The organism is Actinophytocola xinjiangensis, from assembly GCF_001921215.1.
GTDB classification, from domain to species: domain Bacteria; phylum Actinomycetota; class Actinomycetes; order Mycobacteriales; family Pseudonocardiaceae; genus Actinophytocola; species Actinophytocola xinjiangensis.
Genome location: NZ_MSIF01000005.1, coordinates 1 through 57,671, shown reverse-complemented (window position 1 = coordinate 57,671; position 57,671 = coordinate 1). Strand labels below are relative to the sequence as shown.

49 protein-coding genes and 1 other RNA gene (1 of these 50 running past the window's edge) are annotated in these 57,671 nt (G+C 72.1%); 25 read left to right on the top strand and 25 right to left on the bottom strand.

The window, feature by feature from the left end; genetic code table 11:
* A protein-coding gene (locus tag BLA60_RS12740; RefSeq protein ID WP_075133064.1) for a low molecular weight protein-tyrosine-phosphatase crosses the window boundary here: on the bottom strand, positions 1-167 show its 5' portion. 328 nt of this gene lie to the left of the window's left edge; 167 of the gene's 495 nt are visible here — the first part of the coding sequence; the start codon lies at positions 165-167; its stop codon lies off the left edge, out of view.
* Between the two features lie 273 nt (positions 168-440).
* Here BLA60_RS12740 and cobC point away from each other — a divergent pair, with 273 nt between their 5' ends.
* The 15 genes from cobC to BLA60_RS12660 all read left to right on the top strand — a co-directional run bounded on the left by cobC (position 441) and on the right by BLA60_RS12660 (position 16,429).
* On the top strand, positions 441-1,493 hold the full coding sequence (gene cobC / locus BLA60_RS12735) for an Rv2231c family histidinol phosphate aminotransferase CobC (protein ID WP_075133063.1): 1,053 nt from the start codon (positions 441-443) through the stop codon (positions 1,491-1,493).
* Positions 1,493-2,326, top strand: coding sequence for a Nif3-like dinuclear metal center hexameric protein (locus tag BLA60_RS12730; RefSeq protein ID WP_075133062.1), 834 nt, complete (start codon positions 1,493-1,495; stop codon positions 2,324-2,326). Before cobC ends, BLA60_RS12730 begins: the two co-directional genes overlap by 1 nt.
* A complete protein-coding gene (locus tag BLA60_RS12725) occupies positions 2,323-3,060 on the top strand; it encodes a zinc ribbon domain-containing protein (protein ID WP_075133061.1) in 738 nt (245 codons plus the stop codon). The genes BLA60_RS12730 and BLA60_RS12725 overlap by 4 nt, the downstream gene beginning before the upstream one ends.
* A 2-nt stretch (positions 3,061-3,062) precedes the next feature.
* On the top strand, positions 3,063-4,214 hold the full coding sequence (locus BLA60_RS12720) for a bifunctional RNase H/acid phosphatase (RefSeq protein ID WP_075133368.1): 1,152 nt from the start codon (positions 3,063-3,065) through the stop codon (positions 4,212-4,214).
* A gap of 24 nt (positions 4,215-4,238) precedes the next feature.
* Positions 4,239-4,632: RNase P RNA component class A (rnpB, locus tag BLA60_RS12715), an RNA gene on the top strand.
* 462 nt (positions 4,633-5,094) lie between these two features.
* Positions 5,095-5,361 carry a hypothetical protein gene (locus BLA60_RS12710; RefSeq protein ID WP_075133060.1) on the top strand — a complete coding sequence of 89 codons (267 nt, stop codon included), beginning with the start codon at positions 5,095-5,097 and terminating at the stop codon, positions 5,359-5,361.
* Between the two features lie 19 nt (positions 5,362-5,380).
* Entirely contained in the window at positions 5,381-5,965 is a 585-nt protein-coding gene (locus BLA60_RS45465; RefSeq protein WP_245811954.1) for a hypothetical protein, read from the top strand.
* A complete protein-coding gene (locus BLA60_RS45460; protein WP_162292953.1) occupies positions 5,934-10,217 on the top strand; it encodes an ATP-binding protein in 4,284 nt (1,427 codons plus the stop codon). The genes BLA60_RS45465 and BLA60_RS45460 overlap by 32 nt, the downstream gene beginning before the upstream one ends.
* Positions 10,214-12,286: a hypothetical protein gene (locus BLA60_RS12690; RefSeq protein ID WP_075133059.1), complete on the top strand. Its 2,073-nt coding sequence runs from the start codon at positions 10,214-10,216 to the stop codon at positions 12,284-12,286. Before BLA60_RS45460 ends, BLA60_RS12690 begins: the two co-directional genes overlap by 4 nt.
* 1 nt (position 12,287) lies before the next feature.
* Positions 12,288-12,908: a hypothetical protein gene (locus tag BLA60_RS12685; protein WP_075133058.1), complete on the top strand. Its 621-nt coding sequence runs from the start codon at positions 12,288-12,290 to the stop codon at positions 12,906-12,908.
* 1 nt (position 12,909) lies between these two features.
* Complete coding sequence (locus BLA60_RS12680; protein ID WP_075133057.1) at positions 12,910-13,911, top strand: C40 family peptidase; 1,002 nt, start codon at positions 12,910-12,912, stop codon at positions 13,909-13,911.
* Positions 13,912-13,929: 18 nt separating this feature from the next.
* Complete coding sequence (locus tag BLA60_RS12675; RefSeq protein WP_075133056.1) at positions 13,930-14,397, top strand: hypothetical protein; 468 nt, start codon at positions 13,930-13,932, stop codon at positions 14,395-14,397.
* Between the two features lie 16 nt (positions 14,398-14,413).
* On the top strand, positions 14,414-14,608 hold the full coding sequence (locus BLA60_RS12670; protein WP_075133055.1) for a hypothetical protein: 195 nt from the start codon (positions 14,414-14,416) through the stop codon (positions 14,606-14,608).
* A 46-nt stretch (positions 14,609-14,654) separates the two neighbouring features.
* A complete protein-coding gene (gene fgd, locus BLA60_RS12665) occupies positions 14,655-15,659 on the top strand; it encodes a glucose-6-phosphate dehydrogenase (coenzyme-F420) (RefSeq protein WP_075133054.1) in 1,005 nt (334 codons plus the stop codon).
* A 2-nt stretch (positions 15,660-15,661) separates the two neighbouring features.
* Positions 15,662-16,429, top strand: a complete 768-nt coding sequence (locus BLA60_RS12660; protein WP_154814348.1) for a helical backbone metal receptor — start codon at positions 15,662-15,664, stop codon at positions 16,427-16,429.
* Between the two features lie 185 nt (positions 16,430-16,614).
* On the opposite strand, the gene BLA60_RS12655 is transcribed toward BLA60_RS12660, so the two are convergent.
* From BLA60_RS12655 to BLA60_RS12615, 9 genes are all read right to left on the bottom strand, one after another.
* Complete coding sequence (locus tag BLA60_RS12655) at positions 16,615-17,514, bottom strand: Gfo/Idh/MocA family protein (protein WP_075133053.1); 900 nt, start codon at positions 17,512-17,514, stop codon at positions 16,615-16,617.
* Positions 17,515-17,516: 2 nt separating this feature from the next.
* Complete coding sequence (locus BLA60_RS12650) at positions 17,517-18,419, bottom strand: dihydrodipicolinate synthase family protein (protein ID WP_075133052.1); 903 nt, start codon at positions 18,417-18,419, stop codon at positions 17,517-17,519.
* A gap of 29 nt (positions 18,420-18,448) precedes the next feature.
* The gene (locus BLA60_RS12645; protein WP_075133051.1) at positions 18,449-19,267 is read right to left on the bottom strand and encodes a carbohydrate ABC transporter permease; all 819 of its coding nucleotides are present in this window, start codon (positions 19,265-19,267) and stop codon (positions 18,449-18,451) included.
* Entirely contained in the window at positions 19,264-20,160 is an 897-nt protein-coding gene (locus BLA60_RS12640; RefSeq protein ID WP_211288712.1) for a carbohydrate ABC transporter permease, read from the bottom strand. The genes BLA60_RS12645 and BLA60_RS12640 overlap by 4 nt, the downstream gene beginning before the upstream one ends.
* A gap of 14 nt (positions 20,161-20,174) precedes the next feature.
* Entirely contained in the window at positions 20,175-21,413 is a 1,239-nt protein-coding gene (locus tag BLA60_RS12635; RefSeq protein ID WP_075133049.1) for an ABC transporter substrate-binding protein, read from the bottom strand.
* An 84-nt stretch (positions 21,414-21,497) separates the two neighbouring features.
* Positions 21,498-22,247 (bottom strand): amidohydrolase family protein, encoded by a 750-nt coding sequence (locus BLA60_RS12630; protein ID WP_075133048.1) that lies wholly within the window; start codon positions 22,245-22,247, stop codon positions 21,498-21,500.
* Positions 22,244-22,927: an amidohydrolase family protein gene (locus BLA60_RS12625; RefSeq protein WP_211288711.1), complete on the bottom strand. Its 684-nt coding sequence runs from the start codon at positions 22,925-22,927 to the stop codon at positions 22,244-22,246. Before BLA60_RS12625 ends, BLA60_RS12630 begins: the two co-directional genes overlap by 4 nt.
* Before the next feature lie 56 nt (positions 22,928-22,983).
* A complete protein-coding gene (locus BLA60_RS12620) occupies positions 22,984-24,189 on the bottom strand; it encodes a DegT/DnrJ/EryC1/StrS family aminotransferase (protein ID WP_084734883.1) in 1,206 nt (401 codons plus the stop codon).
* Positions 24,190-24,220: 31 nt separating this feature from the next.
* On the bottom strand, positions 24,221-26,230 hold the full coding sequence (locus BLA60_RS12615; protein ID WP_075133047.1) for a Vgb family protein: 2,010 nt from the start codon (positions 26,228-26,230) through the stop codon (positions 24,221-24,223).
* Between the two features lie 81 nt (positions 26,231-26,311).
* Here BLA60_RS12615 and BLA60_RS12610 point away from each other — a divergent pair, with 81 nt between their 5' ends.
* The 3 genes from BLA60_RS12610 to BLA60_RS12600 are packed head-to-tail and all read left to right on the top strand — an operon-like array spanning position 26,312 to position 29,265.
* Entirely contained in the window at positions 26,312-27,034 is a 723-nt protein-coding gene (locus BLA60_RS12610; protein ID WP_162292952.1) for an NAD-dependent epimerase/dehydratase family protein, read from the top strand.
* A 10-nt stretch (positions 27,035-27,044) separates the two neighbouring features.
* On the top strand, positions 27,045-28,001 hold the full coding sequence (locus BLA60_RS12605) for an acetylxylan esterase (RefSeq protein WP_075133045.1): 957 nt from the start codon (positions 27,045-27,047) through the stop codon (positions 27,999-28,001).
* Between the two features lie 52 nt (positions 28,002-28,053).
* Positions 28,054-29,265 (top strand): helix-turn-helix domain-containing protein, encoded by a 1,212-nt coding sequence (locus BLA60_RS12600; protein ID WP_075133044.1) that lies wholly within the window; start codon positions 28,054-28,056, stop codon positions 29,263-29,265.
* Positions 29,266-29,269: 4 nt separating this feature from the next.
* Here the strand turns inward: BLA60_RS12600 and BLA60_RS12595 are convergent, their stop codons facing one another.
* The 6 genes from BLA60_RS12595 to BLA60_RS12570 all read right to left on the bottom strand — a co-directional run bounded on the left by BLA60_RS12595 (position 29,270) and on the right by BLA60_RS12570 (position 36,621).
* Positions 29,270-30,313 carry a dihydrodipicolinate synthase family protein gene (locus BLA60_RS12595; RefSeq protein ID WP_075133043.1) on the bottom strand — a complete coding sequence of 348 codons (1,044 nt, stop codon included), beginning with the start codon at positions 30,311-30,313 and terminating at the stop codon, positions 29,270-29,272.
* Between the two features lie 2 nt (positions 30,314-30,315).
* Complete coding sequence (locus tag BLA60_RS12590; RefSeq protein ID WP_075133364.1) at positions 30,316-31,323, bottom strand: NAD-dependent epimerase/dehydratase family protein; 1,008 nt, start codon at positions 31,321-31,323, stop codon at positions 30,316-30,318.
* A 63-nt stretch (positions 31,324-31,386) separates the two neighbouring features.
* Positions 31,387-32,571, bottom strand: coding sequence for a DegT/DnrJ/EryC1/StrS family aminotransferase (locus BLA60_RS12585; protein WP_075133042.1), 1,185 nt, complete (start codon positions 32,569-32,571; stop codon positions 31,387-31,389).
* A 3-nt stretch (positions 32,572-32,574) separates the two neighbouring features.
* Entirely contained in the window at positions 32,575-33,336 is a 762-nt protein-coding gene (locus BLA60_RS12580) for an amidohydrolase family protein (RefSeq protein WP_075133363.1), read from the bottom strand.
* Positions 33,333-34,085, bottom strand: a complete 753-nt coding sequence (locus BLA60_RS12575; RefSeq protein ID WP_154814311.1) for an amidohydrolase family protein — start codon at positions 34,083-34,085, stop codon at positions 33,333-33,335. The genes BLA60_RS12580 and BLA60_RS12575 overlap by 4 nt, the downstream gene beginning before the upstream one ends.
* A 1-nt stretch (position 34,086) precedes the next feature.
* On the bottom strand, positions 34,087-36,621 hold the full coding sequence (locus tag BLA60_RS12570; protein ID WP_154814310.1) for an outer membrane protein assembly factor BamB family protein: 2,535 nt from the start codon (positions 36,619-36,621) through the stop codon (positions 34,087-34,089).
* 152 nt (positions 36,622-36,773) lie between these two features.
* Here BLA60_RS12570 and BLA60_RS12565 point away from each other — a divergent pair, with 152 nt between their 5' ends.
* Positions 36,774-39,068, top strand: coding sequence for an outer membrane protein assembly factor BamB family protein (locus tag BLA60_RS12565; protein WP_075133039.1), 2,295 nt, complete (start codon positions 36,774-36,776; stop codon positions 39,066-39,068).
* On the opposite strand, the gene pip is transcribed toward BLA60_RS12565, so the two are convergent.
* Positions 39,069-40,019: a prolyl aminopeptidase gene (gene pip / locus BLA60_RS12560; RefSeq protein WP_211288710.1), complete on the bottom strand. Its 951-nt coding sequence runs from the start codon at positions 40,017-40,019 to the stop codon at positions 39,069-39,071.
* 33 nt (positions 40,020-40,052) lie between these two features.
* Between pip and BLA60_RS12555 the strand changes: the two genes are divergently transcribed.
* Both BLA60_RS12555 and BLA60_RS12550 read left to right on the top strand, forming a co-directional pair.
* Positions 40,053-40,988, top strand: a complete 936-nt coding sequence (locus BLA60_RS12555) for a glutathione S-transferase family protein (protein WP_075133037.1) — start codon at positions 40,053-40,055, stop codon at positions 40,986-40,988.
* Positions 40,989-41,005: 17 nt separating this feature from the next.
* A complete protein-coding gene (locus BLA60_RS12550; protein ID WP_245811953.1) occupies positions 41,006-41,533 on the top strand; it encodes an SRPBCC family protein in 528 nt (175 codons plus the stop codon).
* On the opposite strand, the gene BLA60_RS12545 is transcribed toward BLA60_RS12550, so the two are convergent.
* Together BLA60_RS12545 and panB are read right to left on the bottom strand one after the other, a co-directional pair.
* Positions 41,527-42,159, bottom strand: a complete 633-nt coding sequence (locus BLA60_RS12545) for a dihydrofolate reductase family protein (RefSeq protein ID WP_075133036.1) — start codon at positions 42,157-42,159, stop codon at positions 41,527-41,529. The two genes, BLA60_RS12550 and BLA60_RS12545, sit on opposite strands and share 7 nt — an antisense overlap.
* Positions 42,160-42,282: 123 nt before the next feature.
* Positions 42,283-43,176: a 3-methyl-2-oxobutanoate hydroxymethyltransferase gene (panB, locus tag BLA60_RS12540; protein WP_075133035.1), complete on the bottom strand. Its 894-nt coding sequence runs from the start codon at positions 43,174-43,176 to the stop codon at positions 42,283-42,285.
* A 326-nt stretch (positions 43,177-43,502) separates the two neighbouring features.
* On the opposite strand from panB, the gene BLA60_RS12535 reads away from it, so the two are divergent.
* A complete protein-coding gene (locus BLA60_RS12535) occupies positions 43,503-44,459 on the top strand; it encodes a helix-turn-helix domain-containing protein (RefSeq protein WP_075133034.1) in 957 nt (318 codons plus the stop codon).
* Positions 44,460-44,466: 7 nt separating this feature from the next.
* Here the strand turns inward: BLA60_RS12535 and BLA60_RS12530 are convergent, their stop codons facing one another.
* Both BLA60_RS12530 and secA2 read right to left on the bottom strand, forming a co-directional pair.
* Entirely contained in the window at positions 44,467-46,170 is a 1,704-nt protein-coding gene (locus tag BLA60_RS12530; protein ID WP_075133033.1) for an NAD+ synthase, read from the bottom strand.
* 41 nt (positions 46,171-46,211) lie between these two features.
* Positions 46,212-48,557, bottom strand: coding sequence for an accessory Sec system translocase SecA2 (gene secA2, locus BLA60_RS12525; RefSeq protein WP_075133032.1), 2,346 nt, complete (start codon positions 48,555-48,557; stop codon positions 46,212-46,214).
* A 160-nt stretch (positions 48,558-48,717) separates the two neighbouring features.
* Here secA2 and BLA60_RS12520 point away from each other — a divergent pair, with 160 nt between their 5' ends.
* The gene (locus tag BLA60_RS12520) at positions 48,718-50,271 is read left to right on the top strand and encodes an alpha/beta hydrolase (RefSeq protein WP_154814346.1); all 1,554 of its coding nucleotides are present in this window, start codon (positions 48,718-48,720) and stop codon (positions 50,269-50,271) included.
* Positions 50,272-50,841: 570 nt separating this feature from the next.
* On the opposite strand, the gene BLA60_RS12515 is transcribed toward BLA60_RS12520, so the two are convergent.
* The 4 genes from BLA60_RS12515 to BLA60_RS12500 form a co-directional block, all read right to left on the bottom strand.
* The gene (locus tag BLA60_RS12515; protein ID WP_075133031.1) at positions 50,842-51,231 is read right to left on the bottom strand and encodes a hypothetical protein; all 390 of its coding nucleotides are present in this window, start codon (positions 51,229-51,231) and stop codon (positions 50,842-50,844) included.
* Positions 51,231-52,760: an MFS transporter gene (locus BLA60_RS12510; protein ID WP_075133030.1), complete on the bottom strand. Its 1,530-nt coding sequence runs from the start codon at positions 52,758-52,760 to the stop codon at positions 51,231-51,233. Before BLA60_RS12510 ends, BLA60_RS12515 begins: the two co-directional genes overlap by 1 nt.
* A complete protein-coding gene (locus BLA60_RS12505; protein ID WP_075133029.1) occupies positions 52,760-53,452 on the bottom strand; it encodes an LppX_LprAFG lipoprotein in 693 nt (230 codons plus the stop codon). The genes BLA60_RS12510 and BLA60_RS12505 overlap by 1 nt, the downstream gene beginning before the upstream one ends.
* 70 nt (positions 53,453-53,522) lie before the next feature.
* Positions 53,523-54,470, bottom strand: coding sequence for a GlxA family transcriptional regulator (locus BLA60_RS12500; RefSeq protein ID WP_075133360.1), 948 nt, complete (start codon positions 54,468-54,470; stop codon positions 53,523-53,525).
* A gap of 105 nt (positions 54,471-54,575) precedes the next feature.
* Between BLA60_RS12500 and BLA60_RS12495 the strand changes: the two genes are divergently transcribed.
* Together BLA60_RS12495 and glnA are read left to right on the top strand one after the other, a co-directional pair.
* Positions 54,576-55,877 carry an MFS transporter gene (locus BLA60_RS12495; protein ID WP_075133028.1) on the top strand — a complete coding sequence of 434 codons (1,302 nt, stop codon included), beginning with the start codon at positions 54,576-54,578 and terminating at the stop codon, positions 55,875-55,877.
* Positions 55,878-55,900: 23 nt separating this feature from the next.
* A complete protein-coding gene (gene glnA, locus BLA60_RS12490; protein ID WP_075133027.1) occupies positions 55,901-57,244 on the top strand; it encodes a type I glutamate--ammonia ligase in 1,344 nt (447 codons plus the stop codon).
* Positions 57,245-57,671: the final 427 nt, after the last annotated feature.

Genomic DNA, 57,671 nt, shown 5'->3' with positions numbered 1-57,671 from the left:
GCCGGCTCGCCGACATGCCAGGGGCCGATGCCGGCACTGGTCACCCGAACCCGCTCGGAGAGCCCGGCGCGGTCAAGGTGCTCGCCGACGACCAACGCCGCCATGGGCGAACGGCAGATGTTGCCGGAGCAGACGAAACTCAGGTGGAGGTGAGGTTGGCTGGGCATGTGGCCAGTGTGCTGGTTGCCGCCCGGCAGGTCTCGCCCACCCGCACCGCCCGGCGACCATGGCTGGTGGCTGGGCTGCCCGAAGGCGGTGGCGGGCGATGGTGAGGGACACCGAACGGACGGTGGGCGGTCGCCGTGCGTGGTCGGCGGGGGTGGTTGCCCGGGCGCGGCGGGTAGCCGGCGGGTTCGGCGGTGGGGTCAGCGGCCGGAGGCGAGGTGACCCTCAACGCGCAGCGGCGAACCACGGATGACCAGGCTCTAGGATCGGCCGCCATGACCGACTTGCGCCATCACGGCGATGTTGACGCCCGCCCGGGGCTGCTCGACTTCGCCGTGAACGTGCGGGGCGGCGGCCCGCCGGACTGGTTGCGGGACGTGTTGGTCGACGCGGTGGGTGGGGTTGGGCGCTATCCCTCACCGGCCGAGGATCTGGCGGCCAGGGACGCTGTCGCGCGGCGGCACGGGCGGGCGGCGGAGGAGGTTCTGGTACTGGCCGGCGCCGCCGAGGGGTTCGCGTTGTTGCCGGGGTTGCGGTCGCGGCTCGCGGCGGTGGTGCACCCCTCGTTCACCGAGCCGGAGGTCGCGTTGCGCCAGGCCGGGATTCCGGTGCGGCGCATCATGCTCTCGGCCGACGACGGGTACCGGCTGGGGCCGGTGCCGGAGGACGCTGATCTTGTCGTGATCGGTAATCCCACGAACCCCACGTCGGTGCTGCACGACCGCGCGGACCTTCTCGGGTTGGTGAGGCCCGGGCGGGTGGTCGTCGTCGACGAGGCGTTCATGGACGCGGTTCCCGGTGAGCCCGAATCGCTTGCCGGGGAGGCGAACCCGGGAATTCTGGTGGTGCGGTCGCTGACCAAGACCTGGGCCCTGCCCGGACTGCGCGCGGGGTACGCGCTTGGCTCTCCCGAGGTGTTGGCGCGGCTCGCGCGCAACCGTCCACATTGGCCTGTGGGGACGCTCCAGCTGGCCGCTGTCGAGGCCTGTTCCGGTCCGGCGGCCACGGCGGAGGCCGCGCGGGTGGCCAACGAGATCGTCCGCAACCGGGAGTCGCTGGTCGGGGAACTGGTGGGAATACCGGGAATCGAGGTGCACGAGCCGGCGTCCGGGCCTTTCCTCCTGCTGACGGTGAAGGACGGCGAACGGGTTCGGGAAGGTCTGCGGCGCAGAGGAATCGCCGTGCGGCGGGGCGATACGTTTCCGGGGCTGACGGCCGACCACCTCCGGGTGGCGGTGCGGGATCCGGAGTCGTGCGCCGCGCTGGTTCGCGCGTTACGGGCGGAGCTGGGGTCTGACCACGGGAACCTGAAAGCGGGGTTGGTGTGATGGTTACGGTCGCGGACGTCATCGCGGTGTTGGAGAAGGCCTACCCGCCCGAGCTGGCCGAGGCGTGGGACGCGGTGGGCCTGGTCTGTGGGGACCCGGACGACCCGGTCACCCGCGTACTGATCTGCATCGACCCGGTCGAGTCCACTGTGGACGAAGCGTTGGGTCTCGGGGCGCAGCTCGTCGTGGCGCACCACCCGTTGTTCCTGCGGGGGGTGCACGGGGTGTCGGCGCAGACACCGAAGGGGCGGTTGGTGCAGCGGCTGGTTCGGGCGAACTCCGCGTTGTTCTGCGCGCACACCAACGCCGACTCCGCCGACCCCGGCGTGTCCGACGCACTGGCCGCCGCCCTCGGGCTCACCGTGGTCGGGCCGTTGGCGGGCACAGGGGACGGGCGGACCGGCATCGGACGCATCGGCGAACTGCCGGGCGTCGAGACGTTCGCCGAGTTCGTCGAGCGGGTGGGGGCGGCGTTGCCGGCCACCGCCGCCGGGGTGCGCGCCTCGGGGGACCCGGACCGGCTCGTCCGCCGGGTCGCGGTGTCGGGCGGCGCCGGGGACGGGTACCTCGACGCGGCCAGTCACGCCGGGGTCGACGTCTACGTCACAGCTGACCTGCGCCACCACCCGGCCGCCGAGCACCTGGCCGATCCCGGGCGGCCCGCGTTGGTCGACGTCGCGCACTGGGCCAGCGAGTGGCCGTGGTGCGAGCAGGCGGCGGCGATCCTGCGCGCGGGCCTCGACGGTAACGTCGACATCACCGTCTCAACTCGCCGCACCGATCCCTGGACCGTCGCTTCGGTGCCAGGCCTTACCGGGAGGATGCCAGGGTGAAAGCCGATCCCGCCGTGCAGCGCCGCCTGCTCGAACTCGCCGACGTGGACGCGGAGCTCGCGCGAACCGAGCATCGGCGCCGCACGCTGCCCGAGCTTGAGGAGATCGCCGCCGCCGAGCGGGCGGTGCGGGAACGCCGGGACGCCCAGGTGGCCAACGCGACCGCCCTGGACGATCTCGACCGCGAGGTCAAACGCCAGGAGAAGGAGATCGACGGCGTCCGCGCCCGCGGCGACCGCGACCGGGCGCTGCTCGCCGGCGGCGGCGTCTCCGCCAAACAGCTCACCGACCTCGAACACGAGCTGGCCACCCTCCAACGCCGGCAGACCACGCTCGAGGACGAACTGCTCGAGATCATGGAACGCCGGGAGGCCGTCGAGGCCGACGGGCAGCACGCCGGCGTCGAACTCGCCAAGGCGCAGGAGACCCTCGCCGACGCCGCCCGCCGCCGCGACGAGGCCCTGGCCGACCTGGACACCACCCAGGCCCGCCGCGACGACGAACGGGTCAAGCTGGTGCCCGTGTTCCCCGAGGCGCTGCTCGCCCTCTACGAACGCGTCCGCGCCAACAAGGGCATCGGCGCGGCGCTGCTGCGGGCCCGCCGCTGCGGCGCCTGCCGGCTGGAGATGGACCGCAGCGCACTGTCCCGGATCTCCGCCTCGTCCGCCGACGAGGTCCTGACCTGCGAGGAGTGCGGCGCGATCCTGGTGCGCACCGGGGAGTCGGGCCTGTGAAGGTGATCGTCGAGGCCGACGGCGGATCGCGGGGCAACCCCGGGCCGGCCGGCTACGGCGCGGTGGTGTTCGACGCCGGCAGCGGCGACGTGCTCGCCGAGGACGCCGAGGGTCTCGGCGTCACCACCAACAACGTCGCCGAGTACCAGGGGCTGCTCGCCGGGCTGCGGGCCGCGCGGCGACTCGGTGCCAGCGCCGTCGAGGTGCGGATGGACTCCAAGCTCGTCGTCGAGCAGATGAGCGGGCGGTGGCAGGTCAAGCATCCCGCGCTGAAACCGCTGGTCGTCGAGGCGCGGGAGCTGGCCGGCGGCTTCGACCGGATCACCTACCAGTGGATCCCGCGCGCGAGCAACGCCCACGCCGACCGCCTCGCCAACGAGGCGATGGACGCCCAGGCCGGCAACCCGGGAAAAGCTGAGCGGGCGCACCGGCCCGCCACCTCCGCACAGGGCCGAACCTCGGCCGACACGGCCGAGGTCTCCGAGTTGTTGTCGCCCTCGCCCCAGCAGTGGACCGGGGCCACCGGGACACCGACCCGGCTGCTGCTGTTGCGCCACGGCCAGACCGAGCTGTCGGTCGACCGGCGGTACTCCGGGCGGGGTGACGTCCCGCTGACCGCCCTCGGCGAACGGCAGGCCAAGGCGGCAGGCCAGCGGCTGGCGGGCATCGGCGGGATCGACGCCGCCACCCCGGTCGTCGTCTCGCCGCTTGGCCGGGCGCGGCAGACGGCCGACGCCGTCGTGGAGGCCACCGGCGGGCAGGCCGTGGTGCACGACGGGCTCACCGAGACCGACTTCGGCTCCTGGGAGCGGTTGACCTTCGGTGAGGCCGCCGCCCGCGACCCCGAACTGCACGCCCGCTGGCTGGCCGACCCGGCCGTGCCCGCGCCCGACGGCGAGTCCTTCGACGCCGTCCACCGGCGCGTTCGGCGGGCGCGCGACGAGCTGATCGCCCGCTACGGCGGCGCCGACGTGATCGTGGTCAGCCACGTCACGCCCATCAAGTCGTTGCTGCGGATGGGCCTGGACGCCGGGCCGGCGCTGCTCCACCGGCTGCACCTGGACCTCGCCTCACTGTCCGTGGTCGAGTTCTACCCGGACGGGCACGCTTCCGTCCGTCTGGTGAACGACACCTCCCACCTGTCCGCCCCGTGATCGCGACTACCCTGGGAGGGCGAACGAGTCGGCAGGGCGGTCGCGGCGGGGAGACCCGTCGAGGAAAGTCCGGACTCCACAGGGCAGGGTGGTTGCCAACAGCAACCCGGGGCGACCCGCGGGACAGTGCCACAGAGAACAGACCGCCTGGTGTGACCCACCAGGTAAGGGTGAAACGGTGGTGTAAGAGACCACCAGCACCCCGGGTGACCGGGGTGGCTCGGTAAACCCCACCCGGAGCAAGGCCAAGAGGGATCCGCGAGGATCCTGCGCAGGCGTTCGAGGGCTGCCCGCCCGAGCCTGCGGGTAGGCCGCACGAGCCTGTCGGCGACGGCAGGCCAAGATGGATGACCGCCCATCGGCGCGCGGGTGACCGCGGCGCCGGGGACAGAATCCGGCTTACATGCCGACTCGTTCGCCCACAGCACACTGGGGAGGGGCGTGCACCGAACGGAGCAGTCGTGCCGTCCGATGGTCAGCGCAGTGGCCACCGTCACGGCTTCGACCGAACGGGTTATCGGACATGAGTTCGAAGGCAGGTTGACGTGCGGTCACCCGCACCTACCGTGAGGGATTGTCCGCAACCGGGTGAACCTGGCCCTGCGGCTTGGACAAGTCGGGTGGACCTGCCGCGGCGATGGCCCTGTTCCCCTGATGATGGGTGTGGTCAGATGTCACGATCCAGCGCGGAGGAGAGGGCCCCACAATGTCGATCTACGGAGCGCCAGAGCACCACTACACATCGTGATAGCAATCGTGCTCTACTCGTTGTCGAACAGCAGACGCACGGACGCACACTGACGAACGACGAACGACCAGCAGACCACGCCGCACGAGGTGCCCCGCGGAGATTCCTCCTCGTGCACTTGGGAGTTAAGCCATGATCGCCACGACCGCCCTCGAACTCGCCCAAGAAGGCCTGGGTACCTCTGGGGTCCAGGCCTGGATCCTCGACAACCTCATTCCCCTGCTGCTGCTCGTCGTCGCCCTGCTGCTGCTCTGGCTCGGTGGCGGGAAAGGTGACAACGCCGGTGTCATGCGTCGGCTCGGCGGGGTCATCGTCGCCCTGGCGATCATCGGATTGGCGGTGACCACGAACGCCGGCCAGGAAATCGGTTCGTGGATAGCCGGCCTGTTCACCGGCTGAGCACATTCAGGGGACTCGCGTGCGCATTCGTACTGACGACGAGGTGTACCGCGTCGATGCGGTCTGGCTCGGTCCGCCGAGAGCCACGATGCCGTGGCGCGCCCGATACGTGGCGTGGGGCGTCGGTGTCGTGGTTTTCCTCGTCGTGCTCACGATCGAACGGCGGATCGGTATTTCCCTGTTCTGGTCGATCGCCTGGGGAATGGTCATCACCATCGCCCTGACCAGGCTCATCTGTTCACGCATCAGCCACGAACGGCCGCTGGGTTCGGTCACCGCGATGTGGGTGCACGAGCTGACCTCGCCCCGCGAGGAGACCGGCGGCGCCGGCGGCGCGGCCAGCGCCACCCGCGTCCGGGTCCGCGGCGAACGTCCCCGCCCGAAGCAACGAGAACGCCGCCCCCGGGACCAGCGGGAACGCGAACGTCAACGCCGAGCCCAACGGTCCCGACGGCAACGCGGTGACCAAGGTCGACAACCGAATCGGCGGGTGGACCGTCAACCAGTAGGCAAGGACAGCAGCAGGCGCGGCCGACCGGCCCCGCGCCCGGCCCGGAACAGGAGGGGTGGCGGTGTTCGGACGTCGAGGCAAACCCGCTCCTGACCAGCGGCCAACGCCCTACCCGCAACCGGGTCCCCGGCCACGGCCGCACGGCCGGCACTCCGCCCCCGACGCCCCGACCGTCCGCGAACCGCTGCGGCCCGACCCCGCCTACCAGGCGCAGTACCGGCCGGCGGTCGCCCCCGGCCGAGGCGGGAAACGCAACCGGCGCCTGCCAGGGGAGTCCTCCATTCCCACCTACACGCCCTCGATCGCCGCCCGCAGCATCGACGGGCACCTGCTGCGCAACGGCCACGACGTGTTCGCCTGGTACCGGCTCTCGCCGCAGCGCTGGTCGTTCCGCTCCGACTCGCAGCGCCAGGACCTGATCGCCGCCATCGCCGGCCAGTACGCCGAACTGGCCGGCCGCTGGCTGCACCTGCGGGTCACCACCCGGCCGTACCCGATCCGCATGTGGGCCGAGGCGCACGTGCACAACGCGGTCAACCGGATGCCGGACACCCCGGGCGCGATGTCCTTCGACGACTACCTCATCGGTGAACAGCAACAACTTCTCGGCCGGTCGATGGCCGAGAAGGAGGTCTACCTCGGCGTTCAGGTGCAGACCCGCAACATGGTCGACCGGGCCGTCGAGCGGGCCGCGCCGCTGCTGCGCCGGATCTTCCCGACGGCCGTGGACGCCGAACTGCTGGCCATCGACTCCGAGGTCGAGCACCTCGACCAGGTCGTCGGCTCGGCCGGGCTGGAGGGCCGGCCGGTCACCGCCGAGGAGATGTCCTGGCTGATGCACCGGTCGTGCTCGCTGGGTCTGCCGGCGCCGCGCAACCTGCCGGCCGTGCCGGGCGCGGCGTGGGAGCCCGAGGACCTGGCCTCGTTCACCGACGCCGCCGACTTCCACCAGGAGCCCTACTCGCCGACGGTCACCGTGCGCGGGCGCACCGGCTCCAACGCCGGCATGACCCGCCACGTCGCGGTGCTCACCGTCGGCCAGATGCACGGGTTGCAGATCCCCGAGATCGACGACCCGTGGGTGCAGCACTCCGACCGGCTCGCCGCGTCCGTCGAGTGGTCGGCGCGGATCTACGTGCGCCGGCCGGAGGACGTGCAGGGCGAGCTGTCCCGGCAGATGAACAAGGTCCGCTCGCAGGTCAGGCACTACACCGACGAGCACGAGCTGGAGCCGCCGCAGTCGCTGGCCCGCCAGGCCTCCCGGGTACTGGAGATCGACGACGAGATGACCTCGGGGTTCACCGCGCTCGCCACCCGGGTCCGCTCGTGGTGGCGGCTGGCGGTGTCCGGCCCGACCGAGCGCGACGCGCTGCGGATGGCCCAGCAGCTGCTGGAGCTGTACAAGCCGAAGGTGGCCATCGAACACCCGGAGGCGCAGTACGCGCTGGCCCGCGAGTTCATCCCCGGCGAGCCGCTGGCCTCCAGCGCCTACCTGCGCCGGGGCTCGGTGGTGTGGGCCGCGGCGGCGGTGCCGACGGCGACCGCCGAGGTCGGTGACCGGCGCGGCATCCTGCTCGGCGAGACCTGCACGGCGACCCGCCGCCCGGTGGCCTGGGACCCGTGGATGGCCCAGGAGATCCGCGACGGCTCCGGCCTGACGGCCATGGTCGCCGGTTTGGGCGGGGGGAAGGCGCTCGCCCTGGATACCCCGCTGCCCACCCCGACCGGCTGGACCACGATGGCGCAGGTGCGGGTGGGCGACTATCTGCTGGGGATGGACGGCAAGCCGACTCGCGTGGTCGCGGCCACTGACGTCATGCTGGACCGTCCGTGCTACGACGTGAAGTTCTCCGACGGGTCGGTGATCCGCGCGGATGCGCAGCATCAGTGGTTGACCCGTACGAGGAAGGACTGGGAGGCACAGGACCGTCTCGCGGAACGGCTGCGGCGGGCCGCGGCCACGGTCCCAGGCCCGGTGCCACCTCCGGGTAGCTGTGCCTGCGGCTGCGGTGAGCCGACGACCAGGTGGACCTATCGGCGTACGCCGGCAGGCCGTAGCGACGGGACCTCTTACTACTCGCGCTTCGTCCGAGGGCACTGGCGACGTGGGGAGATCTCACTGGAGGTCAGCCAGCAGCCGACGGTGCACACGACCGTTGAGATCGCCGCATCGCTCATGGACGGCCAGCAACTCAACCACGCGGTTCCGGTAGCGGCGACGTTCGACCTACCGGAAGCCGAATTGCTCATCGAGCCGTACACACTCGGGGTGTGGCTCGGTGACGGGACCTCCTGCCGGGCCGCCATCACGGTCTTCGACCAGGAGATCATCGATGAGATCGAGGCAACTGGACAGGAGTGCCGGTACCGACCGTCGCAGCGGGACTACAGCCTGCCGGGAACGGTGCAGTCACGTCTGCGACAACTCGGTGTGCTGAACAACAAGCACATCCCGCTCAGTTACCTGCGCGCTTCCGAAAGCCAGCGTCGCGCGCTTCTCGCGGGTCTGCTCGACACGGACGGTTACTGCAAGCCGACCGGGGGAATCGAGTTCGGCGTGACGAACGAACGCCTGGCGCGTGGTTTCCGCGAGCTTGCCCTGAGCCTTGGCTACCAGCCTCGGTGGCGCATGAAGGCGGTGCGGGGACGGCACCCACATACGTCCACCATGTACATCGTTTCGTTCACCACCTCGGACAAGGTGTTCCGGCTCACCAGAAAACTCTCTCGGCTCAACCCGGCCACCCGGGACACGAACCGTTACCGGTACGTTACTGAGGTTGTGCCGGTGGAGTCAGTGCCGGTGCGCTGCGTCCAGGTGGACAACGCGGATCACATGTACCTCGCTGGGAGGACATGCGTTCCGACGCACAACTCGTTCCTCGGCGGCGGCGTCGTCTACAAGACGCTGCGGTCGGGGGCGCACTGGACGCTGCTCGACCCGTCCGGCCCGCTGGCCCGGCTGTGTGACCTGCCGGAGCTGCGGCCCTACGCGCGGCCGATCAACCTGCTCAACGCCGAACCGGGGATCCTCAACCCGTACCGGGTGGTGGCCGAGCCGCACTTCGACCACTTCGTCGACGAGGACGACCCGGAGCGGTCGTGGCGCCGGGAGAAGGCGCTGGCCGCCGCGACCCGCCGCCGGCTGGTGCTCGACGTGCTGACCGGGCTGCTGCCCTACGACGTGGCCCGGATGCCGCAGACCAGGATCGTGCTGCTGCGGGCGGTGCGGATGGTCGGCGGGCGGCAGGACGCCGACCCGAGCCTGGTGTTCGAGGCGCTGCGCCGCGACGCCTCCGAGCACCACGAGCACGCGGTGGTGGTCGCCGACTTCCTCGACGAGATGCGCGAGCGGATGCAGCTGCTCATCCCCGAGCAGGACGCCGACCCGTACAACGAGACCCGCGACGACCGGCTGACGGTGCTCACCATGGCCGGGCTGACCCTGCCCAAGGACGGTGTGGGCCGCGAGCACTGGACCGACGCCGAGTCCCTGGGCGTGGAGATGCTGAACCTGGCGGCGTGGCTGACCCAGCGGTCGATCTACGAGCGGCCCAAGGACCTGCGCAAGGGCGTCTGGATCGACGAGGCGTTCTTCCTGTCGGAGGTGCCGACCGGCCGGGTGCTGATGAACCGCTTCGCCCGTGACTCCCGCAAGTGGAACGTCCGGGTGTTGCTGTCCTCGCAGATCCCGGCGGACTTCCTGCGCATCCAGGGTTTCGTCACCCTGCTCGACTCGGTGTTCGTCGGGCGGCTGGACGACGAGCAGGCGCAGGCCGACGCGCTGCGGCTGCTCAAGGTCGCGGTCGGCGCCGGCTACGAGCAGGTCATCGCGAGCCTGGGCCGCCGGCCCGGCGCGCACCGCGACACCGAGCGGGACACCTCGCCCCGCCAGTTCGTCTTCGGTGACGGTGCCGGCGGGGTCGAGCGGATCCGGATCGACCTGTCCGGCGGGCACCTGGATCACGTGCGTGGCGCGCTGGACACCACCCCGGACGCGTTGCGCGAGGGCGCGGCCGGCGCGGTGCTGTCCCCCGACCAGCACGCCCCCTCGCTGCCCGACCCGGACGACGCCGACGGTCCGCCGACCGACGGCAGCGTGGACGACGAGTCCCGGGGCCTGTCCGGCCCGGCCGAGGACGAGGACTTCGAGCTGGCGGCCGACCATGAGCTGGGCCTCACCGAGGAGGCCATGGGCGGCGAGATCGCACCCAACGGTGAGCCCCCGCGACCGAGCCCGCGTCCCCCGGTGGACCAGCGCGGCAACGGTTCCGGTGGTGGCGGCACCAGTCCGGACGGTGGCAGTGCCAAGGCAGGCAAACGGGGGCGGGTCGACGCGGCATGATCACTTTCCTGGTGGTGGTTGCCGCCGTGCTGATCGTCATCGCACGGCGCCGAGGGAAGAGTTCCACTCACCGGTCCGGGAAGGTCGCGTCGCTCGCCGTGGTGATCGCGATCGTCTGCGGGTGGACGCTGATCGGCTCGCCGGCCATGGCCCAGGAGCCCGACACCAGCTGCGCGCCGTTCCCGGAGCGGCCCGGCGCCGGCATGGCGGGGGCGATCGACCCGCCGCAGGGCAACGGTCTGCGCTTCGAGCCGGACAACCCGGTGCCCTACACCGACGAGAAGTTCCCGAACAGCCCGTACCGGGACTACGGCTACGCCGGCATGGTGTGGCACGAGTACGACCCGAACTGCCAGCAGCCGCTGTCGCTGTCCAACCCGAGCACCACGATCGACACCTGGGTCGGCAACCAGCTGTTCAACATCGGCAAGAACATCGTGGCGGCCACCAACTCGCTGCACTACACGCTGAGCGAGGGCGGCGTGCTCGGCGGGCTGAACCAGCAGATCGGCGACGCGGCCAACGCCGTGTTCGACAACGTCTACATGCAGCTGTTCAGCCTCTTCATGATCATTCTGGCGGTGTTGATGTTCCGCCAGATCTGGCGCGGTGACCTCGCCACGGTCAGCCGGCGCGGGCTGTGGGCGCTGGGCGGCATGTGGCTGGCCGCCTCGACGCTGGTGCTGGTGAACAACTACGACGCGGTCGACAAGCTGATCGTGGACACCACCACCGGCATCCAGAGCGGGTTCGAGGACCCCAACCGCGACGACGTGCAGCAACACGTGCTGCCCAACGAGCTGCACACCCGGGTCGTCTACGAGAACTGGCTGCGCGGCGAGTTCGGCCAACCCGACGACCCGGACGCCACCGAGTTCGGCCGCCAGCTGCTCGCCGCCCAGGCCTGGACCCGCGACGACATGGTCGCCGGCAACGACTCCAGCGACGAGGCGGAGGCCGCCAAGCGCGCCGAGTACCAGCGGATCTACAACGAGCTCGGCGCCTCCCAGGGCTACTTCACCGGCACCGAGGGCAGCCGCACCGGCGCCGGGTTCCTGGCGTTCTTCCAGTCGCTGGTGTACTCGTTCTTCCAGTTCATGGCCAAGCTGGCGGTGCTGCTGGCCCAGCTGCTGCTGCGGATCTTCACCCTGGCCGCGCCGGTGATCGGCCTGGTGGCGCTGCTGCACCACGACATCCTGCGCAAGGTCGGCCGCGCGGTCGGCGCGGTCGTGCTGAACGTGCTGATCCTGGCCGTGCTGGCCGGTATCCACTTCAAGTTCCTGCAGATGATCTTCAGCCCGGACGTGGGCCTGACGATGCTCACCCAGATGCTGCTGGCCGGCATCGTCACGCTGGTGTTCATGATCGTCGGCCGGCCGATGAAGCGCATGTGGCAGATGGTCGAGCTGTCGGTCGGCGTGGCCGGCGCGTCGATGCCGACACCCGGCGGGATCTTCTCCCGGTTCCGCCGCCGCAAGGGCCAGCAGAACCAGCGCGGCCCGCAGGACGAGTTCTGGGACCAGCTGCGCGACGAGGAACTCGCCGGCGACACCCTGACCACCAGCGGCCGGATCGGCCGCCCCCGCCCGGAGGCCGCCGGCCCGATCATGGCGACCGCGCAGCGGCTGGACGGTCGGCGCGGCGTCGAGGCGTCCCGGGGCGGCCGGGCACTGCCCGCCGCGCGCGGCGACGTCGACGCCACCCTGGCGTCCGGCCCGTACGGGCGCGGCGGCCCGGCGGCCATCGGCGGGCGGGCCAGCCGGGTCGTGGACACCGCGACCGTCACCGACCGGGGCTGGGACCGGGGCTGGGAGTACGGCGAGGACGCGGTCGTGGTGCCCTCCCAGGTCGGCAGCCGCCGCAGCGAGGGCCGCTACGAGAGCGTGCCGGTCACCCCGCCGCGCCAGCAGCCACGGCCCGCCGACGTGGAGATGGTCGCCGGCCGGCCGGTGCACGTGGTGTACCGGCCGTCGCGTGGGCTGGAGGTACGTGAACCCGCGCCCCGGCGCGCCCCCCGGCCGATGCCGCTGCGCGACGGACCGCGCGACACCGACGCGGTGGTGAGATGACATGCCGATCCGCACCAACCGCGGCCGTGCCGCGGTGTACCGCAAGCTCTGGGGTTGGCCGATGCGCTCGCCGACCCACCTGGTGGTGCTGCTGGTCGTGCTCGGCGTCCTGGTCATCGCGATCAGCGTCGTCGTCCCCCAGCTGACCGGCTCCGAGGACAACGACCCCGGCGCGGCCGCCGAGACCAGCGGGCCGGCCACCACCGACGCCGCCGGCGGTCCGGACGCCCCGGCCGCGACGACCGGCGCGCCGGCCAGCACGTCGCTGCCGACCAGGATCCCGTCGCCGCCCCAGCGCCCGTCCTCGGCGGAGCCGGAGCCGGCGGCCCTGGACGTCGCCGAGCAGTGGGCGCGGGCCTGGGTCGACCACTCCGAGGACACCACCTCGGAGGCGTGGCTGGCCGGGCTGGAGCCGTTCACCGACCCCGAGTACATGGTCGAGCTGGCGACGGTCGACCCGCAGAACGTGCCGTCGACCGAGGTCACCGGCCCGGCGGAGGCGACCGAGTCGTTCACCAACTCGCTGACCGTCACCCTGCCCACCGACGGCGCGACCCTGTCGATCACGCTGATCTCCACGCCCGACGGCTGGCGCGTCACCTCCTACGAGGAGGTGACCTGAGGTGAAGACCGCCCTGGTGGCCGGCCTGATCGTGCTGGCCTCGATCGCCGCGATCACGATCGCCGCGGTGACCACCGTCGTCAACGACGACCAGCAGCGCGCCCAGGCCCGCGCCACCACGCTGCCGTGCAACGCCGCGCTCGGCCCGATCACCTCCGGCCCGGCCGGCAGCGGCGCCGACGACGCGGCGAACCTGGAGGAACCGCAGCGCGCCGTCGTCGCCCAGATCATCCAGATCGGCAAGGAACGCCAGCTGCCGCCCCGGGCGTGGCAGGTCGCCATCCAGGCCGGCATGACCGAGTCCGGTCTGCGCCCGCTGAACTACGGCGACCGCGACTCGCTGGGCATCTTCCAGATGCGCCCGTCGATGGGCTGGGGCTCCCCGGCCGAGGTCATCGACCCCACCTACGCGATCAACAAGTTCTACGACGTGCTGGTCGAGGTGCCCAACTGGGAGCAGCAGCGGCCCGGTGAGTCGGCGCAGGACGTGGAGCGCTCGGCGTTCCCCGACCGGTACCACCAGTGGGAGCCGATGGCCGCCCACCTGATCGGCAACGTCGGCCTGGTGGCCGACCCGACCGGCTGCGGCCAGGGCACCGGGGCGCTGGTGCCGCCGAGCAAACAGGCCGGCGACGCCATCAACTTCGCCCTGTCCCAGCAGGGCAAGCCCTACCAGTGGGGGGCGCTGACCACCCACCAGAACTCCTTCGACTGTTCGAGCCTGATGCTGCAGGCCTACCGCGACGCCGGGATCACCCTGCCGAGGGTGTCGCGCCAGCAGTACCGGGCGGGCGCGATGCTGCCGGTCGAGCAGGCCCAGCCGGGTGACCTGCTGTTCTGGGCCTACGACGAGAACGACCCGGCCACCATCCACCACGTCGCGATGTATCTGGGGGACGGCAAGATCGTGGAAGCACAGCAGGACGGCGTGCCGGTGCACATCCGGCCTGTCGAGTGGGGGGAAGCCGAGTTGGTGGCCCAGGCCGTGCGGCCGGGCGTCTAGAACTGAGGGGGTCGTCCGATGTACACGCCCGAGCCGATCCAGCCCCACCTGTCAGCCCCCGCGTCCGGCACGCCGGTGCGCGACTACCTGACCGCGCCGCACCCGGGGGTGCAGGACGGGTACGTGGTGCTGCCCAGGTCGCTGGTCGAGGCGATGCCGCTGCCCTGGCAGCAGGCCATGGCCCAGATCCTGGCCGAGTTCCACCAGACCTACGCGCACCTGAGCTGGCCGGAGTACCGGGTGGTCCCGTCGCGCCGCGAACGCCTGGTGAACCTGGACGAGGACCAGCTGGCCGAGGTCGGCTACCTGGTGGAGATCGACACCGACGGTGAGGTCGTGTACCGGGAGCGGTCCGGGCGGCGCATCGCCGACCCCGAGCAGACCGAGGTGCTGGTGTCCTGCCCCGACCCGATCCCCTCCCAGCACCGCAACGCCAACCAGGACACCCCGCCGCGTGGATTTCCCACCCAGCAGGCCTGGAGTTAGCGCCTAGGCTTTTCGTATGGCCGACAACAACCCGGACCCCGGTTGGTACTACTGCACCAAGCACGGCACGGTCGAACACGGCGACGTCTGCCGGGCGGCGGACCGGCTCGGTCCCTACCCTGACCGGGAGACCGCGTCGCGGGCGCTGGAGATCGCACGGGAACGCACGAAGGCGTGGGAGAAGGCCGAACGTGAGTGGAACGACGACTGACCCATGATGATCGTTCCGTAGGCTTTCTCCTGACGAGGAGGAGGACGTGACCGTGAGGATCGGCTACAAGGCGTCGGCGGAGCAGTTCGGGCCGAGGGACCTGGTGGAGTACGCGGTGCGGGCCGAGGAGGTCGGCCTGGACAGCGTGTGGGTGTCGGACCACTTCCTGCCGTGGCGGCACAACGGAGGGCACGCCCCGGCGGCGTTCCCGTGGATGGCGGCGGTCGGGGAGCGGACCCGGCGGGTGCTGATCGGCACGAGCGTCACGACGCCCACGTTCCGCTACAACCCGGCGGTGATGGCCCAGACCTTCGCGACGCTGGCGCTGCTCTACGACAACCGGATGATCCTGGGCGTGGGCACCGGCGAGGCGCTCAACGAGATCGCCGTGTCCGGCCGGGAGTGGCCGGAGTTCAAGGAGCGGTTCGCGAGGCTGCGCGAGGCCGTGCGTCTGATGCGCGCCCTGTGGACGCAAGACGAGGTCACCGTCGACGGCGACTACTACCAGCTGGTCGGGGCGCGGATCTACGACCGCCCGCAACGCCCGGTGCCGGTGTACGTGGCGGCCGGGGGCCCGGTCGTCGCCAAGTACGCCGGCCGGGCGGGCGAGGGCATGATCTGCACGTCCGGCAAGGGCATGGACCTGTACACGGACAAGCTGCTGCCCGCCATGGCCGAGGGCGCGGCGGCGGGCAAACGGGACGCGGCCGACGTCGACCGGATGATCGAGATCAAACTGTCCTACGACCGCGACCCGGCGGCGGCGCGGGAGAACACCCGGTTCTGGGCGCCGCTGTCGCTGACCGCCGAGCAGAAACACACGGTCAACTCGGCCGAGGAGATGGAGCGGCTGGCCGACGAGCTGCCGATCGAGCAGGTCACCCGCCGCTGGATCGTCGCCTCGGACCCCGACGAGGCGGTCGCCCAGATCAGGCCGTACGTGGACGCCGGGCTGAACCACCTGGTGTTCCACGGTCCCGGGCACGATCAGGAGCGTTTCCTGACCCAGTTCGCCGAGGACCTGCTGCCCAGGCTGCGGGCCCTGTCATAGTGCTGGTGGATGACCTCGCCGAGCCGGTGCCGCTGAGCGGGGCACCGGCCCGCGTGGTCAGCCTCGTCCCGTCGCTGACCGACGCGATCGAGACGACCCGCCAGGGCCTGGTCGTCGGCGCCACCGAGTACTGCACCCATCCGACAACGCTGGACGTCCCCCGGGTCGGCGGCTCCAAGTACCCCGACGTGGACGCCGTCCTGGCGCTGCGCCCCGACCTGGTGGTGGCCAACGCCGAGGAGAACCGCCCCTCGGACGTGGAACGTCTCCGGGCGGACGGTGTCGCCGTCTGGGTGACCGCCGCCGCCCGCACGGTCCCCGATGGCCTGGCGTCGGTCCGCCGCCTCCTCACCCAGGGCCTCGGCCTGGGCGAACCGCCGTGGCTGGTCGCCGCCGAGACCACGTGGCGCCCCACGCTCCCGGTCCGGGCGCACGCGATCATCCCGGTGTGGCGCCGCCCGTGGATCGTCATCGGCCGGGACACCTTCGCCGGCGACGTCCTGCACCGCCTGGGCGTGGCCAACACGTATGCCGACGCCCAGGACCGCTACCCCAGACCGCGCCTGGACGACCTGCGGGCGAAGATCACCGCCGGTGAGGCGGACCTGATCGTGTTCCCGGACGAACCGTACGAGTTCACCGTCGACGACGGCCCGGAGGCGTTCCCCGGCGTGCGCCACGCCCTGATCTCCGGCCGCCACCTGACCTGGTGCGGCCCGTCCCTGGTCGAGGCGAGGGAAATCCTGGAGTCGACCCTCAACCAGGAATGACGGCGCCACCGCCCGGGACCCCAGCCACCACGACCATGACCGATGAAAGCCTGAGAAGCGCAAACCCCGTACCACGGCCCCCACCCTCTCCGGGGGCACCCCTCAGCGCCATTCTATCCGGGGAAAGGCCTGGGAGAGGGGGGTTGGCGGTGGCCTGTGGACAACTCGGGGAGCGGTTGGAAGGTTCAGGCCTGGACCGTGGCTGAGCGGGCCGTGGTCAGTACCTTCAGGATCGCGCGGGTCTGTTCCCAGGGCACCGGGGTGACACCGTCGCGCACGAGACCGAGGAACGCCTCGATCATTCCCCGGTAGCCGAGGCCCTCCACCGGATCGTCCCCCGGTTCGATCACCGTGCGTACCTCGCCCGACCGCAGGTGCAGCGTGACCTCGTAGAACTCGATCTCCGTCGCCCCGATCACCTCGACGCAGCCGGTGATGCCGTCGGACCACCGCAGCGCGAGTGTGGCCGTGTCCTCGGAACGCAGGCCGCCGTGGTGGCGGACGCCGGTGGTGGCGCCGGCCAGTTCGACCTCGGCGCCCAGCAGGGCCACCAGTAGTTCCAGGCCGTGGATGCCCATCGACACCAGCGTTCCGCCGCCGACCGCCGGGTCGTCCTGCCAGGGGTTGTAGCCGGTGGCCCACAGCCCGACGTCGTGGCGAACGGTGGCCCTGACGGCGACGACGTCGTCACGGTCGAAGGTCAGGTCCGCGAGCGCGGGCGCGAACCGCAGCACCGACGAGGACATGACCCGGTTCGGGGCGAGCGCGGCGGCCGTGTCCAGGCGTCGCAGCTGGTCGGGGGTGGCGGCGGCGGGCTTGTTGAGCAGGCACGGCAGGCCCCTCGCCAGGACCTGGGTCAGTCCGTCGGCCAGGTCGGGGGTCGGCACGGTGAGCACGACCCCGTCGGGGTCGGTGGCCAGCAGCGACGGCAGGTCGTCGGTGAGCGTGGCCGACGGGTGTTCGGTGAGGAAGCGGGCGCGCCGCGCCGGGTCGGGCTCCCACGCGACCAGGTCGGCGTGGTCGGCCAGGGTCCTCGCGTCGGTGAACGGGTGGCTGGTGGCCAGCCCGGCGAGCGCGATCCGCATGGTCACACCTCGATCTCGGTCAGGTCGCGCCAGGTGGAGAGCACGCGGGGGCGGTCGTCGGCGGTCAGGAGTGGGGCGTGGGGGTCGAGGGCGTGGCCGGGCGGGATCCGGCCCTCCGCCTCGGCGATCCACAGCATCCGCTGCACGTAACCCTCGTACGGTTCGCGGAAGGTCACGTCGGCCAGCGCGTCCAGCCGTGCCGAGCGGGTGACGAACTCGGCGTACCGGCCGGCGAGGTAGGACTCCAGCACCCCGGCGGTCAGGCCGACGGCCGCCGCGGCCAGGCCGACCAGCGCCGCCCGCGCCCCCCACATCAGCGACGGCCCGAACATCCGGTCCTCGCCGGTGATCGCCAGCCGCCCCGCTTCCCGGGCCGCCGCGATGCCGGCCTGGCAGGCGATCGCGTCGTGCAGCCGGGCCAGCTTGACGCCGGCGACACCGGGATGCGCCAGCAACGCCGCCAGCTCGGCCGGCGAGTAGGGCGCGGTGTACAGGTCGAACGCGACCAGCGGCAGGCCGGTCGCCCGCCACAGCGCGTCGTGGTGACCGAGCGGGTCGGCCGGCGGCGGGAACACCAGCAGCGCGTCCGCCCCACCGGCCGCCGCCAGTCGCGCGTCGGCCATCGCGTCCGAGCCGGCCCCGCCGACACCGGCGATCACCGGCACCCCCAGTGCGGCCGCGCGGCGCACGACCAGGTCCCGCGCCGCGCGGTCGAGGAAGGGACCCCGGCCGGTGTGCGCGCACACCGCCAGCCCGCCGGCGCCGTCGGCGACCAGCCCGGCGAGGTAGGCGTCGAGCACCCCGGGGTCGGGGGCCGGGCCGGCCGGAAGCGGGGTGGCGGCAGCGGCGATCAGCCGGCCGTCGAGCCGGCCGGCCAGCTCGGTGACCCGCGTGGCTGGCTGCATGCGGCAAAAGTAGTACCCGGAGCCGGCGATCAGCCCTTGAGCCCGCTCATCGTGATGCTGTTCACCAGGTACCGCTGGAGCAGCCAGAACACCACCAGACACGGCACGACACTCACCGTCGCGGCGGCCATCAGTTCGGCGGTGGTGACGTTCTGGCCGTGCAGGGTGGCCAGGCCGACCGTCAGGGTGCGCATCTTGTCGCTCTGGGCGATGACCAGCGGCCACAGGAAGTCGTTCCAGTGCCAGAGGAACACGAACACGCCGAGGGTGGCCAGGATGGGTTTGGTGAGCGGCAGGACCAGGCGCCAGAACACCCACCACTCGGACGCGCCGTCGACCTTGGCGGCGTCGAACAGTTCGTCGGGCAGCTCGCGGATGAACTGGCGCATCAGGAACACCGCCTGCGAGTTCGCGAGCGTCGGCACGATCAGACCCCAGAACGTGTTCACCCCGTCCAGCTCCGAGACCAGTACGAACGTGGGGATCAGCAGCGCCTGGAAGGGGACCATGAGCGTCGCGAGGAACGACCACAGCAGCGCGTCCCGGCCGGGGAAGCGTTTCTTCGCGAAGGCGTAGCCGGCCATGGTCGCGGTGATCAGGATGACCACCACCGACACCACCGAGTAGATCGCCGAGTTCAGCGTCCAGCGGACCATGCCGTGGGAGGACAGCACCCCGGTGATGTTGTCGGTGGTCAGCTCGTCGGGCAGCTGGTCGGGGATGCTCTGCACCCCGGGCGGCGACAGCGCCAGCACCAGCATCACCAGGAACGGGGCCACGGTGAGCAGGGAGATCACCGCGAGCAGCGCGATCAGCGCCCCCTGCCCCCTCGTGCGGCGGCCTGTCATGTCGTCTCCCGGTCGAGCAGTTTCCGCTGTATCAGCGAGATCACCAGGATGATCACGAACAGCGCGATGCCGATGGTCGCGGCGTAGCCGAAGTCGAAGAACTCGAAGCCCTGGTCGAACAGGGCGTAGACCAGGCTGTAGCTGGCCCGGACCGGGCCGCCGCCGGTCATCACGTAGATCGTGTCGAAGACCTGGAAGGCGGCGATGGTCTCGATGACCAGCACGAAGAACAGCACCGGGCGCAGGTGTGGCAGCACCACGAACCGGAACCGCTGCCAGGTCGACGCGCCGTCCACCCTGGCCGCCTCCAGGAACGAGTCCGGAATGGACTTCAGGCCGGCGATCAGGATCAGCATCGAGTACCCGAAGCCGCGCCAGGCCGCCACCACCGCCAGCGACGGCAGCACCAGCGAGGACTCCTGCAGGAAGCCGATCGGTTCGAAGCCGACCTTGGCGAGCAGGCCGTTGATCAGCCCGTCGAACTCGTACACCCAGCGCCAGATCACGCCGGCCAGCACGAAGCTGGTCACGTACGGCAGGAACAGCACGCCGCGGAACAGGCCGGTGGCGAAGACCACCGTGTTGAGCAGCAGCGCGGTGCCCAGGGCGACACCCACGGTCAGCGGCACGTAGATCGCCGCGTAGATCAGGGTGACCTGGAGGCTGTCGAGGAACACCGGGTCGGACAGCAGCCGCTGGTAGTTGTCCAGCCCGACCGGGTCCCAGCTGCCGTTGATCCGGTAGTCGGTGAAGCTCATGCCGACCGAGCCGGCCAGCGGCAGGAACCGGAACACCACGAACAGCACCAGCATCGGCAGCACGAACAGCAGGCCGGTGACCGGGTCGCGCAGCCGGACGCGCCAGGGGCGTTCGCCCCCGGCGCGCCGCGTCACGCTCGGCTGGCTCCTCACCTGGCGAGCACCGGGTCCGCCTCGGCGGCGGCGTCGGCCAGCGCCTGCTCGGGCGTCTTCTTGCCCAGCAGCACCGCCTGCACCTGCGGGGCGAGGATCGACATCACCTGGCGGGCGGCCGGGTGCGCGTCCCCTGGGTTGGCGAACTCCAGCGCGCCGGCGAACACCTCGACGCCGGGGCCCTGCGCCGGCATCTGGACGTCGGTGCGCGCGGGGAAGAACCCGGACGCCTCGGCGAGCTTCGTGGCGGTGTCGGCGCTGGACAGGTACTTCAGGACCGTGGCGACGGCGTCGGTGTTCTCGGTGGCGTGCGAGACCGACAGGGCGCCGGGGATGCCGAAGGTGACCTGGGCGTCGTCGGTCAGCGGCGGGATCGGCACGGCGGTGTCCTCGCCGAGCGCGGTGATCAGCTGCTGGGCGGTGGCCAGGTCGGCGCCCTGCAGGACGGCGGCCTTGCCGTTGGTGAACGCGCGCCCCTCGACGGTGTTCTTGGTGGTCGGCGCGTCCTTGGGCAGCCCACCGGCCTCGTTGAGGTCGGCGAGCAGCTGCAGGGCCTTCACCCCGGCGGGCTCGTCGAAGGCGACGGACTTGCCGTCGTCGGAGAACACCTGGCCGCCGGCCTGCCACAGCAGCGGGTAGAAGGTGAGGTTGAGGGTCTCCTCGGGGTCGCCGGGGTAGTCCAGGACCGGGATGCCCTTGGCGGCCAGCGGGCCGGCGGCCGCGACCAGGTCGTCCCAGGTGGCCGGCGGTTCGGTGATGCCGGCCTCGGCGAACAGCGCCTTGTTGTACATGGGCGTGACGACCGTGTGGTAGATCGGCGCGCCGTAGAGCTCGCCGTCGACGGTGAGGGCCTGGACGGCGTTGGGCAGGAACGCGTCGACCTCGTCGGCGACCAGGTCGTCGACCGGGAGCAGTGAGCCCTGCTCGGCGTGCTGGGGGATCTGGTCGGGGGAGAGCAGCACGATGTCGAAGCCGGTGCCGGAGGCCAGGGCGGTGGAGATCGTCTCCTGCCGGCCGTCCCACGGCTGGAGCTCGATGGTGAGGTCGATGTCGGAGTTCGCCTTCTCGAACTCCTGCTCGACCTCGGTCCAGAACGTCCTGCTGGCCTCCTGGTCGGCGATGACCGGGTACATCCACATGGTGACCGAGGAACCGTCGCCGGTCCCGGAGTCCCCACAGGCCGCCACGACGAGACCGAGCGAGAGCGCCAGGCTGGCTGCCGCCACCTTTCTCATGGGCGCTTCCTTCCTAATAGCGGTCCGGACCGAAATATAGACCCGGAATCTATGGGAAGGGTTTCCCGACGTCAATAGGCCGGACTAGGCCGTGCGCACGGGGATACCGAACAACTCCGAGGCGTTGCGCCACAGCATCCGCTCGCGCTCCTCGTCGTCCGGTTCCGCGTCGGCGACCATGCCGAGCGAGACCGCCGGGTCGATCAGCGTGGCGTCGGTGCCGAACAGCACCTGGCCCGGCGGGACCCGGTCCAGCGCGTACCGGACCTTGCCCCGGTCGGTGATCGAACAGCACGGCTCGACGTAGAGCCGCTCGCAGCGGACGGCGGCGGCCACGCCCTCGCGCCACGCCGGCCCACCCATGTGCCCGGCGACCAGGCGCAGCGACGGGTGCGCGTCCAACACGTCCAGCAGTGACCAGACGTCGGCGCCCCAGGTGTGCACCAGCGCCGGCACCCCGGCGTCGGCGACCAGCCCGAGCGCCTCGCGCATCGCCGTGGAGCCAAGGCCCTGCGCGGGGTAACTGGTGTGGATCTTGACGCCGACGAACCGGCCGCCGGGCAGGTACCGGGTGAGGTCGGCCTCGGCGGCGGCGAGGTCGGTCGGGTTGACCGTCACGTACCCGTAGCGGCGTGGCCCGTCCGGCGGATCGGCGGCCAGGACCTCGGCCAGCCAGCGGTTTCCCGAGACCACGTCGTAGGTGACCGCCTCGGCCGCCGACACGATCGCGACGTCGATCCCGTACCGGCGCATCAGGTCCAGCCCGAGGTCCGGGGCGCCGACGTCCATGGCGAAGAACCACGGCCCGGCATGCGCGTGCACGTCGATGATCATGTGGTGAGCCAGCTCCGTGCCGTGCCGTGGCTGACCGTCGCCCAGTCCTGCGACGTCAGGTCCGCCAGGCGCAGGCGCAGGGCGGAGGGCGTGACGTCGAAACGGGGCAGGCCCGAGCCGTAGGCGAGGTGGTGGGCGCCGACCTCCGCCACGACCCGCTCGATCGAGTCCGGTGCGTTGAGCAGGCGGGTGGAGGCGACGAAACCGGGCTCGTCCCTGGCCAGCAGGACGAAGTCGGCGAGGTGGTAGGCGTGCACGTCCAGGAAGCAGACCCGCGCGCCGCGCCCCGCGAACGGCCGCCAGTAGCGGCGGACGTCGCCGCTGGTCAGGACGGTCAGGTCGTGGGCGGCGGTGAGGGCGGCGACGTGGCGCAGGCCGGGGAAGTCCGGCTCGGCGCCCTGCTCGGCGCAGAACAGGCGCACCACCCGCACCCCGGCCCCGGCCAGCCGGACCAGCTCCGTCTCGGCGGTCAGGGCGTCGCGCAGGTCCACGGTGCCGACTCCGATCAGCGGCGGCGACGGGTCGGCCAGGACCTCGTCGTTGCCGGAGCGGGCGTCGAACAGGCCGCCGCGCAGCGACCCGGTCAGGGCGCGGTCGATGCCGGCGGCGGCGAGCGCGGCGAGCACCGCCGGGCGGGAGGCGTCCAGGTCGTGGCGGCTGGGGACCCGGCCGACCAGCACGTCGACGTCCAGGCCGATGCGCTCGCGGCCGGCCGGGACCGGGGGCAGCAGGCTGCTCAGCGCGACCTCCCCGCCAGGTCGGTGACCGCGCGGGCGATCACGTCGACGTGCTCGTCGGTGTACCGCTCGTTCCAGTCGACGACGACCAGCGTGCGGTCGATCAGCTCCTCGGCGACCGGGCAGGTCCCCGGGCCGTAGCGCGGGACCCGGTCGGCCGGCGGGCTGGTCAGCGGGTAGCGGCTCGACCCGTACACCGGCGCGGTGGTCACCGCGGGCGCGCAGTGCAGGCCCTCGTTGAGGTAGCCGGCGCGCGCCGGGACACCTGCCTCGGTGAGGCCGGCGGCGAACTCCCGGTTGTCCGGCCCGCCGGGGTCCAGGACCAGCGGGAACAGCCACCACGCGTGCCGCTCGACGTCCCGGGGGACGGTGAGGCCGGGCAGGCCGGCGAGGGCGTCGACCAGGCGCGCGGCCAGCCGGCGGCGGGCCGCGAGCACCCCGGGGAGCTTGGTCAGCTGCGCGCCGGCGACCGCGGCCTGGAGTTCGGTCATCCGGTAGTTCAGGCCGAAGCTGACGTGGTGGCGGCCGGTCTCGCGCGGCCAGCCCTTGTCGGCGAACAGCCGCAGCCGGCGGGCCAGCGCGGCGTCGTCGGTGATCACCAGGCCGCCGTCGCCGCAGGTGATGTGCTTCCACTGCTGGAGGCTGAAGCAGCCGGCGACGCCGGTGGTGCCGGCCAGCCGGTCCTCGCCGGTGCGGGTCAGCCACGCCTGGGCGCAGTCCTCCACCAGCGCCAGGCCGTGCTCGTCGGCCAGCGCCCGCAGGGCCGCGACCGGCGCGGCGGCACCGAACAGGTGCACGGCCAGGATCGCGCGGGTGCGTGGGCCGATGGCCGCCGCCACGGCCGCCGGGTCGAGGTTTCCGGTGACCGGGTCGACGTCGGCGAACACCGGCACCGCGTTGCACGCCAGGATCGGTGCCACCGAGCCGAAGTCGCTGATCGGCGAGGTGATGACCTCGTCGCCGGGGTCCAGGCCAAGGCCGGCGACGGCCAGGTGGATGGCCGCGGTGCCCGAACTACAGGCCACCGCGTGCGCCACCCCGTGCAGCCGCGCCATCGCCGCCTCCAGGGCGGGCACCTCGCCGCCCCAGACCCCGGAGAGCATCCCGGACTCCACGACCCGCGCCAGTGCGGCGAGTTCCTCCTCGCCCAGGGTTCGCCCGGCCGCCTCGGCGACGCTGGGGAACCGGATTCCGCTGGACGTCACGTCGGGACGATAACGGGCTGGACCGCAACTATCAACGGTCGCCGTCCTCGGTCCACCGGAACAGCCGCGAGCCCCGGGCGAAGTACAGCCGACCGTCCTGGTCCTGGGCCAGGTGCGCGACCCGGTCGCCGGCCAGCTCGCGGGCCTTCCAGGTGCGGGTGTCCACGTGCCACAGCGACCCGGCGGTGACCACGAACGCCGACCGGCCACGCAGCACCATCCCGCGCTCGCTGCCGTAGCGGGTGTTCTCCTGCCCGAACAGCGCCGCCGAGCGCAGGATCCGGCCGGCGCGCGGGTCGTAGAGGAACAGCGTCCCGTCGGCCAGCCCCCAGATCCGGCCGCGCTCGTCGACGGTCAGGCCGCTGACCGCCCGCGCCCCGCGCACCGGCGTGACCTGCCGAAGGACCTCGCCGGTGGCCGGGTCGAACACGAACAGCCGCGCGTCGGTGGCCACCGGGTCGATGCCGTACCCGCCGTACACCGAGGTGCCGCCGTAGAGCAGGCCGTCGTGGGTCGCGAGCGACACCACGCTCTGGTCGGGGATCAGGTCGTGGTGCACGGTCGTGTCGCCGGTCGCCGGGTCCCACAGGGTCAGCGCGCCGCCCAGCCGCCCGGACACCGGCGCACTGCCCACCGCCATCCGGTCACCGACCTGGACGAACGCCTGCGGCCGGTCCTGCTCGTCGCCGATGGTCACCGGCGGCCCGGGGTTGGTGCCGTAGGCCCACGGCCGGTCGAGGTCGTAGTCGAGCAGGTGCCCGCCCGGGTAGCGGCCGTAGACGAGGTGGTTGTCGTAGCTGCCGAAGCCCTCGACCTGCCCGGCCGAGGCCAGCACGGTGGTGGTGGCGGTCGCCGGGTCGACGCGGGCCATGCCGGGCGGGGACAGGAACGCGCCGGCGTAGATCGCGCCGTCCGGGCCGGCGCCCAGGGCCTGCACCGGGCTCGGCGCGCCCTCCAGCCCGGACTCGCCGAGGTACTTCGTGGCCTTCGTGGTCGGGTTCCAGGCGTAGATCCGGCCGTAGTAGTAGGTCATCGCCAGGGTCTGGCCGGGGAAGTCCGGGTCGTCCAGGTCGATCCACGCCCAACTGCCGGGGAACGCGTTGGGCGCCCAGCCGATCGGCTCCCACGTGTGGGACTCCAGGTGGTAGCGGACGATGCCCTGCGCGGCGATCCGGAAGTAGACGTGCTCGCCGGCCGGGTCGGGCGGGGAGATGGCGCGCCCGGAGATGCCGGGGACGATGTCGACGAACGCGCCGGTGGCGGTGTCCAGCACGAGCAGGTCGTTGGACGGCTGGACCCGGACGAACAGCTGGTCGCCGGCCAGGGTCATGTCGTAGACGACCTCGTGGGCGGTGTAGGGGTCGGGCAGGGGGATCTGGGTGACCGCGCCGGTGGCCCGGTCGAACCTGGCCAGGCGCGCGTTGGGCTGGGTGCCGAACCAGACCGACTCGTCGGTGACGACCAGCGAGCGGCCGTAGGTCTCGCCGGCGATCAGCTGGCCGTGGTCGGTGACCGTGCCGTCGGCCGGGTCGTAGGAGATCAGCTTGCCGCCGGGGTAGGTGCCGCCGTAGATGGTGCCGTCGGGGGCGGCGGCCAGGCGCCAGATGCCCTCGCCGGGCAGCGGGGTGCCCAGCGAGGTGACCTCGGGGTCGCCGGGGGTCCAGCGGTACAGCTCGCCGGAGGTCATGCCGAAGTAGACGGTGCCCTCGGCGGTGGAGAACGTGTTGGCCCAGCTGTTGGCGCCCGACGGCAGCCGCTGACCGAAGACGATCTCGCCCGAGCGCAGGTCGGTGACCTGGAAGATCGCCGGGATCTCGTCGTTGCCGGCGTTGACCCAGTAGGCCTGGGGGCGGCCGTCGGCGTCGACGCCCTGGGACTGTTCCTGGGACAGCACCCGGCCGGCGATCGGGTCGCCGAGGTCCTGTTCGGTGCCGGTGACCGCGCGGGGCGGGGCGGCGGTGACAGCGGCGGTGACAGCGGCGGTGGCGGGGGTGACCGCTGTCGTCAGGGCCAGCACGACCGCCAGCAGTACCAGTCTCATCGGACCTCCCGTTAATACGGTCTGGGCCGTAACACGCTAAACCGGGGTTGGCATTTCGGGCAAGGCCGTAACATGCGGTTCGTGCGAGTGGTGTTGATCGGCGGCGCCGGGATGGTCGGCCGCCTGCTGTGCGCTCACCTGACCGGCCACGACCTGGTCGTGCTCGACCCGGCCGCCGAAGGCCCGGGCGAACACGTCGCCGCGGACCTCACCGACCCGCGCGCCCCGGCCGTGATCGCCGGCGCCGACGCCGTGGTCCACCTGGCCGCCGTGGTGCCCCGGACCGCCGACCCGGCCAGGGTCAGCGCCGCGTACGCGGTCAACGTCGGCTCGACCCACCTGGCCCTCGACCTGGCCGGGCGGCACGAGCTGACGGCGTTCGTGCACGTCAGCACCATGTCGGTGTACGCGGATTACGGCCGGGTGCCGGTCGACCCGGCCGCGCCGCCGGACGCCGTCGAGCCCTACGGACTGTCCAAACGCCTGGCCGAGGAGGTCTGCCGCACCCTGGCCGCCCGGGCGCCCCGGCCGGCGGTCTGCTCGCTGCGCCTGGCCTACCCGACGCCCGACGCGGACTGGCCGGCCTGGCGCCGCCCCGACAGCGGCGAGCTGACCCGGCCCCGGCTGGCCGACGGCACGCCGAGCGCCGCGCTGGCCGCCGGCGACCTCGCCGCCGCCGTCGAGGCCGGCCTGCGCCACCGGGGCGGCTACCGCGCGTTCCCGGTCGTCGGCGACCCGCGCACGCTCACCGGGACCGACGACACCGCCGAGGTGCTGGGCTGGGCCCCGGCACGCACACCCTGACGAGGCGCCGATGCCGCTGTTCGACCTGCCGCTGGAACGGCTGTGGGAGTACCTGCCCGACCGCGACGAGCCCGCCGACTTCGACGCGTTCTGGGCGCGGACCATGACCGAGGCCCGCGCCCACCCGCTCGACCCCGTACTGGTGCGCCAGGACGGCCCGTTCGCGCTGGTCGACGTGTTCGCGGTGGAGTTCGCCGGCTTCGGCGGCCACCGGATCGGCGGCTGGTTCCTGCGCCCGCGCGGGCACGCCGGCCCGCTGCCCTGCGTCGTGCGCTACCTCGGGTACACGGTCGGGCGCGGCCGGCCGCACGAGTGGCTGGCGCTGCCCGCGTGCGGGCTGGCGACCCTGGTGATGGACACCCGGGGCCAGGGCGGCGACACCCCGGACCCGGTCGGCGGGACCGGCGGCGAGGTGCCCGGCTTCCTCACCCGGGGCCTCGGCGGGCCGGACACCTACTACTACCGGCGGGTCTACACCGACGCGGTCCGCGCGGTCGAGGCCGCGCGGGCGCTGCCGGGCGTCGACCCGGACCGGGTGGCGGTGCTGGCCGGCAGCCAGGGCGCCGGGGTGGGGCTGGCGGTGGCCGGACTGGCTTCGCCGTTGGTGCGCGCGGCGGTGCTGGACGTGCCGTCGCTGACGGCGTTCCGGCGGGCGACGGAAATCAGCGCGGCGGGTTCCCGGGCGGAGATCACGGCCTATCTGCGGGCCCATCGCGGACAGATCGCCGACGTTTTCACCACGTTGAGCTATTTCGACGGGCTGAACTTCGCGGCGCGCGCGACGGTGCCCGCGTGGTTCTCCGCCGCGTTGATGGACCAGGTGTGCCCGCCGTCGACGGTTTTCGCCGCCCACAACCATTACGCGGGCGAGAAACACCTGCGGGTGTGGCCCTACAACGGGCACGAGGGCGGCGGTGCGGAACAGGCGGCCGAGCACCTGGAACTGCTGGTCTCGCTACTCACCTGAGCGGGGCTAGCATTGCGGCTGGGGCCGGAACTCGACTTTTGGGGATGATGCGATGACGTTGTCGATCGGGGTGGTGGGGCCCGGAGATCTCGTCGACGACGTCGCCGCGATCTGCGAGGAACAACCCGGCGTCACCGCGCTGCGGTTCGACTACGACCACGAGTCGGCCGCCCCCGACCTCGTCGACGCGCACGGCTCGGAGGTCGACGGCTGGCTGTTCACCGGCATCCTGCCCTACCTGCTGGCCCGCGACGCCGGGAAGCTGACCCGCCCGGCGGCGTTCGTCGACTACTCCGGTGACACGCTGCTCAGCGCCCTGGTCCGGTTGCAGCACGAGGGCCACGACATCACCAGCCTGTCGATCGACACCCTGCCCTCGGCCGACGTGGCCGGCGCGTACACCGACGCCGGTCTGCCGACCGAGGGGGTGCGCACCCTGCCCTACCGGCAGAACCTGACGTCCTCGGCCGTGGTGGCCTTCCACCGGCGCAACCCGGCGCGGCTGGCGATCACCTGTCTGAGCTCGGTGTACGAGCAGCTGCGCGGGGAGCTGACCGTGCTGCGCCTGGTTCCCTCGACGCACTCGGTGCGCCTGGCCCTGCGCCAGCTGCTGCCGGCGGCCGAGGGCCAGGTCACCGAGGACGCCCAGATCGTGCTGGGTCTGGTGGAGGTCAGCGACGACGACGGCCTGCTGCGTGAGGCGGCGGCGTTGGGCGGGACGGTGGCCGCCTACCGGTCGGGGGTGCATCTGCTGGTGACGACCCGGGGCCCGCTGCACGAGGTCACCGGCGGTTTCACCCGGTTGCCCATGCTCTCGCGGCTGGCCACCAACCAGTCGATCGTCCACATCGGACTCGGCATGGGTCGTAGCGCGGCCGAGGCGGAGAGCCTGGCCCGCCGGGCGCTGGCCCGCGCGCGGCGCATCGGCGACGTCGCGGCCGTGCTGTGCCTGCGCGCCGACACCGACATCGTCCTGGAGTCCGGGACGCCGCAGACCACCGCCGCCCCGAACCTGGCCGTGCTCAGCCGCCGCGTCGGGCTTTCCGTCGCGACCCTGGAGAAGCTCTACGCCGCGGCCGACGCCGGCGAGGACGCCCAGCTCAACACCCGCGAGATCGCCGACCGGCTCGGGGTGCAGCAGCGCACGGCCCGCCGGATGCTCAACCGCCTGGAGCTGGCTGGCCTGGCCGAACGCACCGGCAGCCAGGCCAGCGGCGGCAGCGGCCGCCCGCTGACCCTCTACCGGCTCACGCTGCGCCCCTGAGCGGTCAGGACAGCCAGCGGTCCAGGTGGCTCTCGACGAACTCGTCGTCCTGCAACCACGGGTAGGCCGACAGGACCCGGTCGATCTCGGCCAGCTGACCCGGCGAGAGCTCCTCGGCCGGGTCAAGGCACCAGCGACCGGCGAGCAGGCCCTGGCGGCGCAGGACCTCGTGGATGCCCGGGATGCAGCCGTGGAAACCGTTGGCGGAGTCGAAGATCGCGGCGTTGGCGTCGGTGAGCTGGCCGTCGAGGGTGAGCAGGCGACGGGTCTGCGCCAGGTCACCGGCGCGGGCCAGGCGCGTCTGTTCGAGCAGGGTGACGGCCTGGCGCACCCACAGCGACCACTGGCCGAGCAGCCCGCCGACGAACTCGACCGCCACCCGCCGGTCGCCGACCACGACCTGGTGGGAGGTGATCAGGTCGGCCAGGATGTGGTCGTCGTTGCCGGTGTAGAGCGACACCTCGTCCTCGCGGCCGGCCTGGGCCACGCCGTGCAGCACGTCGAGGGTGCGGTAGCGGTCGAACGGCGCGACCTTGATGCCCACGACGGTGTCCACGGCGGTCAGCCGCGACCAGAACGTCCGGGACAGCACCCGCCCGCCGACCGAGGGCTGGAGGTAGAAGCCGATCACCGGCAGCACCGCGCCGACCGCCCGCGCCCGGTCCAGCAGCGCGTCCTCGTCGAGGTCGGGGTGCGGGGCCAGCAGGACCATGTCGTAGCCCAGTGACGCGGCCAGCTCGGCCTCGGCGACGGCCTGGCTGGTGGGGCCGACGACCCCGGCGACCAGCACCGTGCGCCGCTCGTACTCGTGGGCGGTGGTGGCCGCCAGTTCCAGGACCGGGGCCAGCAGGTCGGTGCCGTGGATGGCGAACTGGGTGGTGTGCACCCCGACGGCCAGCCCGCCGGCGCCGGCCTCGACGTAGTACCGGGTCAGCGCGCGCTGGCGGCGTTCGTCGAGGCGCCGGTCGGCGGTCAGCGCCAGCGGGTGGGCCGGGATGACCACCCCGGACCGGAACAGCTCGCGCGCGGAGGTGGCAGTGGTGGTCACGCTCAGAACCGTCCGTCTCTGCGCTCGAACTTGGTTGGCTTGTCCAGCAGCCGCCCGCCGTCGGTGACCCAGCGTGCGGTGTGCTCGATCAGCTCGGCGGGGGTCAGCTCGGGGTAGCCGAAGTGCCGCAGGCAGCGGGCCGCGTTGGACAGCAGCGCGGTCGGCGACTCGGTGCCGGTGAAGGTGACCTCGCGGCCCATCGCCTCGGCCAGCGCGGTCGCCGCCCAGCGCACCGACACGACTTCGGGGCCGGTGACGTTCAGGACGGTCGGCGGGGTGTCGGCCAGGCGCAGCGAGCGCAGCGTGACCTCGTTGGCGTAGCCCTGCCAGACGACGTTGACGCAGCCCGTGCCCAGGTCGACCGGTTCGCCGGCGTGGACCGACCTGGCGAGGTCGACGAGCACGCCGTAGCGCAGTTCGACGGCGTAGTTGAGCCGGATCAGCGACAGCGGGGTGCCGTCGCGGCCGGCGAAGTGGGTGAGGATCCGCTCGCGGCCAAGGCAGCTCATGGCGTAGTCGCCGACGGGGGCGACCGGGGTGGTCTCGGTGGCGCCGCCGGAGCCGGCGGGGGTGAACGGGTAGACGTTGCCGGTCGACAGCGCGGCGATGCGGCTGCCCGCGAAACGCTGGGCGACCCGGCCGGGCAGGTAGGTGTTGGTGAACCAGGCGGCCGACTCGTTGCCGGCGGTGCCGAACTTGGCGCCGACGAGGAACACGATGTTGGCCGCGTCGGGCAGTGCGCGCAGGGCGTCCTCGTCGGCCAGGTCGGCGACGACCGGTTCGGCACCGGCGTCCGCGAGGCCGCGCGCCAGGCCGGGTTCGGTGAACCGGGACACCGCGAGCACCCGCCGGCCGGCGGGCATCGCGTTGCGGGCCAACCGGACCAGGCTCGGGCCGAGCTTGCCGCCCGCGCCAAGGACCATCAGGTCGCCCTCGAGCGCGGCGAGGTCCTCGACCAGGCCAGGGCTCGGTGCGGCGAGCCGCGCCTCCAGCTCGGCTTCGGTACGCATGACCACCCCCTCTAGTTTCGGACCAGACCGTAATTCAGTGCCGAGGATGGTGTCAAGACCGGTTCAGGACCGGCCGAACGCCCGGGGATCGGCCACCACACGCTCCAACGCGGCCAGCACGTCACCCACCCCGGCGGCGCCCGACATCAGCACGTCCTGACGCAGCCACAGCACCGACGCGGCCGCCCGGTCCACCCCCGGCGCGTCGAGCACCACCGCGTTCTCCGCGACCGGCGTGATCCGCCCCAACCCCGGATAGCCGGCGTCGGCCGGCACACCCTCGGCCGCCAGCGCCCGCACCACCCACGCCTTGTCGACGTGCTCGTCCAGACGCAGCAGCAACAGGTGCCGGGTGTTGCGGGTGGTGCCCTCCGGATCGCCGACCACCCGCACCGGCAGCTCACCGGTCAACGCGGCGGCCAGACCGGTGGCGAACTCCTCCCGCCGGTCGATCTCGGCGTCGAGACGATCCAGCCACGGCGTCAGCAACGCCGCCTGCAACTCGGTCATCCGCAGGTTCCAGCCCAGCTCGGCGTGGTGGTACCAGGCGCCGCCGCGCACCCGCCCGAGATTGCACACCGACCACGCCGCGTCGGCCAGCGCCGCGTCGTTGGTGGTGATCAGCCCGCCCTCGCCGGCCGACATCGCCTTGCTGGCCTGGAAACTGAACGTCGCCGCGTCACCGAGACCGCCGACCGGCCGGTCGCGGTAGGCCGCGCCGTGCGCCTGCGCCGCGTCCTCCACCACCGCCACCCCCGCGCGGGCGGCCAGCGCCGTCAGCTCGTCCATCGGCGCCGGGCTGCCGGCCAGGTGCACCGGCATGATCGCCCGCGTGCGGTCGGTCAGCGCCGCCTCGACGGTGGCCGCGCTCAGGTGCAGGTGGTCGGGGTCGACGTCGGCGATCACCGGCCGCGCCCCGGCCAGCAGCACCGAGGTCGCCGACGCGACGAACGTGTAGCCCGGCACGATGACCTCGGCGACCTCGTCGCCCTCACCGACACCGGCCGCGCGCAGCGCCGCGAACAGCGCCAGCGTCCCGTTGGCCACCGTCACCCCGTGCGCGCAGCCATGCCGGGCGGCGAACGCCTCGGTGAACTCCGCGCAGCGCCGCCCGCTGGTCGAGCCCCAGTGCCCGCTGTCGACGACCTCGCGCAGCAGCGCGTGCTGCTCGGGGGTGGCGGCCGGCGGCCAGGACGGCCAGCCCTCGGCGCGCACCGGGGTGCCGCCGTCGATCGCCAGGGTGGTCATGTCTCACCTCTCGGGGTTCAGGCGTGCGCCGAGCAGGCGCGCGGCGTTGCCGCCCAGCACGAGGTCACGCTCGTGCGCGGACAGCCGGGAGTTGACGACCTTGCCCAGCCCGGCACGCGGGTCAAGGAAGGTCGCGTCGGTGCCGAACAGCACCCGCTCGGCGCCGGCGATCGCGACCAGCCGCTCCAGCCAGCGCGCCGTCAGCCGCGACCCGCAGATCTCCAGGTACAGGCCGTCGTGCGCGGCGGCCAGCTCGGCGGCCCGGACGAACCCGTCCTGCCACAGTCCGGCGTGCCCGGCCAGCAGCGTCAGCCCGGGATGGCGGTCCACCACCTCGGCGAGGTCGGCCGGGTCGGAGTAGGGCGAGCGGGTCTGCGAGTGCGACAGCACCGGCACACCCCGCTCGACCGCCCGCCGCAGGTAGGGCCCGTAGCGGGAGTCGGTGACCGGGCACTCGTGGGTGTCGGGGTGCAGCTTGAACCCCCACACGCCCGGGGTGTCGAGCAGGTCGTCGGCCACCCGGGGGCCGTCGGGGTCGTGCGGGTCGGCGACCAGCCACACGCCCAGCCGCCCGGGGAAACGGGCGGCCTCGGCGAGCGCGAGCCGGTTGCCCAGCCGGGTGTCGTACCCGACGGCCACCAGGTGCGAGATGCCGGTGACGTCGATACCGATCCTGGACGAGGTCGCCACCAGCCAGTCCGCCGAGGGCTGGGGGACCAGGAACTGGTCCCAGCCGCCGACGTGCCCGTGCGCGTCGATGATCACCAGGGCCACCTCTGTCCGATCAGGGCCGCCGCGCTGCCGGCGGCGATCAGCGCCACGTCGGACTCCGGCAGCTCCAGGTGGTCGAGCAGGAACCGGGCACCGGCGTCGTCCCAGCGCGGGGCGCCGGAGCCGAACACCAGCCGGTGCGCGCCGAACCGCCGCGCCAGCCACTCCACCGCGCCGGCGGCCACCAGCGTGCCGGTCTCGACGCGCACGCCGGGCGCGGTGTCCAGCAGCTCGGCCAGCCGCCGCAGCTCGCGGTAGCCGGGGGTGAGCAGCAGCAGTCCCAGCTCGGGCCAGGCGCGGGCGAGCGCGGCGGCCGTGTCCAGCCCGCACTCGGTGACGTCCAGCGCGACCGGCACGCCGTGCCCGGCGAGCGCGGCCCACCAGGCGGACGCGACCGGCCCGTGCGGGTCGAACCGGTGCCGCCGCGGGCAGATCCGCACCATCGCCGGCGGGGTGGCGAGCAGCTCGTCCACGTCCGCCGGCCAGCCGGCGCCGGCGACCGCCGGCACGATCACCGGGACCGGCAGGAACCTGGCCCGCGCCGACCAGGTTCTCGCCGCGTCCCGCGCCGGGGCCCCGGCGGGGTCGCCGAGCAGCTCGGCGCTGGTGGTCACCGCGCAGGCGTCGATGCCCAGGTGGTCCAGGTCGGCGAGCAGCCCGGCCGGGTCGGCGGCGGGTTCGCCGGGCACCGGGCCGGCGATCCGGTGCGCGTCGAAGACCCGCACTCCCTCAGCGCTCGACATCTCAGTGCCCGACATCGGACCGCGCCGCCGCCGCGACGACCGCGCCGCGCTCCCGCTCGGAGAACAGACCGTCCGCGAGCCACTGGTCGGCCAGGCCGGCGACGGTGTCCACGGCGTCGCCGTGATCGGTGAACGGCGCGGCCAGCCACACCTCGTCGAGGAACGTGCAGCCGTTGTCGCGGGCCCGGTTGGGCACCCGCGAGTCGACCGCGCCGAACCGGACGGTCGCGTACCCGGTCTGCGGCGGCGGCGGCGCGACGGTCACCGGCGCGCCGAGCGAGGCGTTGGTCTGCACCCGCCGCACCTCGACCCGGTGCGCCCCGGCCGGGAGATCACCGGGCACGGTGAACCGGTGGGTGAGCCGCCCGTCCTGGCCGGCGCGCACCGACCCGAGGTAGTGCGCCGAGGGCCGCAGCCACAGCTCGACCAGCTCGCCCGGCCCGAACCCGGACAGCGTGGCGGTCTGCTCGCCGCAGGGCACCACGGCCTCGCCGCCGGCCGTGACCCGCGCCGCCGGCCGCTCGGCCGGCGTGTACTCCCAGGCCATCGGGTCGCGCGCCAGGTAGTAGTGGCCGTTGTTGTGCGCGAAGCCGAACGACGCCGGCCGGAAGAACCGCGCGCGGTCGAGGGTGACCGGGTCGATCCGGTAGGCCGCCCCCTGGGTGACCACGTGCGGCGCGCCGTCGTACGGGTCGATCCACAGCCGGGCGCCGACCCACGCCTGCTCGACGGTGTCCCACGGGTAGTCCCCGTAGTTGCGCACCGCCTCCACCCGCCGGGTCGCGGTGTCCAGCCGGAACACCGTGACCGGGGTGTGGCTCCACAGCTTGCCGTCGCGGTCGAACGCGATCTCGCCGAGCGCGCCCTCCCCGGGCACCGGCGCGACCTCCCAGAGCTTCACCCGCCGCTGCACGTCGTAGGCGAACACCACGGCGTCGGTCTCGGTCGGGCGCGGGCCACCGGCGCCGCCGAACACCGACGTCGCGCCGTAGAGCACGCCGTCGCGGTAGGCCAGGCCGATGACGCTGTGGCCGGGCACCACGTCGTCGAACCAGTGCTCGCCGGTGGCCGGGTCGAGCAGGGTCAGGCCACCGCCGGGGTGGCCGTTGCGCGCGACCGTGCCGATCGCGAGGTAGCGGCCGGCGGAGGTCAGCGCGAAGGGCCGGGACTGGCCGGCGCTCTCGTACAGGCGCAGCACCCGCCTCGGGTTGATGCCCGGTTCGGTCGGCTCGTCTGGGCGGTAGCGGTAGATCTCGCCGCCGGGGTAGGTGCCGACCCACAGCGCGCCGTCGTGGCTGGTCATGCCCTCGGCCTGGCCGACCTCAGGGGCGAAACCCCGGGTCTGGCCGGTGGCCGGGTCGTAGCTGGCGAGGCCGCCGGCGAGGAAGGCGCCCGCGTACACCAGGCCGTCGGGGCCCTCGGTGATCGAGCGGATGGGTGCCGGGGCGGCGACCGCGTCGGCGGTGCGGTGTTCGAGGGCGCCGGTGGCCGGCGAGTACACGACGTAGCCGCCCTGGTGGTCCAGGCCCACCAGGCTCTGGCCAGGCCAGTCGTCCTGGCCGAGGTCGAGGAAGCCGAAGCCGCGCAGGTCGGCGACGCCGCCGACGCCGGTGGCGGTCCACTCGCGGGTCGTCAGGTCGTAGCGGTACAGCTGCTCGTCCTTGGTGAAGTAGACCGTGGTGCCGTCGGCGGCGGTGGGGGACACGGTCAGGCCGTGGGCGCCGGGGATGGTGTCGATCCACTCGCCGGTGGCGACGTCGTAGACGTACAGCGGCTGGGGGCGGCCGTCGGGGGTGGCGCGGACGAACAGCAGCGAGCCGCGCAGGTCGAGGTCGTAGACGTAGTCCAGCTCGCGGGCCGGCGCGGGCAGGTCGAGGTCGCGGTGGGCGCCGGTGGCCAGGTCGATCTCGACCAACCGGGGGGTGGCGCCGGTGCCGACGAAGGCCTTCCCGTCGCCGACGGCGATGGAGCGGGCGATCAGGTTCTCCGGTCCGGCGCCCAGCGCGCCGAGGTCGGTGGTCCGGCCGGTGGCCGGGTCGTGGCGGAAGGCGTGCGCGTCGAACTGGCCGGTGGTGCCGTAGACGGTGCCGTCCTGGTCGATGTCCAGCGACCAGATGAACGTCTCGCCGGGGATCTGCTGGCCGAGGTCCTCGACGGCGGCGGCGCCGGGGGTCCAGCGGTAGAGCCGGCCCTGGGAGTAGGTGCCGAGGTAGACGTCGCCGTTGGGTGCGGTCTGGACCGCCCACGAGCCGGCGGCGCCGGGCAGCGGGAACTCGTGCTGGCGTTCGCCGGTGCGGGCGTCGACGACGCTGAGCACGGCCGGCGACCCGGAGGAGACGAGGTAGAGCCAGGGCTGGCCGTCGGGTCCGGTGCCCAGGGCCGAGCCGGGGGAGGTGACGCCGTCCAGCGGCAGCGGGCTGATCTCGCGGAAGACGGGGTCGGCGGCGGCTGCCGGCGCTGTCGGGGCGATCAGCGCCACGCTCGCGGCGACGATCGCCAGGCGTAGCGCTCGTCGGGCTCGGTGGGCTCGTCGCATAACGGCCTCCTCGGGGCGGGTTTCGGTCTGAGCCGTTATAGGACCGTACACCTCGCGGGCCAGGTCACCAGTGCCACAGTTTCGGTCTTTACCGATATTGGCCCTGGGCGTTAGAGTCCCGGACACCCCGTGGCCCCACGCCAGGAGAACCGATGAAACGCAGCGTCGTCGCCCTGCTCAGCCTCGCCATCGCCTTACCCCTGACCACGCCGGCCACGGCCGGCGCCCAGCCAGCGCCCACCAGCGACCAGGTCACCGACCGGGTCACCGAGATCGGCACGCCCCTGCAGGACGTGCTGCTCATCGGCGGCGTCGTCGCCCCAGGACCCGGCGGGCGGACCGTCCTGTGGAGCGCCTCCTCCGGCGCCCCCGCCCACCTCAACGCCGTCGACCCGAACACCGGCGAGGTCCTCGCCCGCTACCCGCTGACCGGCTCCGGCGGCTCGTGGGCGGTCACCTCGGCCCCCGACGGCAGCGTCTACGTCGGCACCTACGGCTCGGCGAAACTGTTCCGCTGGACCGAGGCCGGCGGCCTCACCGACCTCGGCCGGCCGTTCGGCGCCGACTTCGTCTGGGACGTGGCCACCGACGAGAACTCGGTCGTCTACGGCGGCACCTCCTCGGGCGGCTCGCTGTTCTCCTACGACCCGGCCACCGGCCAGTTCCGCGACTACGGCCAACTCGACCCGGAGCGCCTCTACGTCCGCAGCGTCGACACCCACGGCGACACCATCTACGCCGGCACCGAGAACCCCGGCCTGGTCTACGCCGTCGACAAGAACACCGGCGAGCGCACCGCCCTGCCGCTGCCCGAGGACCTGACCGACCACGACAAGTCCTGGGCCTACGACGTCGACGTGGTCGGCGACCACCTCTACGTGCGTTTCGGCGAGGCGTTCCCGGCGCCGCTGCACGTCTGGGACATCACCGCCGGCCGGTGGGTCGACCGGATCGAGAACGTGCACGGCCTGGAACCCTCGCCCGCCGACACCGGCGGCGAGGTCTACCTGATCCGGTCCAACGAACTCGTCCGCTACGACCCGGCGACCGGCGAGCTCACCGAGACCGGCGTGCCGTTCACCGGCCGGGTGGCCAACACCCGGGGCATCGGCTGGGCCGAGCTCGACGACCCCGACTACCCGGGCCAGAGCCTCGTCGGCCTGCTGTGGCGCGGCCAGATGTTCCGCTACAACCCGGAAACGGGCGCCTCGTCGTTCCTGCCGACGGCCGTGCAGGGCGAGCCGATCGACATCACGACCCTGGCCGAGGGCCCCGACGGCCGGGTCTACACCGGCGGTTTCCTCAACGGCGGGTTCGCCGCGGTCAACCCCGACAGCGGCGCGATCGAGGAGTTCAACACCTTCTCCCAGTCCGAGGGCATGCTCAACCACAACGGCACGCTCTACGTCGGCGCCTACCCCGACGCGCGGGTCTACGCCTACGACCCGGCGCTGCCCTGGCACAGCCCCGAGTACTCGCCGCACCCCGAGCCCGGCCACGCCGACAACCCCAAGCGGCTGTTCGACTTCAAGGCCCAGCGCCAGATCCGCCCGCGCGCGCTGACCGGCGCCGGTGACCTGGTCGCGGTCGGCACGCTCGCGGTGCTCGGAGAACTGGCCGGGGTGCTCGCGCTGTACGACCCGGCCACCGGTGAGCTGGTGACCAGCGAACGCGGCGTGGTGACCGACCAGGGCATCGAGGCGCTGGCCTACCGCGACGGCGTCCTCTACGGCGGCACCACCATCTACAGTGGACACTCCGCGACGCCGCCGACGCAGACCGAGGCGAAGGTGTTCGCCTGGTCGGTCGCCGAAGGCCGCAAGCTGTGGGAGTTCGTGCCGGCGCCCGGCAAACCGACGATCCCCGCGCTGAGCTTCGACGACCAGGGCCGGCTGTGGGGCGTGGCCGGCCAGGAGGTGTTCGCCGTCGACGTGGACACCGCCGAGGTCACCGTCCGGCACAGCTACGGCTCGTCCACCAGCTCGGCCGGCTCCCTGGAGTACAACCCGGTCGACGGCCTGCTCTACGGCAGCCTCGCCGGCCGGACCCTGTTCAGCCTCGACCCCGACGGCGACGGCGAACGCACCGTGCTCGCCGACCGGGCCGTCGGCCACCTGGCCGTGCACAGCTCCGGCGACGTCTACGCCAGCTCCGGGTCGACCCTGCTGCGCTACGACACCCCGGTCTGCGCCGAGAGCGGCACCGCCCCCGACCCCCGGCCCACCGTCGTGCTCGGCACGGTCGACAGCGGTGTCACCAACCACGCCACCGGGCCCGACTGCACGGTCAACGACCTGATCCGCGACGACCGGCCCTGGTCCCACCACGGCCTGTTCGTGGCGCACGTCGGTGTCCTGGCCGCGCGGCTGGTCGAGGAGCGGGTGCTGACCTGGTACGAGTCGGTGCGGATCGTGGCCGCCGCCGCCAGGAGCGACGTCGGACGCTAGTCAGGGCCGGAACTCGTCGGTGGCCGACAGCAGGGCGTCCAGCACGCCCCGGTCGGCCACCGCGTGTCCGGCCTCGGGCAGGATCGTCAGGGTCGAGCCCGGCCAGGCCCGGTGCAGCTCCCACGCGGTGGCCGGCGGGCAGACCGCGTCGTAGCGGCCCTGCACGATCCGCCCGGGGATCTCACCGAGCTTGCCGGCGTCGCGCACCAGCTGGTTGTCGGCCAGCCAGCCGTCGTTGACGAAGTAGTGCAGCGCGATCCTGGCGAACGCCACGGCGAACGTCGGGTCGGCGTAGGTGGCGATCATCGACGGGCTGGGCACCAGCGACACCGCCGCGCCCTCCCAGTTGCTCCACGCCGCCGCCGCCCGCGCGGCCACCTCGGGGGAGGGGTCGTTGACCAGGTGGTGGTAGGCGTGCAGCGGGTCCTCACCGTCGGGCACCAGCGCGGCGAACTCGGCCCACGCCTCGGGGAACAGGTTGCCGGCGCCGCCCCGGTACATCCAGTCGAGTTCCTTGCGCCGCAACAGGAACACCCCGCGCAGGATGATCTCGTGCACCCGCTGCGGGTGGGTCTGGGCGTAGGCGGCGGCCAGCGTCGCGCCCCACGACCCGCCGAACACCTGCCATCGATCGATCCCCAGCAGCTCACGCAGCTGTTCGAGGTCGGCGACCAGGTCCCAGGTGGTGTTGGCGACCAGCCCGGCGCGTGAGGTCACCACCGACGGCGTGCTGCGCCCGCAGCCGCGCTGGTCGACCAGCACGATCCGGTAGGCCGCTGGGTCGAACAGCCGCCGGTGCAGCGGGGTGGTGTTGCTGCCCGGCCCGCCGTGCAGGAACACCACCGGCTTGCCGGCGGGGTTGCCCGAGACCTCCCAGTAGATCCGGTGGCCGTCGCCGACGTCGAGCATGCCCTGCTCGTGCGGCTCGATGGGCGGGTACAACAAGCGCATGCGCACAGTCTCCACGGCGCATAGCCTCGCGGTATGGCGACCACGCAGTTCGGCAAGGAAACCTCGGAGCGCGGCGAGTTCGTCCGCCAGGCCAACCGGTTCACCCAGCGGATCACCGCCGACGGCTCGTCGGGCTGGCGGGCCGAGCCTGGCCGGTACCGGCTGGTGGTGAGCCTGGCCTGCCCGTGGGCGCACCGCTCGATCATCGTGCGGCGGCTGCTGGGGCTGGAGGAGGCGATCTCGCTGGCGGTCGTGGACCCGATCCGCGACGAGAAGGGCTGGCGGTTCACCCTCGACGAGGGCGGGCGCGACCCGGTGCTGGGGATCGAGTACCTGTCCCAGGCCTACCTGGCCACCGACCCGGAGTTCACCGGCCGGGTCACCGTTCCGTCCATTGTGGACATCGAGTCGGGGACGGTGGTCACCAACGACTACCCCCAGATCTCGCTGGACCTGTCGACCCAGTGGCGCGAGTTCCACCGCCCCGACGCCCCCGACCTGTACCCGGCCGACCGGCGCGCCGAGATCGACGAGGTCATGGACCCGATCTTCCGCAACGTCAACAACGGCGTCTACCGCTGCGGGTTCGCCGGCTCCCAGCAGGCCTACGACGAGGCGTTCACCGCACTGTTCGGCGAACTCGACCGGCTCACCGAACGCCTCTCCGGGCAGCGCTACCTGCTCGGCGACACCCTCACCGAGGCCGACATCAGGCTGTTCACCACCCTGGTCCGGTTCGACGCCGTGTACCACGGCCACTTCAAGACCAACAGGCACAAACTCGCGGAACTGGACGTGCTCTGGGCCTACGCTCGCGACCTCTACCAGACACCCGGCTTCGGCGATACGGTCGATTTCGACCACATCAAGCGGCACTACTACGTCACCCACGACGCCATCAACCCGACCAGGATCGTCCCGCTGGGGCCCGACCTGTCCGGCTGGGACCGCCCGCACGGTCGCGCGTAGCAACGCGGAGGTGCTCTGTGCTCAAGACCCTGCCGGAGAAGAAGGCCTACCAGGAGGCGATCGCCCGCCCGTTCGCGACCGGCGAGGTGCTGCTCGACGCCTCGCCCGCCGAGGTGTACCGGCTGGTCAGCGACCCGATCACAATGGTCGGGTTCGCCGAGGAGTTCTACAAGGTGCGGTGGATCCGCGGCGCCACCGAGGCCAGGGTCGGCGCCTGGTTCGCCGGCAGCAACCGCAACCGCTGGCGCCGCTGGGTCACCCACTCGCTGGTCACCGAGGCCGAGCCCGGCCGCCGCTTCGCCTACCGGGTGCGCGCCCAGTTCCTGGTGCCGATCTCCCGCTGGGAGTACGACCTGGTGCCTGAGGGCACCGGCTGCCGGCTGACCGTCACCAACTGGCTCAAGGCACCGCGCTGGTTCGTCCCGATCGCCATCCTCATCACCGGACAGCCGGACCGGGCCGGGACCAACACCAACAACATCGCCACCACCCTGGGGCGGTTGAAGGCGCACCTCGAGTCCCGGCCGGCCACGGCCACTCAGTGAGCGGGTTCGAACGAGGCGTAGGTCGGCTCGCCGGTCGGGCGGTAGACGGTGATCACCGCCCCGGCCGGCGTCGTCCGTGACTCCACCAGCTCCAACGCCCGGGGCACGGTGCCGCCGGCGAACAGCTTCTTGCCGGTGCCGAGCATCACCGGGAAGGTCATCAGCCGGTAGCGGTCGACCAGGTTGTGCTCCAGCAGGGTCTGCACGAGCTCCCCGCTGCCCACGACCTTGATCTCGCCGCCCGGCTGCGCGCGCAGCTCCGCGACCTCGGCCGGGATGTCCTCGCTGAGCAGGATGGTGTTCTCCCAGTCGACGTCAGCGCTGGTCAGCGTGCGGGTGGCGACGTACTTGGGCATGTCGGTGAAGATCTGGCCGAACGCGTAGTCGGGGTGGTCCTCGGTGAGCTTGGGCCAGAACCCGGCGAAGATGTCGTAGGTCTTGCGGCCCAGCAGCAGCCCTTCGGTGTGCGCCATCGCCTCCCCGACGAACTCGCCCATCGCCTCGTCGAACAGCGGCGCCTGCCAGCCGCCGTGGGTGAAGCCGCCTTCGGTGTCCTCGTCCCGGGCGCCGGGCGCCTGCAGGACGCCGTCGAGGGTGAGGAAGGTCTCGACCACGATCGTGCTCATCGATTCGTCTCCTGGTGAGTTTTTCGATTCTGCCTACACGTCGCGCGACGCCGGCGCCCATCGACACCAGGAACGAAAAGAACGGCCGCCGGGTTTCCCCGGCGGCCGCTCGGCGTCGAAATGTCAGTGGAACACGTGCTCCGGGGCGGGGAACTGGCGGCCACGGACCTCGGCCGCGAACTGCTCCACCGCACCGGTCATCACGCCCGCCAGGTCGGCGTAGCGCTTGACGAACCGGGGCGCCTTGCCCTGACGCAGGCCCATCATGTCCTGCCAGACCAGCACCTGGGCGTCACAGTCCGGGCCGGCGCCGATGCCGATGGTCGGGATCTCCAGCTCGTGGGTGACCCGCTTGGCCGCCTCGGCCGGCACCATCTCCATCACCACGGAGAACGCGCCGGCCTCCTGCAACGCGATCGCGTCGGCGACCAGTTCGTCGCCGGCCGCCGCGCCCCGGCCCTGGATCCGGTAGCCGCCCAGGTTGTGCTCGCTCTGCGGCGTGAACCCGATGTGGCCCATCACCGGAACACCGGCCTGGGTGATCGCCCGCACGTGCGGCGCGAACGCCCGCCCGCCCTCCAGCTTGACCGCGTGCGCCCGGCCTTCCTTCATCATCCGCACCGACGTGGCCAGCGCCTGCTCCGGCGAGAGCTGGTAGGAGCCGAACGGCAGGTCGGCCACGACCAGCGCCCGCTTCACCGAGCGGGTCACCGCCCGCACCAGCGGCACCATCTCGTCCACCGTGACCGGCAGCGAGGACTCGTAGCCGTAGACGTTGTTGGACGCGGAGTCGCCGACCAGCAGGACCGGGATCCCGGCCTCGTCGAACAGTTGGGCGGTGTACATGTCGTAGGCGGTGAGCATGGGCCACGGCTCGCCGCGCTCCTTGAGCTCCCGCAGGTGGTGGATGCGGACCCGCCGGCCCGGCTTGGCCGGCCTGTCCGGCGCGGCCCCCGCTCCCGTGCCGTAGGGGGCGGCTACCTCGCCGCCGCCGGCGGGAACTGCTGCTGACGTCATTGTCGACCGTCCCTCCCTCGAGGCCCGTCGCGCGGGTCCCCGGGTGTTGTGGGTGGCTTACCCGTCCAGCCTCGCACCGAGGCGGCGGGCAGGCGCGGTCGTTGAGGCGAGCTTCACACGTGGCGCGAGCCGCGCTTCAGGCGCGACGCGAGTGCCGGGCGCGCGGGGTGCCGCCGTGGCGGATGGCGTTGCCGGCGTCGACGCCGTACGCGAAGTCGTTGATCAGGTCCCTGAGGTGTCGGAGGAAAGTACGCATAACACCATCGTGCGCTCGGACGACGGTCCGGGCGAGTGGCGTGAACGCCACTGTTCGATAAGATTTCGCCATGGCTGCTCCGACCGTGTCCGTCCTGGCCTACGACGGCATGACCGCCTTCGAAACCGGCATCGTCACCGAGGTGTTCGGCCTGGTCTGGCCGGACATCGACACCCCCTGGTACGAGCTGACGATCTGCACCGAACGCCCCGAGCCGGTGCGGGTCGTCGGCGGCGCCACCCTCACCACCCCCCACGGCCTGGACGCCCTGGCCGCCGCCGACACGGTCATCGTGCCCAGCGTCCACGACGTCGACGCGCCGGTCTCACCGGAGCTGGTGGCGGCGTTACGCCTGGCCGCCAGCCGGGGCGCGCGGCTGGTGTCGATCTGCTCCGGCGCGTTCGCGCTGGCCGCCGCGGGGCTGCTCGACGGCCACCGGGCCACCACCCACTGGCGCTACGCCGAGCGCCTGCGTCGCCGCTACCCGGCCGTCGACGTCGACCCGTCCCCGCTCTACGTCGACGACGGCGACGTGCTGACCAGCGCCGGCTGCGCCGCCGGCCTGGACCTGTCGCTGCACATCGTGCGCCGCGACTTCGGCGCGGCCGTGGTCAACGCGGTCGCCCGGCGGCTGGTCGTCGCGCCGCACCGGGAGGGCGGGCAGGCCCAGTACATCGAGGCCCCGGTCACCGCCGACCCCGATGACAACCGGGTCGCCACCAGCATGGCCTGGGCGCGCGACCGTCTCGCCGAGCCGATCACCGTCGAGGCCATGGCCCGCGTCGCGCTGATGTCGCCCCGGACCTACCTGCGCCACTTCGGCCGCTGCGCCGGCACCAGTCCGCTGCGCTGGCTGATCGACCAGCGGGTCCGCGCGAGCCTGCCGCTGCTGGAGGCCACCACGATGCCGGTCGAACGCATCGCCTCGGCCGTGGGCTTCGAGTCCCCGATCACCTTCCGCCACCACTTCCAGGCCGCGATGCACACCGCGCCCTCGGCCTACCGGCGCACCTTCCGGGGCGCCTGATCAGGCGTTACTTGCCCTCGCGCCAGGCGCTGGTGATCGGCAGCCGCCGGTCGCGGCCGAACGCCCGGAACGAGATCTTCGTGCCCGGCGGGTACTGGCGGCGCTTGTACTCGGCGGCGTCGACCATCCGCAGCACCCGGTCCACCAGCTCCGGCGCGAACCCGGCGGCCAGCAGGGCCTGGTACCCGAGGTCGCCCTCGACGTAGTCGTCCAGCACCTGGTCGAGCAGCTCGTAGTCGGGCAGCGAGTCGGTGTCCAGCTGGTCGGGCCGCAGCTCCGCCGAGGGCGGCTTGGTGATCGACGCCTCCGGGATCGGCGCGTCGCCCTGGGCGTTGCGCCACCGCGCCAGCTCCCACACCAGCGTCTTGGGCACGTCCTTGATCGGCGCGAACCCGCCGACCGCGTCCCCGTAGATCGTCGAGTAGCCCACCGCCAGCTCGGTCTTGTTGCCGGTCGCCAGCACCAGGTGCCCGTGCTGGTTGGACAGGCCCATCAGCGTCACGCCCCGGCAGCGGGCCTGCACGTTCTCCTCGGCCAGCCCCGTCAGCCCCAGCTGCCCGGTGAACACCGACACCATCTCGGCGATCGGCTGCACCTCGTAGTGCAGCCCGGTGCGTTGCGCCAGGTCCAGCGCGTCGGAGCGGGAGTGGTCCGAGGAATACACCGACGGCATCGACACCCCGTGCACGTTGCCCGCGCCGATCGCGTCGACCGCCAGCGCCGCGCACACCGCCGAGTCGATCCCGCCGGACAGGCCAAGCACGACCGACGCGAACCCGTTCTTGCGCACGTAGTCCCGCAGACCCAGCACCAGCGCCGCCCACATCTCGGCCAGCTCGTCCAGCGGCTCGCCGGCGATCGGCGCGGGCGCCGGCTCGTAGGCGGGCAGCGGCTGGTCGTCCAGGACGCGGCGGGTGACGGTGAACCCGCCGACCCGCCCGGCGGTCGTGGCCCGCCGCGCGGTGGTCTCCAGGTCCACCACCATCAGGTGCTCGACGAACTGCGGCGCCCTGGCCAGCAGGTTCCCGGCCGCGTCGACGACCATCGAGTCGCCGTCGAAGACCAGGTCGTCCTGCCCGCCGACGAGGTTGACGTACACCAGCGGCGCCCCGGCCTCGGCGGCGCGGCGGGCCACCAGCGGCAGCCGCGCGTCGTCCTTGGCCCGCTCGTAGGGCGAGGCGTTGGGGGAGACCACCAGGTCGACGCCGGCCTCGCCGAGCGCGGCGATCGGCCCGCCCTCCTGCCAGATGTCCTCGCAGATCACCAGGCCGACGTCCACGCCGTGCACCCGCACGATGTCCAGGGTGTCGCCGGGGACGAAGTTGCGCCGCTCGTCGAAGACCCCGTAGTTGGGCAGGTGGTGCTTGTACTGGGTGGCGACGACCTTCCCGCCGTGCAGCACGGCGACCGCGTTGCGCGGCCCGGCCTCGTCCCGGTCCAGGTGGCCGACGACGACCGCGAGGTCCCCGCAGCCCTGGTCGCCGAGCCGCCCGGCCAGCTCACCGAGCGCCTCCCGCGAGGCCCGGGCGAACGACTCGCGCGGCGCGAGGTCCTCGACGGGGTAGCCGGTGAGCACCATCTCCGGCAGGACCACGACGTGCGCGCCGGCCTCGCGGGCCTGTCGGGCCTGGTCGAGGACGAGCCCCGCGTTACCCGCGAGATCCCCGACGGTGGCGTTGACCTGCGCCAAGGCGATGCGTAGCTGAGCCATACGGCCATCCTCGCATGTTTTCGCCTCCCAGGCGAAAAAGGCTATCGGCGGGCACCGCCACGCACGTTCTTGATCATCGCGCGGACCCGCTGGAGTGCCTGCTCGGCGTCGGTGTCGAACGGGTTGTCGTGCACCATGTACGTCCAGGTCGACGACGGCCGGCGCAGCCCGGCGGCCTCCAACGCGGCCCCGTCCTCGGTGATCTCGACCGTCGCGAACGTCTCGGCGGCGCGCTCGGCGATCTCGTCGGGGATCTGCCGGAACACCGGGATGGCGGTGCGGTGGAACTCGTCGATCGGCGTTTCCTTGGCCAGCGCCCGCAGGTGGATGGTTTCGCGGACGTCGGCGAGGAACGCCAGGTGCTCGGTCCAGCGCTCGTCGACGTGGTAGAGCATGACCTGGCGCGCCGCGCGTTCCAGCACGTCCTCGGACCACTCCTCCGACAGCTCCGACCACCGGTCGGCGCACAGCGCGGCCAGTTCGGTGGCGGCCAGGTCGGTGGTGAGCAGCTCGTCGCGGTGTTCGAGCAGCACCTTGCGCTGGTGCTCGATCAGCCGCGTGTAGCGCCAGGTGTTGCGGTGGATCTCCAGCTGGACACCTTCGGACACCTTCTGCGCGTGGTCGACGAACCGCGTGGTGGTCGGGTCGGTGAGCTTGCCGTCGTCGTCGGGTTCGGCGCCGGCGGTGGCGTCCGGCGCGTACTGCACGACCTGCTCGTCGGCCAGCGAGGCGAACATGACCGAGCCGCCGGGGTCGCCCTGACGTCCGGCGCGCCCGCGCAGCTGGTCGTCCAGCCGCGAGGACTGGTAGCGGCCGGTGCCGATGACCAGCAGCCCGCCGAGTTCGGCGACCTTGTCGTGGTCGGCGCCGTCGCGGCCGCCGAGACGGATGTCGGTGCCGCGGCCGGCCATCTGGGTGGACACGGTGACCGCGCCGTAGGCGCCGGCGTCGGCGACGATCGCGGCTTCCTCGGCGTCGTTCTTGGCGTTGAGCACCACGCACGGCACGTCGGCCTCGGCGAGCATCTTGGCCAGCCGCTCGGACTCGGCGACGTCGCGGGTGCCGATGAGGATCGGCCGGTTGGTCTCGTGGGTGGAGGCGATCTCGGCGACGATCGCCTCCTCCTTGGCCTCGACGGTGTCGTAGAGACGGTCGGGGTCGTCCTCGCGCACGCACGGCGTGTTCGGCGGGATCACCGCGACCCGCAGCTCGTAGAACTCCCGCAGCTGCTCGGCGACGGCCACCGCGGTGCCGGTCATCCCGCACACCCGGGGGTAGCGGCCGATGAGGCCCTGCACGCTGATCGAGTCGAGGACCTCGCCGCTCTCGGTGGGCCGCAGCCGCTCCTTGGCCTCGACGGCGGCCTGCAAACCGTCGGGCCAGCGCTGGCGCAGCGCGATCCGGCCCCGGGAGCTGTTGATCAGGTGGACCTTGCCGTCGCGGACGATGTAATCGACGTCACGTTCGAGCAGGGCGTGCGCGTGCAGCGCGGCGTTGACCGCGGCCAGCCGGTCGCTGTGCTCGCCGGAGTACAGGTCGATGTCGCCGAGGGCCTTTTCGACGGCTTTCGCGCCGCGTGAGGTGAGCCACGCGTTGCGGCCGTCCTCGTCGCGTTGGTAGTGGGCGCCGGGCCGCAGCGAGCGGACGATCTTGGCGACCTCGGGGTCGGTCTCGGCCTCGGCCGACGAGCCGGCCAGCACCAGCGGCACCTTGGCCTCGTCGATGAGCACCGAGTCGGCCTCGTCGACCAGCACCACGCCCGGTTCGCGGCCGACCATGTCGTCGACGTCGGTGCACAGCCGGTCACGCAGGACGTCGAACCCGATCTCGCTGACCGAGCCGTAGGTGACGTCCTTGCGGTAGGCGGCGCGGCGTTCCTCGGGGGTGGAGGTCTGGGCGACCCAGCCGACGGACACGCCGAGCAGCTCGTAGATGGGGCCCATCCATTCGGCGTCGCGCCGGGCCAGGTAGTCGTTGACGGACATGACGTGCACGGCCTTGCCGCGCAGCGCGTACCCGGCGGCGGCCAGCGCCCCGGCGAGCGTCTTGCCCTCACCGGTGGCCATCTGCACGATGTGCCCGGCGAGCAGCTCCATCACGCCGAGCAGCTGCACGTCGTAGGGCCGTTCGTCGAGCGAGCGGCGGGCGGCCTCGCGCCCCAGCGCACACAGCTCGGCCAGCGTTTTCTCGTCGTAGTCCTCGCCGGTGACCTTCTCCCGCAGTCGCGTGGCGGCCTCGGTCAGCTCCTCGTCGGGGAGCTTCTCGAGTTTCGTCTCGCGCCAGTCGATGCTTTTCAGCAGCTCCTGGTACTTGGAGATGTCGACGGTGGCCGGACGATCCAGGAGCCGGCTGAACCGGTCCTTGACCCGCCGCAAGAACGCCGCCACCGACGCTCACCTCCTCGCTCGCTCACACAACCGCCCTGCACGGTAACGGTGCGGGGCGTCGAGTGGTTCCTGGCCAACCAACACAGCCTATTCACGTTCCGATGGCAGGATCGGCCGTGTGACCCGTTCTCTGCCTCGCCGGCTGTCGCTGTCGGCCATCATGCTCGCTCTCGTGGCGTCCGGCTGCACCTCACGTGTCGGTGAGGACGCCGAACGGGAGCTGCCCTACGAGCAGAGCGCGGGCCCGGCCGGTGAGGTTCCCCCGGAGCTGGAGGAGTTCTATGCCCAGACCCTGACCTGGGAGAAGTGCGCCGACTACGCGACCGGCGAGTTCGACTCGCAGCCGCTGGCGGACCCGGCGGTGGAGTGCACCCGCCTGTCGGTGCCGCTGGACTACGCCGACCCGTCGGGCGAGACGATCCGGATCGGTGTGCTGCGCCGGTCGGCCGGTGACGAGTCGGAACGCATCGGTTCGCTGATGGTCAACCCCGGTGGTCCTGGCGTGGCGGGCCTGTCGACGGCGGCGTCGCTGGCGGCGGAGAACGAGGACCTGGCCGACCGTTTCGACTTCGTCGGCTTCGATCCGCGCGGGGTCGGGTCCAGCGAGCCCACGATCAGCTGTGTGACCGGGGAGGAACGCGACGCCGACCGCGCGGACGACTCGGAGCTGGACGCGTCCCCGGCGGGGGTGGCGCGCGCCGAGCAGGAGAACCGCGACTACGCGGCGAACTGCGAGCAGCGCACCGAGTTCGGCAGCGACATGCTGGCCAACCTGGGCACGAGGGACGTCGTGAAGGACATGGACGTGCTGCGCTCGGCCCTGGGCGACGAGAAGCTGAACTATGTCGGTTTCTCCTACGGAACCCGCATCGGCAGCACCTACGCGGAGACGTTCCCCGACAGTGTTCGGGCGATGGTCCTCGACGGTGCGGTGGATCCGAACAAGGACCCGGTGGAGGAGGTGGTGGCCCAGGGCAAGGGCTTCCAGGAGGCTTTCGACGACTTCGTCACGTGGTGCCTGGACCAGCAGGACTGCCCCTTCACCTCGGCGAGTTCGGCGAACGCGGACTACCAGTCCCTGGTTCGCCCCCTGGCCGAGTCCCCGATCGATGTGGGCGACGGTCGCCCCCTGTCCTACGAGGACGCCACGACCGGAACCGTCCAGGCTCTCTATTCGGAGCAGCTGTGGGACCACCTGCAAACGGGCCTGAACGAACTCCGGCAACACCGGGGCGACACCCTCATGATGCTCGCCGACCTGTACCTCGAACGATCGACGGATGGTGAGTACACGACCACCCAGGACGCGTTCGTCGCCATCCGCTGCGTCGACGACCCCCGGGTGACCGACCCCGCGAAGGTCGCCGAGGTCAACGAGCGCTACAAGGCCGCCGCCCCCTTCCTCGACGACGGCAACCCCCCGTCGACGGCCCGCGACAGCTGCGCCTTCTGGCCGGTCCCCAACACCGGCCAACCCCACCTGCCCCAGGTGGAGGGCGTCCCCCCGATCCTGGTCATCTCCACCACCGGCGACCCCGCGACCCCCTACCAGGCCGGCGTCTCCCTGGCCAAGGCCCTCAACGGCGCCCTCCTGACCTTCGAGGCGACCCAGCACACCGTCTTCCTCCAGGGCAACCCCTGCGTGGACGAAGCCGGCACCGACTACCTGACCGACGGCACCCTCCCCAGCGAAGGCACCCGCTGCCAACCCTGACCCACGGCCCCCGAGGTTTCGCCACAGCCGGGCTCCGGCGCCACCGGCACCGCGCTGAGCCCCGGCGTCGCCGGCACCGTGTTGGGTCTGGTGTTGCCGGAACCGTTGGGCCCTGCGTCGCCGGCACTGTTTCGGCACTGTGTTGGGCCCTGCGTCGCCGGCACCGTTCCGGCGCCGTGCTGGCCCCCGTGCCGTCGGCTTCGCTCGCGTCACCTTCCTGAGCCCCGCGCGGTTGGCCCCGCTCCCGCCATTTTGCGGCCTTCGCGCCGTCTGCCAGCGCCCGCCACTCGGGCCCCACGCCGCTCGCCCCACCTTCCCGACTCCCCGCACCGCCGACACCGCTCACCTCACCCCGCACCAGGGGGAGGCCCGGAACGTGGGCCCGATCCGGCCCCAGACCTGGTCACCGCCTCGCATCAGCGCACACAGACAGTTGCGAAGGCAAATCTCCACCCCACTCCTCACCCCGCGGGAAAGGGGATCCCTTGCGTCAAGGGTAGTCGCGACCCCCGACGGACCAGGCTCACGCGAGGGAGTTGTCCACAGGCTTCGGCACGCGAACGGTTCGGTTCAGCGTAGGCGAGAACGTGCCGTGACCAGCGCGAACACCGCCGCCGCGGCCACCGCGACCGCGACCGCGGTCAGCAGTTCCTGGCCCCGGTCGAGGAACACCCCGTGCCAGACGAACCACGCGTGCATCGCCCCGAGCGCGACCGTCAACCCCATCAGCACGCCGGCCAGGGACACCGCGCGCCGGCGTCCGGCGGGCGTCCCGGCCCGCACCCCGATGACCGCCAGCGTCACCATCACGGCCGCGGCCAGGGCGTACCCGTACCAGCCGAAACGTGCTATGTCGACGAACATCACCATGCCGTGCCGGGCGCCGGTCGCGTTGGGCCGGATCAGCAGGCCGGTGATCGGGGTGGCCAGGCCGCCGGCCACCAGCAGCGCGGTGACCATCAGTCCTTCGTGCGCCGGCCGGTCACGAACACCGCGAGGATCGCGCCCGCGACGCAGACGAACGCCGTGATCAGGAACATCTCGTTGTACTGGGTGAGCAGCGCGTCGTTCACCGCCGCCCGGTACGCCTCGACCTCGCGTTCCACCTGCTCTGGCGACTTGCCGAACGGCAGCGGCGTATTCAGGTCAGCTGTCATGGTGTGGAAGCGGTGCAGGCCCCAGGCCGCCAGACCCGCCACACCGATCAGCATTCCGGTCATTCGGGCGACCACCACGCCAGCGGCGGCGACACCGTGCTGCTCGGTTGGCACGACGCGCAGCGCGGCGGACGACAGCGGGGCGATCACGAGGCCCAACCCGAGGCCGGTCACCACCAGGTCCACGTCAAGGCGCGGCAGCGCGACGAAACCGAGGTCGTGCCGGGCGGCCAGCACGTCGACCGGCCACCCGGAGATCAGCAGGAACCCGACGGCCGCCACCAGCATGCCGATCACCGCCGGCAACCGGTCGCCGAACCGGGCGGCCAGCCAGCCACCGGCCAGCGCCCCGATCGGGAGCGCGACCAGGAACCGGACCAGCAGCAGCACGCTGCCGGTGTCGTCGCGGCCGAGCAGGGTCTGGGCGAACAGGTCGACGTTGACCAGCGTCACCATCAGTGCCGCGCCGGCGGCGAGGCTTGCACCGAGCGTGGCAAGAAACGGTCGCAGTGACACGCCTCGGGTGTCGATCAGCTTGGTCCGCGCGCGCCGCTCCCACAGCACGAAGCACACCAGCGCGACGGCCGCCGCGATCAGCAGCGGCACCCCCCACGGCGGCAGAACCCGTTCGCGCGGTTCCGGGTTGTACAGCCCGATCACCGCCAGCCCGAGCACGACGGTCAGCAGCGCGGCCCCGACGACGTCGACCGACGCCCGGGTGGCCGAGCGCACCGACGGCACGGTGAAGTGCACCGCGATCATCGCCAGCACCGCGAGCGGCACGTTCACCCAGAACACCCCGCGCCACCCGGCGACCGCCGCGATCGCGATCCCGTACAGCGGTCCGAGGACCGAGCCCAGTTCCTGCGCGGCGCCGACCGCGCCGAGCACAGCCGAGCGCTTGTGGGTCGCCCACAGATCGGCGACCAGTGCCATGGTCACCGGCAACAACGCGCCGCTGGCGACACCCTGGATCACCCGGCCGATCACCAGCACGACCAGGTCGTCGGCGATCGCGGTGACCACCGAGCCGGCGATGAAGCCGACGAGGCACACCTGCAGCAGTGCCTTGCGCCCGAACCGGTCGGACGCCTGTCCGAGCAGCGGCATCGCGGCGACGTAGCCCAGCAGGTAACCGGTCACGATCGGGGTAACCCGTTCGAGTCGGTTCACCGGGATCTGGAGGTCGTCGATGATCTGCCGCAGGACGCTGACGACGACGTAGGTGTCCAGTGCGCCCAGCAGCACGGCCAGCCCGCCGGCGCTGATCGCGATCGCGCGTCCCCTGCCGGCGGGGGTGATGGTCTCCTGGGTGGTCTCCGCGGCCGTCATCAGGCCGGCGGCGTGATGTCGACCTGCTTGCCGACGTCGGACAACGTCACGTCGACGCTCGGGTCGCCGTCGGCCGGCACCGCGACGCTGGCCTTCACCGGCCGGTGGTCGCCGTCCTGGAGCACCCAGAACGTGATCTCGACGTCCGAGTCGATCCCCGGGACCAGGCTGGAGACGACGTCACGCGCCACCTTGCCCTTCACCCGATAGGTGGACTCACCATCGATGTCCTCGGTGCCCTCCGTGGCCGGGTCCTGCACGTTGGAGAGCACGTTCGCCACCCCGCGCTCCGGGTCGAGGATCGCGCCGGGGTCGTAGAGGTTGGCGACCATCGACGCCGGCAGCTCCTGGTGGTCGCCGGTCGGCCCCTTGATCCACACCTTGTCGTCGACCAGCACGAACTCACCCTCGAACAGCTGCCCGAGCAGGTTCATCGACACCGTGCCCTGCGCGGCGCCGCCGTCGCCCTCGCGGGTCAGGTCACCCTCGGCCGAGCGCACGTCCAGGCCGGGGACCTCACCGTTGACCGTCAGCGTGAAGTGCGCCGCCTCGATCTTCGCCGTGGTCGCCGCCGCGTCCTTGAGCAGCCCGGCCCCGTCCGGCAGATCGCCGGCCGGTTCGTCGGAGGAGGAGCAGGCGGTGGCTGCCACGGCCGTACACGCGAGCACGGCGAGCAGGATCCGGCGCATCATGCCGGAATCGTAGAACCGCGTACCTGAGAGCGATGCCCGGTCCGAGAAAACGGTCGAGCGGCGGGACGGCTCAGCCGGCGCGGAAGGTCCGGCGGTAGGCCAGCGGCGATACACCGTGTGCCGCCCGCATGTGCTGACGCAGCGACGCGCCGGTGCCCAGCCCGGCCCGGCCGGCGACGTCGTCGACGGCGAGATCGGTCGATTCGAGCAGGTGCATGGCGTGCCGCACCCGCTGCTGGACCAGCCACGTGCCGGGGGACAGGCCGGTCTCGGCGCGGAAGCGCCGGGAGAACGTGCGCACGCTCATCCTCGCGTGTCTGGCCAGCGTGGCCAGGTCGAGCGGGCGGTCGAGGTGGCGCAGCGCCCACGCCCTGGTCGGCGCCGTGCCGTCGGTGCCGCCGTCGGGTACGTGCCGGTCGATGAACTGTGACTGGCCGCCCTCGCGCCACGGCGGCACCACGCAGTAGCGAGCGGCCCGGTTGGCCACCTCGGCGCCGTGGTCGCGCCGCACGACGTGCAGGCACAGGTCGACGCCGGCGCCCAGCCCCGCCGAGGTCAGTACCTCTCCGTCATCGACGAACAACACGTTCTCGTCGAGCAACACGTTCGGGTACAGCTGCCGGAAGGTGTAGGCGTGCGCCCAGTGGGTCGTCGCCGGCCGTCCGTCGAGCAGTCCGGCCGCTGCCAGCACGAACGCCCCCGTGCAGATCGACATGATCCGCGCTGATGAGGGGATGGTGGCGAACGCTTCCGCGACGCGTGAGGGCAGTTCACCGCTCTGCCGGGGCCCGGCCAGCTGGGTCCCCGGCACGATCACGGTGTCCGCCTCGGCCAGGACCTCGGCCCCGAAGTCAGGCACGATCGCGTACTCGGACTGAACCCGAACGGGGGACGTGTCGAGTCCGCACACCCGCACCCGGTACCGGTCGCCGCCGGCCGATCCGAAGATCTGCGACGGGATGGCCAGGTCGTAGCCGTTCACCGGGTCCAGGGCGAGGACCACGACCTCGTGCGTCACCGGCACACCTCCGTCGCACGTCGAACTCGGGACTGGCCAGATCCTTTCACATATTGGCGATCAGGCCACTCGTCAGGCCGGAGCGTCTCGCACAGGCTTGTCGCCGTGACGCGGACCGAGCCGGGACAACGGCCTGAACAGCGACTTCTCCGACTGCACTGGGCGTGGTGGGTCGCCATCGCGGCGTTCGTCACCCTCATCGGGGCCGCCGGTTTCCGCGCGGTGCCCAGCGTGCTGATCGACCCGCTGCACGAGGAGTTCGGCTGGTCGCGGGCCACGATCTCGGCCGCGGTGTCGATCAACCTGGTGCTCTTCGGCCTGATCAGCCCCTTCGCCGCCGCCCTGATGGACACCTTCGGCATGCGCCGGGTGGTCGCCGGCGCCCTGGTCCTGGTGGCCGCCGGCAGCGGCCTCACGGTCGTCATGACCGAGAGCTGGCAACTGCTGCTGTGCTGGGGAGTGCTCGTCGGCGTCGGCACCGGTTCGATGTCCATGGCCTTCGTCGCGACGGTCACCAGCCGCTGGTTCGTCCGCCACCGGGGCCTGGTCAGCGGCCTGCTCACGGCCGCGGGCGCCACCGGCCAACTGGTCTTCCTGCCCCTGGTCGCCAGCCTCGCCACCGACCACGGCTGGCGCACGCCGTCGCTGGTCGTCGCGATCGCCGCCCTGGCCGTCGTCCCGCTGGTCCTCACCCTGCTGCGCGACCACCCCGCCGACGTCGGCACCACCGCCTACGGCGCGCCCGTGCCCACCTCGACCGCAACTGTCATGCCATCCGGCAACAGCGTCCTGCGCGCGGTCAACGTGCTCAGGGCCGCCGCCCGAACCAGGACGTTCTGGCTGCTCGCCGGGGGTTTCGCGATCTGTGGCGCGTCCACCAGCGGCCTGGTCGGCACGCACTTCGTCTCCGCCGCGCACGACCACGGGATGCCGCACACCACGGCCGCGTCGCTGCTCGCGCTGATCGGCATCTTCGACATCGCCGGCACGGTCCTGTCCGGCTGGCTGACCGACCGGGTCGACCCGCGCCTGCTGCTCGGCGCCTACTACACGCTGCGCGGCCTGTCCCTGCTGGTCCTGCCGTCGCTGTTCGCGCCGGGGACCGAGCCGAGCATGTGGGTGTTCATCGTCTTCTACGGCCTGGACTGGATCGCAACCGTGCCGCCGACCGTGGCACTGTGCCGTGACCGGTTCGGGGAGTCCGGCCCGGTCGTGTTCGGCTGGGTGTTCGCCTCCCACCAGGTCGGCGCGGCGGTCGCGGCGCTGGGCGCGGGGGCGATCCGCGACCTGGAAGGCAGCTACGACCTGGCCTGGTGGTTCGCCGGGGGCCTCTGCGTGGTCGCGGCCCTGCTGTCGCTCGCCGTTCGCCCGATCCGTGATCCTGCGCCGGTCGAAACACGGCGTTAACACGATCTACCTAGGCTGCGGACATGGATCGTCAGCAGGAGTTCGTGCTCCGCACCCTCGAGGAGCGGGACATCCGCTTCGTGCGGCTCTGGTTCACCGACGTGCTCGGTTTCCTCAAGTCGGTGGCCGTGGCGCCGGCGGAGCTGGAGGGCGCGTTCGCCGAGGGCATCGGCTTCGACGGCTCGGCGATCGAGGGCTTCGCGCGGGTGTCCGAGTCGGACATGGTGGCCCGCCCCGACCCGGCGACCTTCCAGGTCCTGCCGTGGGAGAACCCCGACGGTCATCACTACGCGGCCCGGATGTTCTGCGACATCGCGATGCCCGACGGTTCCCCGTCCTGGGCCGATCCCCGGCACGTGCTGCGCCGCTCGCTGGCCAGGGCGAGCGAGGCCGGCTTCACCTGCTACGTGCATCCGGAAATAGAGTTCTTCCTGCTCAGCGAGCTGTTCGAGGACGGCCGCGAGCCGATCCCGGCGGACAACGGCGGGTACTTCGACCAGGCGAGCCACGCCACGGCGACGCACTTCCGCCGGCACGCCATCGAGACGCTGGAGGCCATGGGCATCTCGGTGGAGTTCAGCCACCACGAGGGCGCGCCCGGCCAACAGGAGATCGACCTGCGCTACGCCGACGCGCTCACCATGGCCGACAACGTGATGACCTTTCGGTACGTGGTCAAGGAAGTCGCGATCACCGAGGGCGTCCGGGCCTCGTTCATGCCCAAGCCGTTCTCGCTGCAACCCGGGTCGGGCATGCACACCCACGTGAGCCTGTTCGAGGGAGACCGGAACGCGTTCTACGACAGCGAGGACCCCTACGAGCTGTCCAAGACCGGCAAGGCGTTCGTCGCCGGGCTGCTGCGTCACGCCCGGGAGATCTCGGCGGTGACCAATCAGTGGGTCAACTCGTACAAACGCCTGATAGCGGGGGGTGAGGCGCCGTCGGCGGTGTGCTGGGGACACGCCAACCGGTCGGCGCTCGTGCGGGTGCCGATGTACTCGCCGGGCAAGGCGTCCTCGCGCCGGGTGGAGATCCGCAGCCTGGACTCGGCCTGTAACCCGTACCTGGCGTACGCGGTGATCCTGGCGGCTGGGCTCAAGGGTGTGCAGGAGAACTACGAGCTGCCGCCGGCGGCCGAGGACGACGTGTGGTCGCTGACCGACTCGGAGCGTCGCGCGGCCGGGTACAAGCTCCTGCCGCAGAACCTGGGGGAGGCGCTCGCCGAGATGGAGAACTCCGAACTGCTCGCCGAGACGCTCGGCGAGCACGTCTTCGACTTCTTCCTCCGGAACAAGCGCAACGAGTGGGACGCCTATCGGCGCTCGGTGACCCCCTACGAGCTCCGCACGCTGCTCCCGTTGCTCTGACCGCGCGCAGAAAACCGCCTCTGACCAGCCGATTTGACTTTGTACGTGCAGAGTCGCTAACTTTCTCCTCGTCGCACAGAGCGGCGGACGGGCCCGGAACTAGCGAGCCAGACCCGGACGACGCGGACACCGCAAGCCAGTGATACACTTCAGTGGCTAGCAGCGAGCTGGGCCGAGCGAGTTGACATCGCGAAGCGGACCAGGTACAGTCTGCGACGCAGGGAAACCGGTTCTCCTCCCAAGTGAGACTGACTTCAGTCTTCCAAGTAGGGAGTGACGGATCCCAACCAAGCAGTAAACCAACTAGCGTCTCTCGATTGATTCGCTTCGCGGCGGGTCATGGTAGATGAGCGTGTGTTGTTTGAGAACTCAACAGTGTGCCGATAAATGCTAGTGAGCTTGTGCCTGGCCTTTTGGACAGGTTAAT

Excerpts from the sequence above, each read along its gene's own strand:
- cobC (WP_075133063.1), top strand. The coding sequence starts at position 441 with ATGACCGACTTGCGCCATCACGGCGATGTTGACGCCCGCCCGGGGCTG.
- BLA60_RS12730 (WP_075133062.1), top strand. The coding sequence starts at position 1,493 with ATGGTTACGGTCGCGGACGTCATCGCGGTGTTGGAGAAGGCCTACCCG.
- BLA60_RS12710 (WP_075133060.1), top strand. The coding sequence starts at position 5,095 with ATGATCGCCACGACCGCCCTCGAACTCGCCCAAGAAGGCCTGGGTACC.
- BLA60_RS12690 (WP_075133059.1), top strand. The coding sequence starts at position 10,214 with ATGATCACTTTCCTGGTGGTGGTTGCCGCCGTGCTGATCGTCATCGCA.
- BLA60_RS12685 (WP_075133058.1), top strand. The coding sequence starts at position 12,288 with ATGCCGATCCGCACCAACCGCGGCCGTGCCGCGGTGTACCGCAAGCTC.
- BLA60_RS12675 (WP_075133056.1), top strand. The coding sequence starts at position 13,930 with ATGTACACGCCCGAGCCGATCCAGCCCCACCTGTCAGCCCCCGCGTCC.
- BLA60_RS12670 (WP_075133055.1), top strand. The coding sequence starts at position 14,414 with ATGGCCGACAACAACCCGGACCCCGGTTGGTACTACTGCACCAAGCAC.
- BLA60_RS12655 (WP_075133053.1), bottom strand. The coding sequence starts at position 17,514 with ATGCGGATCGCGCTCGCCGGGCTGGCCACCAGCCACCCGTTCACCGAC.
- BLA60_RS12650 (WP_075133052.1), bottom strand. The coding sequence starts at position 18,419 with ATGCAGCCAGCCACGCGGGTCACCGAGCTGGCCGGCCGGCTCGACGGC.
- BLA60_RS12645 (WP_075133051.1), bottom strand. The coding sequence starts at position 19,267 with ATGACAGGCCGCCGCACGAGGGGGCAGGGGGCGCTGATCGCGCTGCTC.
- BLA60_RS12635 (WP_075133049.1), bottom strand. The coding sequence starts at position 21,413 with ATGAGAAAGGTGGCGGCAGCCAGCCTGGCGCTCTCGCTCGGTCTCGTC.
- BLA60_RS12630 (WP_075133048.1), bottom strand. The coding sequence starts at position 22,247 with ATGATCATCGACGTGCACGCGCATGCCGGGCCGTGGTTCTTCGCCATG.
- BLA60_RS12615 (WP_075133047.1), bottom strand. The coding sequence starts at position 26,230 with ATGAGACTGGTACTGCTGGCGGTCGTGCTGGCCCTGACGACAGCGGTC.
- BLA60_RS12605 (WP_075133045.1), top strand. The coding sequence starts at position 27,045 with ATGCCGCTGTTCGACCTGCCGCTGGAACGGCTGTGGGAGTACCTGCCC.
- BLA60_RS12600 (WP_075133044.1), top strand. The coding sequence starts at position 28,054 with ATGACGTTGTCGATCGGGGTGGTGGGGCCCGGAGATCTCGTCGACGAC.
- BLA60_RS12590 (WP_075133364.1), bottom strand. The coding sequence starts at position 31,323 with ATGCGTACCGAAGCCGAGCTGGAGGCGCGGCTCGCCGCACCGAGCCCT.
- BLA60_RS12585 (WP_075133042.1), bottom strand. The coding sequence starts at position 32,571 with ATGACCACCCTGGCGATCGACGGCGGCACCCCGGTGCGCGCCGAGGGC.
- BLA60_RS12575 (WP_154814311.1), bottom strand. The coding sequence starts at position 34,085 with ATGTCGAGCGCTGAGGGAGTGCGGGTCTTCGACGCGCACCGGATCGCC.
- BLA60_RS12570 (WP_154814310.1), bottom strand. The coding sequence starts at position 36,621 with ATGCGACGAGCCCACCGAGCCCGACGAGCGCTACGCCTGGCGATCGTC.
- BLA60_RS12565 (WP_075133039.1), top strand. The coding sequence starts at position 36,774 with ATGAAACGCAGCGTCGTCGCCCTGCTCAGCCTCGCCATCGCCTTACCC.
- pip (WP_211288710.1), bottom strand. The coding sequence starts at position 40,019 with ATGCGCTTGTTGTACCCGCCCATCGAGCCGCACGAGCAGGGCATGCTC.
- BLA60_RS12555 (WP_075133037.1), top strand. The coding sequence starts at position 40,053 with ATGGCGACCACGCAGTTCGGCAAGGAAACCTCGGAGCGCGGCGAGTTC.
- BLA60_RS12545 (WP_075133036.1), bottom strand. The coding sequence starts at position 42,159 with ATGAGCACGATCGTGGTCGAGACCTTCCTCACCCTCGACGGCGTCCTG.
- panB (WP_075133035.1), bottom strand. The coding sequence starts at position 43,176 with ATGACGTCAGCAGCAGTTCCCGCCGGCGGCGGCGAGGTAGCCGCCCCC.
- BLA60_RS12535 (WP_075133034.1), top strand. The coding sequence starts at position 43,503 with ATGGCTGCTCCGACCGTGTCCGTCCTGGCCTACGACGGCATGACCGCC.
- BLA60_RS12530 (WP_075133033.1), bottom strand. The coding sequence starts at position 46,170 with ATGGCTCAGCTACGCATCGCCTTGGCGCAGGTCAACGCCACCGTCGGG.
- BLA60_RS12520 (WP_154814346.1), top strand. The coding sequence starts at position 48,718 with ATGCTCGCTCTCGTGGCGTCCGGCTGCACCTCACGTGTCGGTGAGGAC.
- BLA60_RS12515 (WP_075133031.1), bottom strand. The coding sequence starts at position 51,231 with ATGGTCACCGCGCTGCTGGTGGCCGGCGGCCTGGCCACCCCGATCACC.
- BLA60_RS12510 (WP_075133030.1), bottom strand. The coding sequence starts at position 52,760 with ATGACGGCCGCGGAGACCACCCAGGAGACCATCACCCCCGCCGGCAGG.
- BLA60_RS12505 (WP_075133029.1), bottom strand. The coding sequence starts at position 53,452 with ATGATGCGCCGGATCCTGCTCGCCGTGCTCGCGTGTACGGCCGTGGCA.
- glnA (WP_075133027.1), top strand. The coding sequence starts at position 55,901 with ATGGATCGTCAGCAGGAGTTCGTGCTCCGCACCCTCGAGGAGCGGGAC.